The following is a 42780-nucleotide window of genomic DNA, read 5'->3' as shown; positions in this document are numbered from 1 at the left end:
TCAGGAAGCCCTGCGTGAAGAAGCGACTTATCAAGCGTTACATGATGAATAGCATCAACTTCGTGGGGATCCGTCAGCCTTTAAGTGGCAATGCTGTCATGTCTGATCTCTCCTTTTGCCGGTTGCAAAATAATGCAGCTCCTAAAAAAGATACTTTATAACATAACATTTAGCAAGCCTATTCTGGTTCCAGCCGGGCGCTTCAATCCCTTATATCGACAAGATAAGTAACTACTTGGCTCTCGCAAGAGAGAGGGGGTTAAATGAAAAAAATAGCAGGCACAAACGCATCGAGCCCCGCCAAGGCGGGGCTCGATCATCGGATTGATTAGATCCGATTACTCAATTGATCACTGTTTAAATAACAGTTAGGATCAAGAAAGCAACTTAATGTTTGAAGCTTGAAGGCCTTTCTGACCCTGGGTAACGTCAAAAGAAACGTTAGCGCCTTCTGGAAGGGTTTTAAAACCGTCAGACTGAATTTCAGAGAAATGGGCAAAGACGTCGTCGCTGCCGTCAGACGGTGCGATAAAGCCAAAACCTTTAGAATCGTTAAACCACTTAACTGTGCCAGTTGTCATAATATGAATCCTTTTCGCGAGTCGCGAATTGTAAAATACCTGGAATTACCCAGAAAAATAGTGAGTAGAACAAGGAATACAATTACAGACTACCGAAAGAATTCGAATGTTTCTGGAACCATGCTTGCTTGCTAACTTACTAACTTCGCCCATCCTGCCACGTAGGCAGCAGCAGGTCAAAGCCTTTGTTTTATTAATTTCTCAGCCTACCTATTTTAGTCGTTTAAAATCGCGCAAATTCGCAAAAATAGCCTTAATCTTGCCAATGAGCTAGGCGCTACTAATGCGACCGCCTAGCGCGCTTTACTTGCCCGGCAAAAATCTGCTTCATTCGCGGCCTGGCGAGCACTTTGCAAGAGGTTTTAAAATGCTATACGGGCTTAGTTTATTGGCAGGTATCGCCCTTTTGACCCTCGGAGGGGAATCACTTATCCGCGGCGCGGTGGCTGGCGCACGAAGGGTTGGCGTCTCGCCGCTACTCACAGGGCTTGTGGTAGTTGGCTTTGGCACCTCGGCCCCTGAGCTGGTCGTTTCCATTGATGCCGCGATTAATCAGCAGCCGGATATTGCTATAGGCAACATTGTGGGCAGCAATATCGGCAATATTTTATTGATTCTGGGTATGTGCGCTATTATTTGCCCGATGGCGGTTCAACCCTTAGCGCTACGCCGTGATGGCCTTGTCGTGGTGCTGGCCAGCCTGTTGTTTATTGGACTCTCATTCGGGGGTGCGCTAGGGCGCGTCGATGCAGGGATATTCTTAGCGTGTCTCGTTGGCTATCTTGCTTGGGCATATGTAAGCGAAAGCCGTCAGCACATTCCCGCGGCAGAAATGCACGTTTCAGAAGCCGAGGAGATGACCAAACTCCCCACTACAGGCTGGATGATCGCCGTAGCGTTAGTGATTGGTTTGGGCATGCTGATTGGCGGGTCGCAGCTACTTTTATACGGCGCCATTGGCTTGGCCCAGGCCATGGGCATTTCCGAGGCGGTGATCGGCTTAACCATCGTCGCTGTCGGCACGTCACTGCCGGAGATGGCCGTGTCGGTTATTGCCGCGCTGCGCCGTCATGCGGATGTCGCCGTGGGCAATATTCTAGGCAGCAATATTTTTAACCTGCTAGCCATTCTGGGCATCTCCGCCTTTCTACAACCGCTCCCCCTAGCGCCACGCGTGGCGATGTTTGACCAGTGGGTAATGCTAGGAGCCGCGGGACTTCTGGTCGTATTTTTGTATACCGGCATGCGTTTAGCGCGTTGGGAGGGTATCGCGTTGCTCGCAGGTTATGTGGCTTATATAGCGTTAAGCTTTACGATTTTTTAGGCTCTGCCCGAAAACTGGTTACGCCTGCCCACTTTACGTACAAACTTTACCCAAAAGTCTTAAGGCGTTTCTTAAAACCGGCAATATTAGTGAATTACTATATAAAATATTAACTTTTATCAATAACGCTATTCTTCGTTAGTCGCATATTGGCTGATTACATTAGCTTCCGGGCATAACTATTCCGGCTAAAGTTACCATTACCTAAAAGATTAATTTATTAAAAAAAGATGCCATTACGCTAAGAAGAACTACTTTCGTTCGGTTTTATAAGGTATTGCGACATCTTATAGACTGATAAAATACACGCGTTTTTACACGACTCCTGACAACTTAACCCTGAGGAAGAACGTCACATGCCTACGTTGTGCCAACCCTCTCGCCAGCCTCGATTGTATCGTCGCTGGCTTTTTTTGTTAGCGGCCTTACTACTAGGCGTCAGTCCCCATGCATTTGCGGTCACCGGTGAATTAGATTTAACCACCTCTGCGGTTGGCTTTTTCGCTGTGGCGATTTTCGTCATGGCGTATGCATTAGTCATGGCGGAAGAAAAGATTCACATGCGCAAGTCGAAACCGGTGCTAGTCGCCGCCGGTATCATTTGGGGCCTCATCGGCTGGGTGTATGTCCAAAACGGGATGTCGGAAGCGTCCGAGTACGCGTTCCGGGTCACGCTGCTAGAGTTCACCGAGCTGATGCTGTTCTTGCTGGTGGCCATGACCTACATCAATGCCATGGAAGAGCGCCGGGTCTTTGATGCGCTGCGCTCCTGGATGCTGCGCAAAGGATTCAACTACCGAACGCTATTCTGGCTGACCGGTGGTCTCGCCTTTGTTCTTTCTCCGATTGCTGACAACCTCACCACCGCACTACTGATGTGCGCCGTGGTGACCAAAGTAGCCGAAGGCAACCAGCGGTATATTAACTTAGCCTGCATCAATATCGTCGTTGCCGCTAACGCGGGGGGCGCGTTTAGTCCGTTTGGCGATATAACCACCTTGATGGTGTGGCAAGCGGGTATGGTCGCCTTCCAGGATTTCTTTATTCTGTTCTTCCCTGCCCTGGTCAACTTCTTAATACCCGCAGCGATCATGAGCCTGTTCATCAAGGATGAAAAGCCCGCCAGCGTGCATGAGGACGTTTGGATGAAGCGCGGCGCTAGGCGCATTGTGGGGCTGTTTTTACTGACGATCGTGACCGCTGTGTTGTGCCACGTGGTGCTTCATCTGCCACCGGTGCTGGGCATGATGACCGGACTCGGCTATTTGCAGTTCTTTGGTTACTACCTGCGCCGCAGCCTGCCCCGTTCCTTAGAGCGTAAGCGTGAGCGCTACAGTCGCCGGGGGGATGAACGCAAACTTCAACAGCTGGGTAGCGTGGTGCCTTTTGATGTGTTTAACCGCGTAGCGCGCGCCGAGTGGGACACATTGCTGTTCTTCTACGGGGTGGTGATGTGCGTTGGCGGGCTTGGGTTCATGGGCTATCTCGGCCTGCTGTCAGAAGCGTTGTATACCGGATGGAACGCCACCGCGGCCAACATCGTATTGGGGATCGTTTCCGCTGTGGTGGATAACATCCCAGTGATGTTTGCTGTACTCACCATGGAGCCAGATATGTCCCATGGCCAATGGCTGCTGATTACCTTAACCGCCGGGGTCGGGGGCAGTTTGCTATCGATTGGCTCAGCGGCCGGTGTGGCAGTGATGGGGCAAGCGAGAGGTTCCTATACCTTTATGGGCCACTTGCGCTGGTCGCCGGTGATATTGCTCGGCTACATCGCCAGCATTTTGGTGCATATGTGGCTTAATGCCGACAGCTTTGCACTCTTCAGCTAAGCCAGCTTAGCTAGGGCTGTTCAGTTAAAACAGCCACCTTAGCAGCGGCCTACCTCTCCCCCTTTCAGCTTGCTGGAAGGGGGATTGACTTTTAACTGGCGTCAATATGCCGACTGTTTACTGCCCCGGCATGGTCAGCGGCCCTGCTCGCTTGACCACTCGTTGCCACGCCGCATCTTGTTCTATGCGGGATACAAAGCGGGCAATGGCAGGGTATTTCTCCAGCGAGTGAACGGCCGCGACCGCGTGCAATGGAAAGCTCATTTGAATATCAGCACCACTGGGCCATGGCCCGGCAAAATTGTCGTGCGCCGACAAGTGATCGTTAATGAAGCTAAGGTGCTGGGAAATCTGCGGGGTTAGGAAACGCTTACTCACCGTATCACTGATGCCTTTAGCTATCGGCTTAATAAGCAACGGCGACTGCTTGGGGATCTGACTAAAAACCAGCTGCATCACCAACAGCGGCATCAATGAGCCTTCGCCGTAATGGAGCCAGTAGCGATAGTCCACCCACGCCTGCCTATCGTCTGGCGCTGGCTGCAACCGGCCTTGACCATAACGCTGAAGGAGGTAGTCAATGATGGCCCCGGATTCGGCCACGGTAACGTCACCATCAGTGATAACCGGCGATTTACCCAACGGGTGGATTTTTTTCAGCGATGCCGGCGCTTGTTGAGTCTTTTCATCGCGCTGATACACAACCAGCTCGTAGTCCAACTCGAGGGCTTCAAGTAGCCATAAGATGCGATGCGAACGTGACTTTTCCAAATGATGAACGTGGATCATAAACACTCCATAAGGGCTAAGTTGCCGCCAGCGTTGCACTGGCGGCGGCTATCCTTTCCTGCGACACAACGAGCTTAGTCTTACTAATATTTGATCTTATCAATACGCATTGAGTAGCGTCAGTCGACTAAGACTAGCAGCATCGCAGCGATGAGCCCATGAACGTGCCTATCTCAAACCAAGCGTTATCATGATCGATATGTTTGGCGCCAGCGCGCCAATACATCCAGCGGCGACCATCGACCTTGTAGCCACGGGGCCAATAAGCGCATCGAAAGCGGTATAAATACACACACCATCACCGGGGTTAGCATCAAGGTGCTCACCACTACCCGAGGCACTAATGCCCAATCGGCCAGTACGCCACCAAATACAAGCTGGAAGATTAGCGAGATAGGAAAAAAAGCCAACCAGACGGCCACGGCTTGTTTCCAGCGCGGCGGCGCGCCACTGCCGGTTTGAAACCAGGCATCGAGCCCGGTAGCCCGGTGCTCATGGGGCGCCTCATACAAGCCTTTGCCGCGCGCAAGCCATGCATGGCGCGAGGCAGAGTGCTCCCAGGCGGCTAACGTTTCACTACTGCTAAAGCGGAAAATAATCTGATATTCATCGTCGTCGGCTGGCGGGGAAAGTACGCCAGAGCCCAAGTAGCCCGCGAAATCAGCCGCCAGCTCGCGCCCTTCGTTAAGCCAACGATTAAAATCCAGGTAGCGGCCGCGCTCAACGCGCCTAGCCACCATTAACGTGACGGGGGAGGTAGACATGGTATATCTCCTAATGTGTCGACAGCCTTGGCCGGGTAGGCAGGCTGTTTGCTTTCAAGCGGGTAAGCCTGAAAGTCCAATTACCACATTATACAAGCAATGTTGATGCCATGGAGTAAATTTTTAAGCTAAGGTGATTGGCACACCGCGACTTAACGCCCTGGAATAGGGCTTCGCCGCTCGCCACGCTGAAAAGCACGTACCTGCTGATAAATATCTACGGCGCTGCGTATTGCATCGGCTTCTTGAGCATCTGGCACCACCACTGGCCCTTGATGCTCGCCCTCAGAGTGGAGAATGGCGTCTACCTCACTCCGGTAGCGGTTCAGCAAGTGTTCCAGGTTGAGCCTAATACGATGGATCTCTAGCTCAAAGGCTTTACGTTGATCAGTGCGTTTAAGTATATCCAACGGGGTGGTCGCCGCTTCGGTCATGCCCTCTAAGGTCGTGATGACTAACTTTTCAGCGCTGTCTAAATTGGGAATAACGGAATAAATTAGTTCATTCAAAGTGGCGGATGCTTCATTGTGGTGCATATACAGATCAACTTTTAGTTAAGGACTCGATAGTGATAAATCGGCCCTGATCAGAAAAACTTAACCGGTAAATACCATGCACGCCTTGTCGGTTCACCACTCGGCGAATCGCTTCTGCAGGAAATATCACCCAGCGTCCATCCACACTGCGCGCTCGCACATTCGCGATACGTCCCTCATAGTGCGCTAAGCATTCGTCATAGGTAAGTTTGATAACGACATCAATGGTGGGCATGGTGAAGCACTATAGTGACGGGTTAACGCTATAGGCAGCGAAACGCAAAGCGTTGACTTGCGCTACGGGCCTTACTCGCTAATACTAACTCAACAATACTAACTCGCTAATACTAAATAGTATCTCAACTCCTACTTCGTCGGTAACTATCTATGGCCGTTTCTTCCATTAGCAGCAGCGTTTCTCTCACTGCATGGGCGTCGCCTGCAGTGAACACGATGTCACCGCGTGTTGAGCAAGCAGCAAAGAGCCGTGCGCCTGAAGAAGATACCACGACTTCCGATGACCCCAACGCTACCAGCACTAGCGAACAGAGCAGCGACGCTGCTGGCCCCAAACGGGCAGACGGCACGCCCATGGCGCCGGAAGAGATTCAGCTACTCGACCAGCTTAAACAGACCGACCGAGAAGTTCGCCAGCACGAGATGGCGCACCAAACAGTAGGCGGTGCCTATACGGGCGGCGCCAGCTACGAGTATGAAGTCGGCCCCGATGGCAAGCGCTACGCGGTCGCAGGCGAGGTGCCGATTGATTATGGCCCGGTGCCCAATGACCCCCAAGCCACTATCGAGAAAATGCAAACCGTCATAGCGGCCGCAATGGCGCCGGCGGACCCATCGCCAACAGATTATCAAGTCGCGGCCCAGGCGCGACAGTATCTGCTAGAAGCCAAACTGGACGCGTCCATGCAGCGTAGTGAAATGGAGCAGGCACGCAACGCCGGTGCAGTATCTTCATCAGCAACGGCGCCATCAACGGGTGAACCACCAACAGATGAGCAGGCCGCTTAATGGAGTTCGCGCCCCAGGGAACACCACTCTTCACGCATCGGCCAATTCGCCAGCCAAGCCGGTAGCGCCTCGGCGGGCATCGGTCGTGCAATGCCATAGCCTTGGGCCAAATCGCACCCTAGGGCCATCAAGGCTTTGGCATGGTCTAACGTTTCCACACCTTCGGCCAACATAGGCCGCTTAAAGCGGTTGGCCATGTAAATAACACTCTCCACAATCGCCATATCGTCCTGATCGCTAAGCATATCGCGGACAAAGCTCTGGTCAATTTTGATCAGGTTAACCGGCAGTTGGCGCAAGTGGGTTAACGACGAAAACCCGGTACCAAAGTCATCGATGGCAAAGCTTACGCCAAGCACCTGACAGAGCGCCATGTTTTGCAAGGCGGCCTGTACATCGTGCATCGCTGCGCTCTCTAACACTTCAAGTTTTAGCATTGCGGGCGGCACATCCGGGTGGCGTGCCAGTAACTCGCCCAACCGCTGGCTAAAATCACTCGCCAACAAATGCGTGGGGCTTATATTCACATTGATCGGCAGCTCGATGCCTTGTGCTTGCCATTCACTCAACTGACGCAGCGCTCGCTCAATGACCCACTCACCAAGATCCACTTCCAACGGCGTGGTATCGATAATGGGTAAAAATTGCGCTGGCGAAAGCAGGCCATCGTCAGGATGCTGCCAACGAATCAGTGCCTCCACGCCGATCACACAGCCACTGCGCATATTAACCTGGGGCTGATAATAGAGACACAGTTCGTTGTTATTGAGGGCGTCAATAAAACGCTGCCGTTGCTCATGGTGCACCTGTAGCAAGCGGTCGTGGTTAGGATCGAAAAGGTGAAACGTATCGCGGCCGCGCTGCTTAGCGCGGTACATCGCCTGATTGGCATGACGTAGCAGGATATCGCCTTGAACAAGATCGTTTGGGTAGAGCGTTACCCCCAGGCTAGCCGTTAAGTAGACACTCTGACCATCAACCGTCAGCGGCTGACGTATAGAGGTCATCAACTGCTCAAAAAATGCATCGTCAACGCCGTGGTGCAGTAGCAGTACAAACTCATCGCCCCCCACCCGCGCTAACACATCGTCGCCAAATAGCAGATGGCTTATCCGCTGGGCAAAGCTAGACAGCAAAGCATCGCCGACTTCAGCGCCTAAGCGGTCATTAATGTTTTTGAAAAAGTCGATATCCAGCGAACACACTGCCAGTGGCAGCTGCTGTGTGTCTGCGTGCTGCATCGACTCCTGGATCAATTGCGTCAGCAGGTGCAGATTAGGCAGCCCCGTCAAAGCGTCAAAATAAACTTCACGATTGAGATGACGCGCATGGGCTGGAATGACCGAGAGATCAGCCAACACAATCACATGGTGATTGACCTTGCCTTGCTCATCACGCACACGATTAATCGACATCATACCGGGATAAAACTGGCCATCATGACTGCGATAGCTCACTTGGCTTTTACTACGATCACGTAATTGGAGCTGTTCGCGCATCAAGCGCGTGGAACGGCTATTGTCCAATGGCAAAATACTGAAGGCTTCGGGGGTTTTGCCTTGCACATCGCCTAGCATAAACCCTGTTAGCTCGCAAAAAGCAGGGTTCACTTCCACTACCCGATTTTCCGCATCGGTAATAATGATCGCTTCGTTGGCATAGCAAAATACAGAGTTAGAGGGAGACGCTGTATGCCTAGTCGAAACGGCCGGCATCGCATTAGAGCGAGGCAGAGGAAGGATTGGCTGGGACGACTGTTGAGACAAAGACTGTTCCTTTTGGATCTTCAAGGATCGATACATACGTCTCTGCTCTCCTCGTCATTGTTATTGAGATATCGCTATTGGGATATCGCTATAGAGCCGTCGTTATAAGCAGTTATTAGGTGCATAGCGCCATCATTATGAAAGTAGTAACTTGGCTAAGCATCATAACACCCTATTACGGCGTAAGTACTTTGTACTGCAAAGTACCTTATCGGCTGATGAGGAAATAAGTTAAGGCGCTGGACTAGCGGCACCCAAAAAACGCGCCTGCCAGTAATCGATCTCTAACGGCACGCTGACTACTGCACGGCCATTGCCAGGCGCATGAATCATTTGGCCGTTGCCACGATAAATTCCTACGTGGGTAGCTTTGCGATGGTCGCCAAAGAAAAGCAGGTCACCAGGGCGTGGGGTTTTCACCTGGGGCAAGGCGCGAAACTGCGCATCGGCGGTACGCGGAACGCGAATGCCCGCCGCCCGGTAGGTCATTTCCACCAAGCCAGAGCAGTCCAGACCATCCGGCGTATTTCCCCCAAAACGATACGGTGTGCCAATGGCCTGCTGGGCATGGGAGAGAATCAGCGCACGCTCCATAGAGAGTCCTGCGCGGTTAGGAGGCGCCTCTATGGGGGTAAGGTCGCGGCTGGCACAACCCGCTAGCACCAGTAGTAACAGGCAGGTAAGCAACCACCTTCCAGAAGGTGCTAACCCGTAAGATAGAGGCCACAGGCGAGCCAATTGCATGGACAACTGCTCCAATAAATCAACGTGCCTTCATGATGGCGCAAAGCATGCCTAGCCGCCAATGGTTAACGGCCGATCCACTCGACAAAGCTGGTTTCACCAAGCGCATGGCGCTCATGTCGCACCCGGCTCATTGCCGCGTAGGGTAAATCCATTGCCAGTACTCGCGAAAGCGGCTGCTTGATCACCTGACGTAGCAGGCCATTGCAGACAAACAGATGCGCTACTACCAGCACATGCTTGCCAGGCGGATTACTTAACAGCTGCTGCCAGCCGGTTTCACTCAGCGGATGGTCGGTGGAGCCGCGGAGCATACGCCCCCCCTACTGGCTCACCATGACGCAGTAAATCAATCGTTGTGATCTCCGCTTCGGGAAAACGCATACTCGCCTCCTGGGCGGCTAACTCAGTTAAATAGTTCCGTTAAATAATCGCGTGGCGCACCCGTGCAGACACCCACTCGGACACTAGCACGGTGGCGAAAATCATGATAAAAATGACGCTGACCTGATCCCAGGCGAGGCTGTTAATCGAGGCATTCAACTGCAGACCTATACCGCCGGCACCGACCAAGCCCAACACCGTCGATTCACGAATATTAATGTCCCAGCGGTAGACGCTAATCCCCGCAAACGCAGGCATCACCTGGGGCAGCACCCCGTAGTTCATCACCTGTAGCCGGCTTGCGCCGGTAGCGCTAATCGCCTCAACGGGGGTGGGATGGATCTCTTCAATCGCTTCGTAAAGCAGCTTGCCCACAAAGCCTATGGAGCGCAGAGCAATGGCGATAATCCCCGCCAGCACGCCGGGGCCGAGGATAGTCACCAGCAGCATCGCCCAAATCAGCGAGTTAATGGACCGCGATGAAACGATCACCATCAGCGCCAAGCTGCGCACCAGCGGATGTGGCGTCGTGTTACGGGCGGCTAAAAAAGCCACCGGAAACGCCATCATAATCCCTAACGCGGTGCCCAACGTGGCGATATTGATAGTGTCCCACATGGGCTTCCAGAGCACGTTGGCGTAGCTCCACTCAGGAGGCGTCATGCGGCCAATCAGATCCGCCCCCTGGCGACCGGCATCTTCCACAAACACCCACATGGTGTTGTCGGAAATCATCTTCCAGCAAAGCAGAAACAGGCTAACGCCCGCCAGCCAAGCCAGGTACTGCAACCATTGAGCGCGGGTGGTGCGCCGCCGCCAAACCGGCTGACCCTGAGAGATCGTAGATACGGGCATAACAGTTCTCCAGAATTACGAGGCCAGGCTTACTGGGTCCAACGGCGAACATGGCTTGAGCTGTACTCGCACAGCAGCACGATGGCGATGATGATCAGCAGAATCGCCGCGGATGTGTCGTACTCATAGCGGCTCAGCGAGGTGTTCAGCGTGGCGCCGATACCGCCTGCTCCCACAATGCCAATCACCGAGGACTCGCGGAAATTGATATCCAGACGGTACATGGAAAGCCCAATCAAACGCGGCATTACCTGGGGCTGCACAGCGTGATTCATGGTCTGCCACCAACTGGCGCCCGTGGCGCGTACCGCTTCTACCTGACGCCAATCCAAGTCTTCAATGTCTTCCGCCAGCAGCTTGGCCATAAAGCCAATCGTCGCGAAGGCCAAGGTAATCATGCCCGCAAAGGGCCCAAAGCCGAACATCACCACAAACAGAATCGCAATGATGATCTCTTGAAACGTGCGCGAAACGGCGATGATCGCGCGACACACAAAGTAGATCGGTAGTGGTGAGATATTGCGCGCGGCCCCTAAGCCCACGGGGATCGCCAGCAGCACACCCAGTACCGTGGAGGTGAGCGTCATGGTCAAGCTTTCCAGCAGGCCCGCGACAATATCGTCGTAGCGGCTGGCAAAGTCAGGCCGCATAAAGGCGCCTAAAAAATTAACCGCCCGGCCCGCGCCTTCCGCTACCCGGTCCCAGTTCACCTCTACCGAAGCAAGCGCTAAAAACAGATACACCACGGCGCCGATGGCAAGCCCCCAGCGTAAGCGTGGGTTTTCAATCATTGGCAGCCGCCGCCACTGGCCGCGCTGCGCCGCCTGCTGGCGTGCCTGCTCGCTCATCGTGCCGCTCCCGCTTCAATTGATGACGTCACCCGTGCGTAAGGAGGATTAATGGGAGCACTGTGAGTAGCCTTATCACCGCTGACGTTATCGTCCATTGGCTCAGGCGTGGCGTCCCAATCCTCTTCACCGTAGATCGTGGTGAGGATCTCGCTGGTGAGTTCGCTGGGAAGGCCATCAAAGACGATTTCACCCGCCCGCAGGCCGACAATGCGGTCAGCAAACTGTTGGGCCAGCGCTACATCGTGAATATTGATGATCGCCGCCAGTTCGCGCTCGGCGCATAGCTCGCGAATCAAGCGCATGATTTGGCGTGACGTTTTTGGGTCAAGGCTGGCGGTGGGCTCGTCCACCAGCAACAGCTTAGGGCTTTGCAGTAGCGCCCTGGCGATACCCACCCGCTGCCGCTGACCGCCTGAGAGGGCATCGGCACGCTTATCAATGGCATGGGTCAGCCCTACCCGCTCAAGCAGCCTAAACGCTTCGACCACGGCCTCCTGTGGGTAGCGGCGCAGGAAGCTGCGCCAAAAGCCCACGTAACCAAGCTGGCCCGAGAGCACGTTCTCCATCACGGTTAGGCGGTCTACCAGCGCATACTCTTGGAAAATCATTCCCATGGAGCGCCGGGCGTGACGCAGCTTATGCCCTGAGAGCTTGGTGATTTCGGTATCTTCAAGGCGAATGCTGCCCTGGGTGGGTTCAACCAGCCGGTTCACACAGCGAATCAGCGTGCTTTTACCCGCGCCGGAGGGCCCAATCAGCGCCATCACCTGGCCCTTGGGCAACGTGAGTTCGATATCCGTCAGCGCTCGATCCCCGGTGGGGTAGCGCTTGCCTACGCCACTAAGTGTCAACATCGTTCTACCTCGTATGTATAGCGAAACGGCCAGAAGGTAAGCCCTCCTGGCCGAATAACGGCTGATAATCGATTGGTTAATCGCAGTCGTAGGTCACGCCATTGGCATCGGCAATCGTGCGAATCACCGACCAGTTGTCCTCGTAGGTAATCGGGATAAACTGCGATTCGCCGGAGTTGGCGAACTCTTCCTCTAGCGCCGTGCCTTCCCAGTCGTAGCTGAAGAAGGCGTCTTGGATCGTTTCGGCCAGCTCAGGGTCGAGGTTGTGCGCCAGCCCGTAAGCGGTGGTCGGGAAGGTATCGGAGGTGTAGATCACCTCGTAATCGTCCTCTTGAATAACATCCCGCGCCAGCATACGGCGGGCCACGGAGTTAGCAATCGCCGCCGCGTCGTAGTCTTCGTTGACCACGCCTAGAATGGAGTTGTCGTGGGAGCCGGAGAACGCTGTCTCGAAGTCTTCGCCCGCTTCCATGCCGTACTCTGAACGCAGCAGCGCGGAAGGCGCGCGGAAGCCAGAATTGGAGGTCTCGGAGGTAAACGCTAACTGGCGACCTTCCAGGTCTTCAACGGTTTCAATGCCGCTGCCGGGGTAGGTGATGATCTCCATTTCGTAGCCAAAGCTGCCATCTTCGGCGGCCATCATGGCAAAGGGACGGAAGCCACCGCAGTTAACCGCTACCGGTACGCCGCCGGTATTAAAACCAGCAACGTGTAGACGGCCAGCGCGCAGCGCTTCTTGCTGGGCAGCGTTGGACTGCACCGGGAAAAACTGTACGTTTTTGCCGGTCGCTTCGCTCAGATGGTCAAGAAAGTCTGACCAGACATCGGCATAAACTGCGGGGTCTTCTACCGGCGTATAAGCAAATACTAACGTGTCCGGGTCTACCCGCTCAGATTCATCGCTGGGCACATCGGCGACCATGTCGCCGTCGTTGTCCACATAGCGCGAGGACAGGTCCGCAGAGGCGTTCACCGCAGCCAAGGCAAAAGCACCCGCAACGGCGGCACTGATCAGGGTCCGCGGAAGCGAAAGAGACGTCAGAGATAGAAACTGCATTGGGTCACCTGAGGCGTTGTTAGAAGGTAACAACATCCTGACGACTTCAGATGACAACGCCGAGACACTCTCATGACCGCTGGGTGACGTCTTTATGAAGGTTGAGTGACGGAGTGCGCGTCACCTTGCCCTAAGCCGGGGGCTGAACAGCCGCTGCGACGATCCACAAACAAACTGTTGCCAGGCATTTTTTTAGCTTGGTGTTTCAATTCAGAAAGTTCGCCTGCGATATCCAGCGATTGACAGCTGGTGGTATCAGGGATGGGCTTCACCGCAATTGAGACGCTAACAAAAGGGAAAAACGTCCGTCTATTTTGTCGGTTTTCGACGTTAATCCCACCCTGAAGGCGGTCAGCCTCTTCATAGAAGCCCGGCGCCATGATTTCGAATGAGTGCAAAATTTGCTGACAAACACTTTCCCAATGCTCAAGCGGCAGTAACATCATAAAATCATCGCCGCCAATATGGCCGATAAAGCCCCCGACGTTCTCTACCTGTGCTTGCAGCAGCCGCGATAGCGAAATAATGATGTGATCACCTCGGGCGTAGCCGTAGGCATCATTAAAGGCTTTAAAGTTATCTAAGTCCACGTAGGCGGCAGCAAAACCCTGCTCAGCGGCCACATAGGCGGCCAGGGTTTCATTAATCAGAATATTGCCCGGCAGGCCTGTCAGTGGGTTGGCATGCCTCGCTTGGCGCACCTGAATCGCGGTGATTTCACGCAACAAGTCAACGATATTGCCCATCCCCAGGTAGTCACCGGTAGCGTTAACGATGACAAAATCCTCCTGCTCAATATCCCGGCTATCGGTCAACTGCTGACTCAACACCTCCAAGGGGGTATCCGCTTCGGCCACCAGCATGCGTGCATCGGCCACGTCTAGCACGCGGCGTTTGGCATACAGGGCGTGGCTATAGGGGTTGGTAAACAGGGTTAAAAACGCATTGCGCACCACCGCCACAGGCTTACCCTGCTCCAGCACGGCCACGCAGCGCAAGCTAGGCTGTTGACGAAATTGCTCGGAGATAGACGGCACTGAACAGTTCGTTGTGATGGCGTCGATAGTGCGCAAAATAGAGCGCGCAGTGCGGCCAGCGGGGCTTTTTAACTGGGTGGCAGGCAGCAGCATATCGAGCTGCAAAGGCGGCTGGTGGCTGGGACGGGCAAAATAGAAGCCTTGTAGCAGCGCAAGCCCGCGGTCGAGTTCCCACAGGCAAAGGTGCTCAGCGGCTGTTTCTATGCCTTCGGCGATCACTTGGCAGTCCAGGCTACGCGCCACATCGAGAATCGAGCGCAGGAACTCTCGCTTGGCAGGATCCTGGTCGATGCCGGAAATAAAGTGCCGGTCGAGCTTAACGAAATCGGGGCGCAGCTCCGACCAGTGGCGAAGACTTGAATGCCCTGCACCGAGATCATCCAGCGCCACCTGAAAGCCCATTGTGCGGTAGTGATCCACCGCTTGGCGCATCAGCTCATAGTCATGGATCGGCACGTGCTCGGTAAGCTCAATCACCACCCGCTCAGGGGGTAGCCCACTGTCGCGGATAAAACCTAGCGTTAGCCCCTCGCGAAAATCACGCTCGACGATGGTCAGCGGCATCACGTTCAGAAACAGTAGGCCGGGCAAATCCAGCGCGGCAAAGCGGTTAATGGCCAGCCGGCGGCAGAGTAGATCTAACTCGACTAGCTTCCCGGCCTGGGTGGCGACTTCAAACAGCCGTAGCGGAGAGTGCAGCGGCGAGGTTTTAGGCCCTCGAATCAGTGCCTCGTAACCATAAATCGCTTGCTGGTTAGCATCTACGATGGGCTGAAACAGTACATACAGCTCTTCTGCCGCAATAATTTTGTTCAGCCACTGTGCTTCTTGTGCGGTCATTTACCTACAACCCTATTTTGCCACCCAATGCAGCGGTGGTGCCAATGATGTACCACCGTCCCTGGGGTTGTTGCTAAATTACCAGCCTGCGACTTTTTTATGACGCTATCATGACAATACCTGCATAGACAGGTGCTTATACTCCCCCTCTTAGAAGCAAGGGGGAGATTATTTGACGCTACGTTTATAGACCGAAAGGGTAGGCGTCCGGCACCCCGTCAAGCGTTTTACTCTCCAGTGGGGTCACGGCACGGGTTTGGTCAATCCACACGTACTCGTCAAACTGATCCGCCAAGCGCGCCTTAAAGTAGTGACTCGCCCGCTCGGTTTCGGGGCGGTAAATCACGCCGATGGCCCTCTCTAGATAGGTTTCGTGCATACGTTTATCCAGTTCCCGCGACGCCGGATGACGCAGGGGCAATAGACAGGCAGGCATCCCTGCGTCGTGGAAAAGCCGCTCCCAGCTATCGTGCAGAGAAGGCCTTACCTGCTTGACCTCCATCGGCTCGTCCCAGTTAGAGGCGGCAGCTACCGTGCCACTGTGGGTGCCAAAACCAATCAAGTAGGCATCATCGCCGTAGGCCTCACGACACAGCTGACCCACGTTATGTTGGCCACGCGCACTCATATCGGTGGCGCTGGCATCGCCGATATGGGAGTTGTGTTCCCAGATCACTGCCTTGGTGCTGCGGCTCCCATGGCTAAGCAGGCTATCAAGGGTATCGAACATGTGCTGATCACGCAGGTTCCAGGAATCGCTGTATCCGCTGTACATACTGCGATAGTAACGCTCGGCATTGGCGATAAGTCGCGCGTTGTGTACGGCGTCCATAAAACGCTCTCCATCCTGCTGAGCGTACTCCATACGCTTATTGATCAACGCCACCAAAATGGCCACCACGTCTTCCTCACACTCGCGATAGCGCCCGGCGGCGGCCGCACGGCCATAGGTAGCGGGATCGGATTGCCACGGAGTAAGACAGCCATAGCGTTCCCGGGCTGTCGCTGCCGCCTGAGGATCCACCTCATCAAGGTAATCAAGCACGGCGCTAATTGAGGTAAACAGGCTATAAAGATCCAGGCCGTAAAAAGCAACGCGCTTTTCGGGGTCATGGATGCTCGCGTTATGTTCACGCAGCCAGTCAACAAAGCTGCGCACTTCTTCATTCCGCCACATCCAGGTGGGAAAACGAGCAAAAGCTGTCCACTCCGCTGGCGGCGTTGCCAGGTGGCGCACGTAGTGATCGATTCGGCTGGCATCGGGCCAGTCGGCCTCCACTGCGACAAAGTCGAAGCCCTTCTTCTCAATAAGCGCTCGGGTAATACGGGCACGAAAACGGTAAAACTCAGACGTGCCGTGGGACGCTTCGCCAATCAGCACCACGCGTGAATCGCCGATGCGTTCCAGCAGACGATCAATATTGCCCTCATCAATATCGTCGATGGGATCGGCGGCCTCGGCTATCAACTCACTGGTACGCATCGAGCTCGCCCCGCGAGAAGGACGTTGTGTGACTGCTCTGGCGACAGGGGCACGCTTGTCGGCGTGCTGGCCGTGGCGATCTTCCCAGCCAGCCTCGCCCACCAACGGCACAAAGCGCACCTCGGTCAGGTGCTCTTCGCGAAATTCGTGCTCCGACACCCGGGTCACACGAATCAGCGCTTGCTCAGTTTGGCTGGCGCTGATGGGAATAACCAAGCGTCCGCCAATCGCCAACTGCTGTTTGAGCGACTCAGGCACCTCAGGCCCACCGGCGGCCACGATAATGGCATCATAGGGCGCCTGGGCAGGCCAGCCCAGTGTGCCATCGCCATGCACCACCTCAACATTGTCATAGCCAAGCGAGCCGAGCACCTCGCGAGCACTGTCAGCCAGGGTTTCATAACGCTCAATAGTCACCACATGATCGCCGATTTCGCCCAATACCGCAGCGGCGTAACCTGATCCGGTGCCTACCTCCAGCAGATTCCCTCCCCCAGTGAGCTGCAGCGCGTCCACCATGTAAGCCACGATGTATGGCTGGGAAATGGTTTGCTGCTCGTTAATCGGCAAGGGCGAGTCCTCATAGGCGAACTCACGCATAGAGGGAGAAAGAAAGGCTTCTCGGGGCACCTTCCCCATGGCGTTAAGCACCACCGATGAGGTGATACCTCGTTGGGCGATGTGGCGCGTCACCATCGCCTTACGACGCTGTGTATAAGTGTGCTGTTCGCGCTCCTTTGCCATAGCTTCGCCCTCTTGACACTGCTGAAAAACAAGGGTGTGTTAAACCTGAATGAATTGCCTGCTTTTGATCCTTGCTATTAGCGTAGTACACCCAGGCGGGGCAATTGCAAAACGGAGAGTGCAATCGAAAAGGACGTTAACCGTAAAACAAACTCAAAGCCGTCAAGCGCCAAGAAAGGCCCCCTGAAAGGGGTAAGTGAGCCTAACGCGGCGGTAGGTCGTCAGGCGGAGGAAAGACCACCTCGCTACCGTCGGCGTCGAGCTGGCGGATATCCGTAGGATGGCCTTTTTCATCCAGCGTCACTAAGCCAATGCCGCTGGCGTTCCATAACCGCTCGCCGGCGCTGGCACGGTCAGGGTCGCGGGGGTGAATGCTCAACTGGCGGCGCTTGGTAAACCAGTTTAAGGGCGACCACGGCGCGTAAAGCCAGCGGTTAAGGCGATCAAAGGTATTGAGCAGGTTTTTGGGAAAGGTGTTTTTGATCCCGCTTGAGGTGATCTGCCACAGATGGGGAGAACCACGCTGATGGCGCACCACAATGTCGTAGACAAACGAGTAGTGCACATCTCCGGACAAAATCACATAGTTGCCCGGCGTTTTGGAGTGCCGCCAAATTTGCAGCAGTGTATTAGCAGCGCCGCGGTGCGCCATCCAGTTTTCGGCATCCACCATCAGTGGCTTACCGACCAGGGTAAACAGCTTTTGGATTCCCTCAATCAACTTGACGCCGAACATCGGCGCGGGGGAAATAATCACCGCGCTTTTAGCGCCCAGCAGCGCCTGCTGCATTTCCATCAGCGCTTCCCAATCCATGAGCCCTGAGGGACGTTTTGGGTTGCGTTCGCTGCGCCAACGGCGAGTGCGGGTATCCAGCACGATCAGTGCCGGGGTGCCGGGCACCTGAAACTCCCAACCCTGAAAACGCAGCAGTCGCTCAATCAACCCATCCTGCTCAGCGCAGGCCAGCGGTTGGTCGCCATTACCCAGCAGGGTCGAGGCATGATGGACTAACGCGTTCAATTTATCCGGATCGTTACCCCAGGCTTGGCAGAGCAGATAGGCTACCAAAGCGTTACCAATAATACGCTTAGAGAACGGGTGGCCGTAGGCGGCACGCTCCCAGTCAGCGGTTAGGTTCCAGTCGTCGGTAACGTCGTGGTCATCGAAGATCATCAGGCTGGGCAGGTGCGCCATTACTCGAGCGCATTGGGGCAAGCCTTCAGCGAAAGTATCGATTACCGCCTGCTCCTGACGATAGAGTACGGCATCTTTTTCAGCCAAGGCAGGCGCTTCAGGGGCAATCACTTGCCAGGGCACCGGCGACCACACCAGACAGTACATGGCGAGCATTTCGGACAGCGTCATCAAATGGTTATGGGCGTTCGCCGAGGTAAACACCGGCTTTTTAACACCACCAAAAAAGCGTTCGCGCAGCGCCGCGTTGCTGGTCACATCCGGCAGTAGCGACCCTCGCCGGTAGTAGCTATCCGGGGAGCGGTAGAGTGCCTGGCTATCGTCAACAGTCGCGCCTTCCAGCCACTCATCCACCAGCCCAAGCCGCTCAATCAACGCGTGCACGGCGCGCAGCATCGGCCCAGCTACATCGTCGGCGTACACCTGGTCGCCGGTCATCAGCAGCCAGGCGGGCCATTCGGTGGGCGCTGACTGCTGCTCAGCCAGCCAACTGTCGGCGCGTACCAGGCCATCGGCGCTGTCGTGGTGGGGCTTGCGGCAGGAACCGTGCATTAAACGGTGATGGCGCGATGCAATCACAAAGGCAGGATAAGCAGTGCCATCATAGCAGAGCCAAGGCGCCCACTCGGGCAGCGAGCGCCACTCGCCCTGCGCTGTTTCTACCTGCAGGTCGTACTCAATGCGCTCATCAAAGGGCAGCGCTGACTCAAGCTCACAATTGCCAAGCTCGCAATCGATTAGGTAGATAAAAGCCCGCCGACCGATGGGAATACACTGCTGGTGATGCGCTAAGCCGATTGACTGGCTGTCGGCGTGCCCAGGGCGCAGCACCAAGGTCATGTTCAGTGGCCGAGTGGCGACGAGCCACAGTACCAGCCGTGTAGTGCTGATGCGTCTTAACAGGGGGCCGGCGACTATATCAGGCAACGTATCGGTGCGATTCATTCAGTGCGGTCTCCATTGGTTATGCACGACGATTACGCGCTATCACAGGCAGTGCCACCACTACACTTTCACTCACGACCAAACTGCATACGCACTCATGCGCCGCTCAAGCACGCGCCAGGGCTGAACTCACTGGTAAAAATCTTGCTCTTATCTGGCGATAGCGTTTGCGGTGCTCGTCAGGCATTTAAGTCAGGTTGCTTGACGTCAAGCCGCGCAGCGGACTCCCAATGGGGGAGCCCGCTGCGGTTGAGGCGGTAGGTTAACATGATGAACGTTCTATCGGCTGTCCTGGCAATTGCCCCGCACCGTGATTGCTTCGGCAATTCGCTCAATGCCCTGGCGATAGGCGCTTTGGCGGTAGGTAATGCCCTCGGCTTTTGCGCGCGCTAGCACCTTGCTGGTTTCTTCGCTAAGCAGGGTGTCCAAACGCTCATTAACCTGTACTTCGCTCCATTTCTCACCGGCTCGGTTTTGCAGCCACTCAAAATAGCTAACGATGACCCCGCCCGTGTTGGCAAGTACGTCGGGCAGCACCGGTACGTTGTGCTGGGCAAGGACCTCATCGGCCTCGCTGGTCAGTGGACCATTGGCGATTTCTAAGATGGCGCTGGCGTTTACCTGGCCCACATTGTCGCCATGAATTTGATTTTCCAACGCTGCCAGCGCTAATACATCAACCTTCAACGCTAGCAGCTCGGCACCCGCCATCGCGTCACCCGCATCGCTATCAGTCACTTTCCCGCTGTTTGATTTGGCCTGCTTAACCGCTTCAATATCCAGCCCGTCAGCGTTACAAAGCGCACCGCTAGAATCAGATACCGCCACCACTCGGTAGCCTTGGTCGCTGGCTAAACGGGCAAAATGATAAGCCGCGTTGCCAAATCCCTGCACCGCTACGGTGGTCTTTTCGGGTTTTCGCCCTGCGCGCTCTGCCCACAAATCGAGCACCTGTAGCGCGCCCCGCCCGGTGGCGGCAACCCGCCCTGGCGAGCCGCCTAGGGAAATCGGTTTACCGGTAATCGCCGCGGGCGCTTTAGCGCGGGTGATTTGTTCATATTCATCGATCATCCAGCCCATCACCGTGGCATCGGTATTAACGTCTGGCGCGGGGATGTCGCGGTCGGGGCCCATAATGTCGGCAATGCCGCGAATATAGCCCCGCGCCAGACGCTCGCGCTCAAGCGACGACAGCGCCTTGGCATCCACCTGGACACCGCCTTTACCGCCACCAAAGGGCAAGCCGACAACCGCGCACTTCACGGCCATCCAAAAGCTTAGCGTGGTGACTTCATGCTGATTAACATTGGGATGAAAGCGTACGCCGCCTTTGGCTGGCCCCAGGCTGGTATCGTATTGTACTCGCCATGCAGGAAAGGCTTTTAGGCGCCCATCGTCCATCCGTACGGGAATGCTCACCTGCAGCGAAAGGCTGGGCTGCATCAGCCGCGCTTGGGCGTCAGGGTGAATATCGAGCACTTTGAACACATCTTCAAGCCGCGAACGGGCATCCTCAAACAGCGCCGCGCCGGTTTCCGGTGTCAGCGCCTGCGTTGCCGTTTTTTCTATTGGCTTTTGCGCCACCTGGGGTATCTTCGTTTTGGTATTGCCCATTCAACACGCTCCTTTGCCTTGGCCTAAGCAGGACTTTAAGGCATTAACCTTATAACGTGTGTAAAGCGTAGCAGTTAGCCGCCGACGCAGGGTGGCGACCTTATCAACATGCACAGGAGAAGGCCGTGCCGGATGAAGGCGTGTATGGCGAACGAGAGGCGGAAACACTGGCGACAGCGGGGCTAGGCAATTCAGTACTGCGTGACTTGGCTTGGCTGGCGACAACACCTGACCTGATAACGCTGCCGCCGCCCATTCCTTGTGGCGGGCGCCCCTCGCTTCAAGAATTGGGCTTACAGGGCACGCTATTAACCTGGCTGCGTCAACTTGGCCCACCACCGTTAGCCGCTCTCAACGGCCACCGCAACACGCGTATGGGTCATTACCATGAACGCCTATGGCACACGCTGTTAGACCATGCGCCGAATACGCGGTTATTAGCCAGTAATGTGCGCATTGCGCGCCAACGTAACACCCTGGGCGAGCTGGACATGCTCTATCGTACCCGTTGCAATCCAGCGCCGGTGCATTTGGAAGTGGCGATTAAATTCTACTTGGGGTTGCCCGATGGGCCAGGCACACCGACCAGCCAAAGCCGCTGGATTGGCCCCGGCGGACTGGACAGCCTAGCGATTAAAAGCGCTCACCTGCGCCGCCATCAGCTACCGCTTTCCACCACCGCGCTGGCGATGAAAACGCTGACCCATTGGCTTGCCCCGCGGGATATTGGCACTACTGATGTTAATTTAGCTGATCAGCTAACCCAGCGCCTGGCGATGCCCGGCGTGCTTTACTACCCCTGGCACGCGGTGCTGCCAGCGCCGGAAGGCGCGACGCCAGACCATCGTCGAGGAAGGTGGTGCTATGTCAGCGACTGGCCTGCCCTGGCGTCTTGCTTTTCCGAACGCCCCAGGGTGGCGTGGCTAGCCAAACCCCATTGGTTAGCGCCCCCGCCGCGTGACGCTTTTCGCCCGCTAGCGGAGCAGCTGCCCGCCGTGATAGATAGGGTAAAAACGTGGCAATCAGCGCAACAAATCATGCTGTATTTCGCCGATGAACAAAACGATGCAAAGGGCGGCACACAGAGCTATAAAAAAGGTTATGAACGGCTTTTCTTGGTGCCCGACCAATGGCCACGCCAGGTGCCCCTGCCTCCCATAGAAGGCTAAACAGGGCTCTGTTAACGGCGGCGGTGGTTACACCACGACCAAGTTATCGCGGTGAATCAGTTCGTGGGCTTCCACGTAGCCGAGGATAGCTTCAATCTGGTGGCTAGGCTGACCTGCCAATTGGCGTGCTTCATCGGCGCCGTAATTCACCAAGCCTTTGGCCACGGAAGCGCCCTGCTCATCCACACACACCACCATATCGCCGCGCTTAAAACTGCCCTGGACGTCACGCACACCGACCGCCAACAGGCTAGAGCCTTTATCGCGCAGTACTTTAACCGCGCCAGCATCCAGCACCAGTGTACCGCGCACTTGCAGCTGCCCCGCCAACCAGCGTTTGCGCGCCGCCATGGGCACTTGGTCAGGACGCAGCAGGGTGCCGAGCGCCTCTCCTGACATTATCCGGTTGATGACGTCAGGCTGACGGCCGCTAGCAATCACCGTGACCGCCCCAGAACGCGCCGCCAACTGTGCCGCGCGGACCTTAGTGGTCATACCGCCCCGCCCCAGTGCTCCACCACTGCCTGCGACAGCGACAAAGCGCGGGTCGTCGGCGCGCCCTTCGGCAATCATCTGCGCATTGGGGTTGTGCCTTGGGTCGGCGTCAAACAGGCCTTCCTGGTCGGTCAAAAGTAGCAGCGCGTCCGCTTCCAATAGGTTAGCAACCAGCGCGCCCAGGGTGTCGTTGTCGCCAAAGCGAATCTCATCGGTGACCACGGTATCGTTTTCATTGATCACCGGTACCACGCGCATCTCTACCAGCGTGCGTAGTGCAGAGAGGGCATTGAGGTAGCGCTTGCGATTGGAAAGGTCGTCATGGGTCAGCAAAACCTGGGCGGTGAGCATATCGTGGCGGGCAAAGTGCTGCTCGTAGCACTGGGTCAGGCCATTTTGGCCTACCGCCGCAGCCGCCTGCAGTTCATGCACGGCGCTGGGGCGCACCTGCCAGCCAAGGCGCACCATGCCAGCCGCCACGGCGCCGGATGAAACCAGCACTACCTCAATCCCTTGCTGGTGCAAGGCGGCGATTTGGTCCACCCAGCGGCCAATGGCAGCTTCGTCCAGACCGCGGCCATCGTTAGTGAGTAGCGCACTACCAATCTTCACCACGACCCGCCGCGCACGGCTGAGCGCGTTGCGCCCTAGGATTTGCTCGTTACTTTCCATGCGACCCACCTCAATCAGACGCCCATAAAAGGGGCCGCGCGAACGCAGCCCCTTTTTAGCTTACTACTGAATGCACCCACTCAATACCACTAAGGGGCGTATTCAACTTCAACGTCGTAATCATCGTCGTCGAAGTCTTCGTCATCTTCATCGTCACGCTTACGCCGACGGCCCAGGCGCGCTTCAGTACGCGCGACCGACTCTTCTTCCATGCGGCGGCGCATTTCTTCTTCGCGGGCCAACGCCTCTTCATCTTCATGCTCGAGACGACGCTGCTCGGTTAACCAGCGGTAAGCCGCCTGCACCAGCTTGTCGGTGCCGTCGCTGCTGATCGCCGAAATACGGAACACCGGGCCTTCCCAGTTCAGCGCCTGAATAATCTTCTGGGCGCGCTCTTCACGCTCATCTTCCGGCAGAAGGTCAAACTTGTTCAGCACCAGCCAGCGCGGGCGCTCGGAAAGCGCCGGCGAGAACTGCCCTAACTCGTGAACAATCGCCTTGGCCGCTTCAACCGGGTCGGACTCATCAAACGGCGCAACATCCACCACGTGGAACAATAATCGCGTGCGGGTTAGGTGCTTCAAAAAGCGCAGCCCTAAACCGGCGCCATCAGAAGCGCCTTCGATCAACCCCGGCACGTCAGCCATCACGAAGTGCTCGTGCATACCCAGCTTTACCACGCCCAGGTTGGGCACTAAGGTCGTAAACGGGTAGTTGGCAACTTTAGGCTTGGCGGCAGACACCGAGCGAATCAGCGTTGATTTACCCGCGTTGGGCATACCCAGCAGGCCAACATCAGCCATGACCTTCATTTCCAAACGCAGGTTGCGGCGGTCGCCTTCGGTGCCGGTCGTGGTACGACGCGGCGCACGGTTGGTGGAAGACTTAAAATGGATATTACCCAAGCCCCGCCGACCACCTTGGCCTACCAGCACCACCTGACCGATCTCGGTGACATCGGCAATGACTTCCAAGGTATCTTCATCGATCACCGTGGTGCCCACCGGCACTTTAACGTGCAGATCGTCACCCGCTTTACCGCTCATTTGACGGCCCATGCCACCCTGGCCGTTTTGAGCTTTATAGAAGCGCTGGAACTTGAAATCGATCAGCGTGTTAAGCGCATCATCACCGATTAAGTAAACGCTACCCCCATGACCGCCATCGCCCCCATCGGGACCGCCTTTGGGCACGTATTTTTCGCGGCGAAAGCTCAGACAGCCATTGCCGCCATTGCCTGCCTCAACAATAATCGAGGCTTCATCGAGGAACTGCATTGGATTCTCCCGGCCGCTTCCGCCGCCCTAAATATGCAACACTTTTGCTACTATCGCCTTTGCTCACTATCGTAGTGAAAAACCTAAATAATCAAAAACCATAGCAGGAAAAGAGATTTGACCGACAAAAAAGCCCCGCCATAGCGGGGCTTTTCTTCTCATAGCTTGTCGCAATGTTTGCTTGCGATTGTTTTGCAACAATCATCTTGCGACGACGAGCTTGCAGCTACGAGTGCAGCGTTAGCCGTTTAGGCAGATACGATGCTAACGAACTTGCGGTTTTTCGGACCTTTGGTCTCAAACTTCACAAAACCATCGCTCAGCGCGAACAGTGTGTGGTCACGGCCTAAACCTACGCCAGTGCCCGCATGGAAGCGCGTGCCACGCTGACGTACGATGATGTTACCCGCCGTTGCCGATTGGCCACCGAAGAGTTTCACACCTAAGCGTTTGGACTCGGAATCGCGACCGTTACGCGTGGAGCCGGCTGCCTTTTTATGTGCCATTGCAAAATCCTCCTTAAGGGAATTGACCGCTTACGCAGAAATTCCGGTAATTTTGACTTCAGTGAACCACTGGCGGTGGCCCTGACGCTTCATGCTGTGCTTACGACGACGGAACTTGATGATAGTCACTTTATCGCCACGGCCGTGGGAAACCACTTCGGCAGAGACTTTAGCACCACTAAGCATCGGCGCACCGATGTTGAAGTCATCGCCGTCTGCAACCATCAGCACTTCGTCAAACTCGATCGTTTCGCCGGTGGCGACTTCGATTTTCTCAAGCTTGAGCGTTTGACCTTCTTGAACGCGGTACTGTTTGCCACCGCTTTTAATAACTGCGTACATGTCGCTCTCCGGACTTGTCGTTAATGCCGCTTTCGGCAGCGCTCATCGCCTTACGCTCTTATCGACCTGCTGCGAGTGGCGCCCCTTTTGGCAGCCATCTGACAGGGAGCATGATGAGTGGGCCGCGGATTATAACGACAATCGTCTTGTACCACAAGACTACAAGCATTTACCAATGACAGCTATCTGACACCGACAGCGTGGTAACCGCAGCACGTATCTTGACGCCTAACAGACAGCCCCATAGCATGACATCAACTATAAGGCGGCTCTTACCGCCTCCATCTGCCGCGATGAACGGATTCCATGACCGCCAACGTCTTCTCAACCCAGCCTGACAGCCCAACGCCCTCACCGCTGCACGCCGTGGTGGCCGATGACTTCGCCGCCGTCAACCGGACAATTGTCGAGCAGCTTAACTCTAAAGTGCCGTTGGTCGAAACCATTGGCCAGTACATTACCGACAGTGGCGGCAAGCGCCTGCGGCCTTTATTAGCCCTTTTAGCAGCCCGCTCCCTTCACTACACCGGCGACAAACATATACCGCTGGCAACGCTGATTGAGTTTATGCACACCTCCACGCTGCTGCACGATGACGTGGTGGATGAGTCGCACATGCGCCGGGGTAAAAAAACCGCTAACGACGCCTGGGGCAATGCGCCTTCGGTGCTAGTTGGCGACTTTCTTTACGCTCGCTCGTTTCAGATGATGGTTGACGTGGGTTCCATGCGCATTATGGCCATCCTTTCCAGCGCCACCTGCACCATCGCCGAAGGTGAAGTCCAGCAGTTGACCAATATCGGCAATCCCAGCATCTCGGAAGCGGACTACTTCGAGACAATCCTGGGCAAAACCGCCAAGCTGTTTGAAGCCGCCTCCCATAGTGGCGCGGTGCTAGCGGATGCAACGCCTGAACAAGAGCACGCGTTACAGTATTACGGCCGTTACCTCGGCTTAGCGTTTCAGTTGATCGACGACCTGCTCGACTACCAAGGCGACGCCAATGCCATGGGCAAAAATGTGGGCGACGATTTAGCCGAAGGCAAGCCGACGCTGCCGCTAATCTATGCAATGGAACAAGGCACGCCGGAACAGGCCAAGCTGATTCGCCAAGTAATTCGCGATGGCGGGCTTGAACAACTCGACGCCGTGCTGGAAATTATTTACGCCACCGGTGCGCTTGACTACACCCGCCAGCGCGCCGAAGAGATGGCCGATAAAGCGCTCTTGCAGCTTGAGCAGCTACCTGAAAGCCCCTACCGCGACAGCATGGCGCAATTAGCCCGCTTAGCGGTTGACAGACAAACATAAAAATTGCTTGATTAAACCAATGGGCAATATCTAGAACAGCTCAGGTGCCCAAAGCGCAAACTTTAACGCGTTCAGGCATCTAACTGAATATCGTTAATCAATCGCCACGGTCAGAGCATGTCCAAGAAACGGAACAAGCGTTCAGCGCGCAATAAAACGTCTCCCGCCGCTCTCTCGCCTGCTGAGCTGGAAAGCGCTGCCCAGGAAGCGATGCAGCGCAGCCGTTTTCGCGACGCCATTGGCCACTTCAAGGCGCTGATGAAAAAGGCACCGCAGGCAAAGTGGCGCGAGGGTCTTGCGCAGGCCTACGCTGGCCGGGCAGACGCGCTCGCCGAGAAAGGCATGCTCAAGGAAGCGCTGGTGATGTGGGAAAATCGTCACCAACTGGGCGCCGACGCCCCACTACACCCGGCACACACAGCGCTGCTGCTGCGGCTGGGTCACATCCAAGAGGCCGTCGATCTCTACAACCGGGCATCCGACAGCCTGCCGCCAAAGGCATTGGCGGGGGTGCGCAACCAGTTGGCGGCCTACTGTCTATGCATGGACACCCAGATCGTTGCAGGCTTGCCGCCAGAGGATCCGGTGGTGATTCACAGCAACGCGGCGCGAACGGCCTTGGCGGCCTATTGCGATGGCGATGACGAGACCCTGGAGCAAGCCCTGGCGGCCATTCCGTTCCGCTCGCCCTACCGCGACGGCGTCCACATCCTCAAGGCTTTGCAGTGCTTGCACAACCATTCGACCCAGGCGTCCGCCCTGCTGGCCAAAGTGTCTTCTGAATCAGCCTTTGCACCGCTGCGCCAGGCTGCCGAGCTGGCGCTGGCTCCAGAACACGAGCTGGCTCCCCGCCTAGCCGACGTCGACAAGGCCACGCGGGACCTCGCGCTGCCCTTACGCGGCTGGGATTCCCAGCGGCTGGCGCTGTTCGAAGAGGCACGCAAGTTGGGCGACGCGCCCTCCTCCAAAGTGCTACTGCATTTTATGTACCGTCACCGCAACCGACTGGGCGACGACTGGGTGCGCGGACGAGGGCGGCGCCTGCTGATCGACGAGGCACCACGGAGCCTAGACTGGCCGTTGGAAGCGGGGGATAGACCGCTGTCGGAAATAGACGTGGCGCAGATCAATGCCTGGCAGCTTGAACGTTACCATGGCGACGATTGGGGCACCTTTGATTCCTGGGAACGTCTCGCTCAGCTGCTGGAAATACCCGCCCCTCCAACGCCCGGCAGCGACCAGGCACTACGCATTGCCCTGGTGCTGCGCCGCTTCGATCAACACGCCGACATTCTGGCGCACGCCCGGCCACCTTCACCGACCGATAGCCTGGATCACGAAGTGGCCGAGCTGGTGGAAAAAAGCCTCGATCTGGATCCGGAGGAACCCCAGGCTTATCTTCGCCTGATTGGCTACTACCTGAGCGGCAAGCAGCTTAAAGACGCGCGGCGCCTGCTGGACCCCGCGCTGAAACGCTGGCCCCAGAATATCGCGATCTTGACGGCCGCCCTGGACACCGCTGTGGCGGGGGGCGCCTTCAAGAAAGCGGCCGGCTTTGCTCGCCGCATCCTCGCCATTGACCCGATCAACAAGACAGCCCGGGAACGCCTGGTCAAGGCCCACCTCGCCCATGCGCGCAAGCAACTGCGCAGTCAACGCCCGGATCTGGCCCGCCAGGAACTCGAACAGGCGCATAGCTGGGATTCAACCAATCGTTTCCGCGCCCAGCTGGATAGCGTCGATGCTCTGATTATCTACACCAACGATGCCCAAGCAGGCGTTTCGGCCTTAAAGGCCCTTAACCAGCGTCTTGGTGACAGTCTCAACAGCCGACTGACCGTTGCCCTGGAAGCCGCGGCGATGGGCATAAAGCCCCAGGCGCTATTCACCGATCTGGGCCTTGCCAAGCCCAAAGCCCGGGATCCGGACGACCTAAAGGCCTTTCTGGCCCAGCTAAGCGAGCGCCAGGACAGCGGGGACAAGCTGACGCCCGAGGTCAAGCGCTACTTCGAGAAGGCGTTGAAGGCTGCGGCGCGCTTGTTGCTGTCGTTCCAGGCCATGGAAAATGCCTGCGAGACCCTGCGTCGCTGTCGCTGGGACACGCCCCGGCAAGCCTTCGCCCAAGCGGCGCTCAAGCAATGGAAAAACGCCCCGGCATTCGCCTTTCATGCCTTCGAGTCAAAACATAAAGAGGCCCCGTGGAAAGCCAGTGAGGCGGAGATCCGGCGTCTGGAGCGAGCGCTGGACAAGGCCGACGAACAGGGCGACATGCGCAATACCCAGCGCATCATAGAGCTGCTCGACAGGCTGTTCCCCACCCCTTTCAGAGGCTCGCCTGTTCCGCCGACGCCCCCCTTCCCAGAGGAGGGAGAAGCACTCAACGCCTCGGTCTTGCCTATGCTTATCTCCATAGTGGGGCTGGACAAGGCCCTCGATATGATCGGGGCAGACAATGAGATGAAGCGTGAGCTCAAGCGGGTCGAGCGAAAACTGGGACGCCAGGGCATGCTTGAAGTGCTCAACGACATCATGAGCGACGAACCCGATGATGATCCTCCTCCCCCGTTGCCGAGGCCTAAACGACAATCGGCGCCCAAACGCCGGGCGAGGCGTAAGCGGGTTACCGGGGATGATGACACGGCCGCAGACGCTGATAATCCTTTTAATCAACCGGATCTGTTTTAATGAGCGACCCTTATCTGACGCTGGGGGTAACGCCAACGGCCACCGATGCCGATATTGAGGCGGCCTATCGCGCAGGCGTCAAGCGTTACCCTCCAGAGCACCACCCACAGCGGTTCGAAGCCCTACGCAGCGCCTATGAAACCTTGCGCACCCGTCACGACCGCCTCAGCTACGAACTGTTCGACACCACACCACCCACCCTGGGCGATATCCTCGACAAGGCCGCCCCTGTGGGCAAACCGCGCCGCCCTGGCCCAAGCCAGTTCGCCGCCCTGCTGCGGGGAGGATCGTGATGGACAGCGGCACCAAGGAACAGCTCGTGGAGCGCTTTCGCGCCTATTTAGACACCCGTGACACCCAACCCGCAGAGACTGCCGAACGCGAGGAAACCGACTCGCCGGATCTGTATACGCTGCTGGCCGAGCAGGCTGCGCTCAAAAACGAGGTAAAGCTCGAATCGCGACAAATCAAGGTCGCTCTCGACCAATTCCGGGATCTCTTCGACACTTTGCGCCAGACCAATACCCGCCTCGGCGAGGAACTCGAGCGCCAGCAACAAGAAACCCAACGACAGCAACGCGAGACCGAGCGCGACTTGTTGCTCGAACTCTTAGAACTGCGCGATCGCTTGCAGGCCGGCCGTGACCAAGCTCGCCGCTATCGGCCGGGGTTTCTCGCCCGCCGTGGCGGCGCGGGCACCTTCGTGGCGGGCATGGCCGACGGATCCGCCATGAACCTGGCGCGTCTGGATGACATCCTCATCCGGCGCGGCGTTTCCCCGCTATCCAGCGTGGGCCACCCCTTCGACCCGCACACCATGCATGCAAGCGACGTGGTTCGAGAGGCTGGTCAGGAAGAGGGCGAGGTGGTCAGCGAGCTCCGCACCGGTTACTTACAACACGACCATCTGCTACGTTCGGCTGAGGTTATCGTCAACAGATTAAAGTGAGGGAGTAGACCCTTGAGCGACAACATCATCGGTATCGACCTGGGCACCACCAACTCGGAAGTGGCTATCGTCCAAGATGGCAAGGTGCAGATCATCGCCGTGGAAGGCGACCGGCTGCTGCCGTCGGTGGTCGGCCTGACCAGCGACGGCACCTTGCTGGTGGGCCAGGTTGCGCGCAACCAGCATGCGCTCTACCCGGAACGCACCGTGCGCTCCATCAAGCGCCGCATGGGCGACGGTCAGAAGGTCGCCATGGGAGACAAGCACTACACGCCCCAGGAAATTTCCGCCCTTATTCTGCGCCGCCTCAAGCGTGCAGCCGAAGAGCACCTGGGCGAAGCCGTCAGCAAGGCGGTGATCACCGTACCGGCCTATTTTTCCGACGCCCAGCGGCAAGCTACCCGGGATGCGGGCGAGCTAGCCGACTTGGAGGTGGTACGCATTATCAACGAACCCACCGCCGCCGCCCTGGCCTACGAAGCGGGCCACGGCGAGGACAAGACCCTGCTGGTCTACGACCTGGGGGGCGGCACGTTCGACGTCTCGGTGGTGCGGCTAAGCCAAGAGGTTACCGAGGTGCTGGCCAGTCACGGCAACAACCACCTCGGCGGCGACGACTTCGATACCTGCATCGTCGAGTCGCTGGTGGCGCAGTTAATCTCACAGCACGGGACTGACCCAAGCCACGACCGCGCCGCCATGGCACGTCTGGGACGCGCCGCCGAAACGGCCAAGATTGCGCTCAGCGATGCGCCCTACGCCCGCATCGAAGAAGAGTATTTGCTTGAGCGCGATGGCCACCCTGTCCATCTATCCGTGGAGCTTGACCGCCACGACTACGAGGCGATGATCACCCCCTTTATCGACGAAACCCTTGAGGCCTTGCATATCGCCCTGGATGGCGCCAACCTCACCGTGGCCGATGTGGATGAAGTGCTGCTGGTAGGCGGCGCAACCCGCACGCCAGCGATTCAGCAGCGGCTTGAAGAGGTGCTAGGCATTGCCCCGCGCAGTGACGTGGATCCCGACCTATGCGTCGCCAGCGGGGCGGCGATCCAGGCCGCCGTCATCGCCGGCCACCCGGTAACGGCTAGCGTACTGGTGGACATCACGCCCTACACCTTCGGCACCAGCGCCTTGTCGGATCGCTTCGGCGAACCCTACCCCTACACATTCATCCCGCTGATCCGCAAGAACACACCCATTCCAGTCACCAAGAGCGAGACCTTCTACACCGTCATGGACGGCCAGACCACCATTGACGTCCAGGTCTATCAGGGCGAGGATCCCGATGCCCTCAACAACACCGAGATCGGCTCCTTCCGTATCGAAGGGCTCAGTGACGTGCCCGCCGGCAACGTGATCATCACGACCTTCTCGCTGGATCTGAACGGCATCCTGCAAGTCTCCTCCAAGGAGAAAAGTACCGGCCTGGAAAAGCGCATCACCATCGACAACGCTACCGCCCGCTTCGAGCAGGAGGAGCTTAGCGATGCACGGCAGCGGCTATCCTCCTTCATTGAGGGCGAGGCCGTCCCGGCGCAATCGGCACACCGCGGAGCGACCCAAGCCCAGGCTCTGATAGAGAAGGCCGAGCGGCTAATGGAAGACGCCACGCCGGAGGACAAGGAAGACCTGGTGGACAATATCGAAAGCGTCCGGGACGCCCTGGAAAGCGACGATGCTAACGCCCTGACCCTGGCCACCGACGAGCTCGCTGACCTGATCTTCTACCTGGAGTCGTGATGGAACGCTGCCCCCACTGTCGTGCTCGCTACCAGGGTGGCGAGCAGTGCCGCCGCTGCGGCATGGAACTAACCCGCCTGCTTGAGACCGAGCAGGCCGCCCAACGCCTTCAGATAGAGGCACTCGGCCACCTGAAGGCCGGGGCGGTGCCCGACGCCATCGCGGCTCTCAAGCAGTCCCAAGCCCTCTACCGCGATCCCTTTGTGGCGCTGCTGCTCGACTTCGCCCAATCGCAGGCTACAACGCTAGAAAATGCCGCTAGAGCTTGAAAAAACCCACACGGCTAAGTATCATCCACCTCCGTTGTTGGGCACAGATAAACACAGCCCGGCAACCTTCGGAATATAGCTCAGCTTGGTAGAGCGCTGCCTTCGGGAGGCAGAGGTCGTAGGTTCGAATCCTGCTATTCCGACCACTTTTCCCCGTATTTTCCCGCAATTCAGTAGCTTGCTGAACCCAGCTCGGCAGTATACTTACTTCGTGCAGCCTGTGGTACACGTTTTTGGTACACAGGTGGTACACATGCCCCCTCGCTATCTCGTCAAGCGCAACGACATCTATTACTTCAGAATTCGTGTGCCGCAGGACCTTTCCGCCTTTTTTCAGCAGCGTGAGATCAAGGTCTCTACCAAAACCAAAGATCCTTTGCTCGCTACGTCACGTGCCAGTATGATCGCCGCTTTTGTTTTCCTTCATCTGCATCAGCTGCGACAAGGGGCGCATAATGTGAACAGTCACGATAAAGATTTTGAAGACCGTGGGCGGCGGGGTTACACCAGCATCAAGATGGGTGACTACGAATTCACCAGCGACTTTGGCGACGACTCCGCAAAAGAGATGGAGCAGATCAAGCAGACCTTAGCACTACTCCAGCAGTCAGGACTGCTTAATAGCGCCACGCAGACCCCGTCGTTAGACACGGCTGATGTAGGCATTGCAACCGCATTCAGCTCACTCGGGTCAGGAAACTCCAACAGCGAGAAACTCATCTCCACCCTCTTTGATGAATACTTCTCTTACTGCACGGATAAGCGCAACCGTGGCTGGAGCGACGCGACGATTGCGGACTACCAAGACACGAAAGGCCTCTACATCGAGTACCTCGGCGTTGATAAGCCGCTACAGCAGATCACGCTAACAGAGCACACCAGCTTTCGTGATGCACTGATGAAGCTTCCCTCCAACCGGTCGAAAAAAGTCGATTTTAAGGGCAGGAGCGTTGCGCAGTTGCTGGGAATGAACGTGCCTAAAGAGCACCTCATGAGCCGGACGACCATCAATAACCACTTGACACGCCTGAACTCTTTCTATCGGTGGCTAAGCAACAAGCAGCTCACCAGCCTACCTAACCTCGACAAGCTGGGCGATAAGTCCGGTAAAAAGGCCAGCGAACTCCGTGCCGTGTTTAACAAAGCCGACTTGCACCGGATCTTCAGCGACGAAAAATTTACGCAGCACAACCACAAGCATGATTATTACTTCTGGATTCCCCTGCTTGCTCTCTATACCGGCTGCCGCCTACGCGAGCTATGTCAGCTAGCGCCGGAAGACGTCAAGATGGACGATGAAACCGATATCCTCTATCTGGACATCAACGACGAAACCTCCAGCGCTATGAAACAGCTCGGCTTCAAGAAGTCGCTGAAGACGACCACCAGTCGGCGCCATGTGCCCATTCACCCTCATTTGCTGCAGCTCGGTTTCCGTAATTTTGTCAACGAGGCGATTGAAAGCGGCAAAGCCACGTTATTCACCCTCAAACCGGGGACGGATGGCGATGCAGGTGTCTACGTCTCCAAGTGGTTCCAACGCTTCAGAAAACAGATCCGCTTGGAATCAACCGGCGCCAAGAAGGATTTTCATAGCTTCCGTCACACGTTTATCAATGCTCTAGAGGAGTGTGATGTCCATCCTGACGTCAATCGTGACATCGTCGGTCACAGTCATGAAGACACAAATCGTAGCACTTACAGGAAATCGGCTGCGCTAAGAAAGCTCTATCACGCCATCTGTAAAATTGACTTCGGCGACGCTCTTAGCCGTGTGAAACACTATGAGAAAGTGGCGGTGTGGAAACACGATTGACGCATGATGGAGCACGTGGTGCTCCGCTTCGGCCCTCGCTCTACTATGGGGGGCCGAAAGCTACCGACACTCCCACCCCTAACACCGCAGCGTCTCCTACCTCTCCCCCCACCCTCCTAAGACCGCTTTCAGGCTAACTGTGCAATGGCAGCCTTATACCCCCTTCTCCGCTCACAGCGCCTTTTTACCCCCTTCTCACGCGCGCTTGCTCAGAATTTGCACCTCCCACTTATACCCCATATAACCTGCGACGTATTTCCTATTGGGTCTAATCAGCGCTACCCTGCTGCACGACAGCTAAGCACTGCGCAATGTGCGCAAGCAATAGGATTAGAGGGCGGTATGAACACCACGGAACAGCAATTTCTTAAGGAGCTGGATGACAAGCTCTGGAAGGCGGCGGACAAGCTCAGAGCCAATCTCGACGCGGCTAACTACAAGCACGTGGTACTGGGGCTGATCTTCCTGAAGTACGTCTCTGACGCCTTTGAGGAACGACAGCGTGAGCTACGCGAGCTGTTTCAGCAGGACAACGACGACAATATCTATTACCTGCCGCGTGAAGATTTTAACAGCGACGGCGAGTACCAACAGGCGCTGGAAGAAGAGCTTGAGGTTCTTGACTACTACCGCGAAGCCAACGTGTTCTGGGTGCCCAAGGAAGCTCGCTGGAACACGATCAAATCGAAGGTGGCGCTGCCTACCGGCTCCTTGCTGTGGCAGGACGCCAACGGCAATGACGTGAAGCTGCGCTCGGTGTCGTGGTTGATCGACAATGCGCTTGAGGCAATCGAGAGTTCCAACCCCAAGCTCAAAGGCATCTTGAACAGCATCAGCCGTTTTCAGGTCGAGGATGACAAGCTGATCGGTCTGATCAACTCGTTCTCCAACACCTCGTTCTCCACGCCTGAGTATGAGGGGCAAAAGCTCAGCCTGCAGAGCAAGGACATTCTTGGCCACGTCTACGAGTACTTCCTCGGGCAGTTCGCCTTGGCCGAAGGCAAACAGGGTGGGCAGTATTACACTCCGAAAAGCATAGTCTCGCTGATCGTGGAAATGCTGGAACCCTACAGCGGGCGAGTGTATGACCCGGCCATGGGCTCCGGGGGGTTTTTCGTATCCAATGACAAGTTCATTGAGGAGCATGCCAAGGAATGGCACTACGACGCTGCTGAGCAGCGCAAGCACATCTCGGTTTACGGGCAGGAGTCAAACCCCACCACGTGGCGTTTGGCGGCCATGAACATGGCCATTCGAGGGCTCGACTTCAACTTCGGCAACAAGAACGCTGATACCTTCCTCAACGACCAGCATCCCGACCTGCGCGCTGACTTTGTGATGGCCAACCCGCCGTTCAACATGAAGGACTGGTGGAGCGAATCGCTCGCTGACGATGCGCGCTGGAAGTACGGCACGCCACCTAAAGGCAACGCCAACTTCGCGTGGCTGCAGCACATGCTGTACCACCTTCGCCCAGCGGGCAGCATGGCACTGCTGCTCGCCAACGGCTCCATGAGCTCTAACACCAACAACGAAGGCGAAATTCGCAAGCGGCTGGTGGAAGAGGATCTGGTGGAGTGCATGGTTGCGCTACCGGGCCAGCTATTTACCAACACGCAAATCCCCGCGTGCATCTGGTTCCTGACCAAGGACAAGACCGGCGGGCTATCGCCCAACGGCGTGAAAAAGCGCTCGCGCAAGGGCGAAATACTGTTTATCGACGCTCGCCAACTGGGCTACATGAAGGATCGCGTACTGCGTGACTTCACCGCTGACGACATCGCTAAGATCGCGGACACCTTCCACGTATGGCAGCGCGAGGAAAACTACGAAGATGTCGCCGGGTTCTGTAAGTCCGCTACTCTCGCTGACCTCCAGAAGCACGACTTCGTGCTGACACCGGGGCGCTACGTGGGTGCGGAAGACGTGGAAGACGACGGAGTACCCTTCGCCGAAAAAATGGCAAGCCTGACCGAGCAGCTTCGTGGGCAGTTTGACGAGAGCGACCGGCTGGAAACGGAGATTAAGCGCAACCTTGGGGGGCTGGGGTATGAGCTCTAATCCTTTCCCTGATCACTGGCAAATCATGCCGTTAACTGAGGCAGTTGATGCCCTCATTGATTACCGTGGTAAGACGCCTAAAAAGACAGATGGTGGAATCCCTTTAGTTACCGCGAAAATAGTCAAAGGTGGCACCTTGTTACCTGCGGCCGAGTATATAGCGGAGGATGATTACGAATCATGGATGGTTCGTGGCTTACCTGAAGCCGGAGACATTGTTGTAACCACTGAAGCTCCACTTGGGGAAGTTGCCCAGTTGACAGATGCTAATGTTGCGCTTGCACAGAGAATCGTCACTCTTAGAGGAGCCAGAGGCTTGCTGCTCAATGACTACCTGCGATATGTGATGCAAGGTAGTTATGTTCAAGGACAGCTGGAATCGAGATCATCCGGCTCTACCGTTAAGGGAATCAAGCAGAGCGAATTACGGAAGGTACTGCTACCTATTCCTCCCCTGCAAGAGCAAGGTGTCATAGCCTCGGTATTGAAATCCGTCGACGATAAAATCCAGCTCAACCACCGCATCAACCACACCCTCGAACAGATGGCTCAAGCCCTCTTCAAAAGCTGGTTCGTCGACTTCGAGCCGGTGAAGGCCAAGGTCGCAGCGTTGGAAGCGGGTGGCAGCGATGAGGACGCGCTACTTGCCGCCATGGAGGCGGTGTCGGGCAAAACGGCGGATCAGCTGGACGCGTTGAGCGACGAGCAGCCTGAGCATTATGCCGAGCTGCGTGATACCGCCGAGCTTTTCCCCTCAGCGAAGCAGGACAGCGAGCTGGGCGAGATACCGGAGGGGTGGGAAGTCAGCCAGATTGGCGATGAGGTAACGGTTGTTGGCGGCGGCACTCCATCAACCAAAAAGCCTGAGTTTTGGGAGGGTGGCCACATTCATTGGACTACCCCCAAAGACCTGTCGAACTTGCCCAACAAGGTGCTGATTGATACCGAACGCAAGATTACCTCGGTAGGACTCGCCAAAATTAGTTCAGGGCTGTTACCGGTCGGTACCGTACTGATGTCCTCTCGTGCCCCTGTCGGCTATTTGGCACTGGCAAAAACGCCTTTAGCGGTTAATCAAGGCTACATTGCCATGAAGTGCGAGCATCGCCTATCACCGGAGTTTGTTATTCAGTGGTGCGCCGCTTTCATGCCTGAGATCAAAGGCATGGCTAGTGGCACCACGTTCGCGGAAATCAGCAAGAAAAATTTTAAAGTCATTCCGCTGTTAGTGCCTTCCGCTGATGTGGTCAAAGCCTACTCCCAGCATGTCGTACCGTTCTATTCAGCGATAGAGTCCAACGTTCGCGGGTCCCGCGCACTCAGCGAGCTGCGCGACACCTTGCTTCCCAAGCTACTTTCCGGCGAGCTGACGCTGCCAGACGTCAACGAGACGCAAGCCGAACCACGGGGCGTGGCTCATGTATAAAATCGACCCCGCCCAAAACCGCATCGCACCGCTGGAAGCCAAGCGCTTCGGCGAGCTGGGCTTTACCGACCTCGAACATGAGTTGGCAGTAACAGTAAATACCTGACTGATAATTTCCAAAAGAGGGTTTCATGCACGAGGATTTTCACTGCGATAATGCACAGCGTTTCAAGGAACAATTGGACAGCTTCTATTGGAGGAGTTGTGACTACTCGCCTCTGCATGCAGCGGCTGCATCAGGAAACCTTGAGGCTTTGGATACAGCCATACGCTACTGCAAAGAGCATGGTTACAGTATCAGTCAACATTTTGAGTGGCTGGAGCACGGGGGCCATGTAGGCGCAACTGGAAGCGCTTTAACAGAGGCCCTGCTGAATGGAAACCTGAGTGGTGCTGAGCGGCTGGTTGATGAAGGGGCAACCATTGACGCAGAGGCTATGCAGCTACATGGCATTGATTATCCAGAACATATGCATGAGAGCCATTACATCACGCCGCTTGAGCTTGCTTTCCTGCAAGATAAAGCGCTCTTTCAGAAAATGTTGTCCACTACCCGTACAGTAGACACCGTCAGTAACGATGACAGCTGCCTTTTTTCACGTGCAGTGGATAGCATGAATATCGAGCTGCTGACAGCTATCCATCGAGAATTTCCCTTGCCTGCGCATGAGTGTTACCACCGTGGTTCTGGGTTTCGCGGGCCAATCACCAACTGTGCGGCACTTAACGTACTTTTTGCGCCAAAAAAACAGCGTGAAAAGCGTTTAGCTTTTTTGCAGCAAGTCGCTCAGATGGCCAAATTCCTGATCGAGCCAGACCTTGATGATGGGGATGAGTTTCAGATTCACCAGTTGCTGCTGGGAATCAATGACTCAAAACTGCTAGCTTCATGCGACCTCCAGCACATGGTGGATCGTCGGGAAGTAGAACAAACAAACGAAGCACGGCAGGTATTGGAAGAAGCGCGCTGTCGCGGGATACGTAATATCACCGATTTTTATTGGGGCATTAGGCTTGCAACGGAGCTGCTCCATGAAATGGATTTGCCCTTCCTTGTGATGGATGATCCGCGCATTGGTATGATTGCTGAAGCCAAAAACCCGTCCCAAGACGATACGCTGGGACTTTATAAAGCCCTCGATTCATTGTGCAACTCTCAAACATTGGATGAAGCATATGCTGTAGCGCCTGTGCTGATGGATGCTTGCGAATTAGCAAAGAAGACAATGGATGAATTGCGCAGCTGTGGCTCAACTGAATCCGATTTTATAAACGAGTTGCTGTCGGCTGTTATTGCAACGCTTGATCGTCTGATAACGCCTTCTAGTTTACAGCATCAGGATATTTACATTGAGGGGCCCGCTCTTGTTAATGATTTTGAGTTTTTTGTAGCGATGGCGCGTCATCGCTATACGTCTTCATGCCGTGCTCATTAAAGCCAGCGTACAAGTATCACTGGGATGCAAAGAACGCTAAGGGGCAAAAACAAGAACCGGCGCGTACACAGGAGACTGTGAAGAGGCGCCGGGCATATTGCCGCCTAATATAACGCCGCCTCATGGCATATCAAATGATAGATATAACCAGTGCTGAAGGCGGTAGTAACGGAACAGGGAGCAAGGAATGACCGAGGATCAACTGGAGCAGGCGTGCCTCGAATGGTTCGCCGATAACGGCTGGGACGTGACCAACGGGCCGGACATTGCCCCTGACGGCGCGAAGCCGGAGCGCCGCGACTACCGGCAGGTGCTGCTGTTAGGCGACATCGAGCAGGCCGTAATGCGCATCAACCCTCACCTACCCGAGGATGCACTGGAACAGGTGGTCGCTCAGGTTAGCAAACTCGAAAGCCTCGACCTCACCATTAGCAATCGCGCCTTCCACCGCTTGCTGCTTGATGGCGTGCCGGTGAAGTACAAAGACGGCGATGACGAGGTGCACGACCGGGCATTTTTGATCGACTTCACCCATATTGGTGAAAACCGCTTCCGCGCAGTCAATCAGTTCACCATTGAAGGCACCAAACAACTCAGGCGACCTGACGTCGTGTGCTTCATTAACGGCTTGCCTATCGCGGTGGTGGAGCTCAAAAGCCCCAACGCCGAAAACGTCAGCATCTGGGATGCCTACAACCAGATTCAGACCTACAAGCACGAGGTCAGCGAGCTGTTCGTGTACAACGAAGCTATCGTGATCAGCGACGGCTACAACGCGCGCTTAGGCTCGCTCACCGCCAACCAAGAGCGCTACATGCCATGGCGCACCATCCAGCATGAAGACGACAGGCCGCTGTTAGAGATGGAAATGGAGATCGCGGTACGTGGCTTTTTCGACCGCGAGCGGCTGCTGGATTACATCCGTTACTTCGTGCTGTTTGAGACCGACGCTGATCTACTTATTAAGAAAATCGCCGGGTACCACCAGTTCCATGCCGTGCGTGAAGCCGTGCACGCCACGGTGATCGCGGCACAAGCGCCGATGGAGAACACGCAGGGCGAAAGACGCGCCACTTATGGCGATGAGGTGAAGCCGGGCAGCAAGAAAGCTGGGGTCGTCTGGCATACCCAAGGCTCCGGCAAGAGCATCTCTATGTGCTGCTACGCGGGCAAACTGCTGCAGCAGCCGGAAATGCACAACCCGACGTTGCTGATCGTTACGGACAGAAATGACCTCGATGGCCAGCTCTTCGCCACGTTCAGCAATGCCAAAGAACTACTGAAGCAAGATCCTGTTCAAGCCCACGGCCGGGACGAGCTACGTCAATTGCTCGCTGAGCGTGAGTCAGGCGGTATCATTTTCACTACAGTGCAGAAGTTTGCGCCTTTGGAAGGGGAAACGACACATCCCGTTCTCAACGACCGTCATAACATCGTCGTGATCTCCGACGAAGCCCACCGCAGCCAGTACGGCTTGAAGGCGACGCTCAAAAAAGACGGTAGCTACAAGTTCGGCTACGCCAAACATATGCGTGATGCCGTGCCGAACGCATCGTTCATCGGCTTTACCGGCACGCCCATTGCAAGTGAAGACAAGGACACCCGTGCGGTATTCGGCGACTACGTCTCGGTCTACGACATTCAGGACGCCGTCGATGACGGTGCAACAGTGCCGATTTACTACGAGTCGCGCTTGGCCAAGCTGGACATCAATCGCGAAGATATCGAAGCGCTGTCAGATCAAGTCGAAGAGGTATTCGAAGACGAGGAAGACGTCGGCTCGCGCGAACGCGCCAAAGGGCAGTGGAGCCAGCTGGAAAAGCTCGTTGGCTCCGGCCCGCGTTTGAAAGAGGTGGCCGTTGATCTAGTCAACCACTTCGAGACGCGCAGTGCGTCCATCGAAGGCAAAGCCATGATCGTGGCCATGAGCCGGGAGATTTGTGCCCATTTGTACAACGAAATCACCGCCCTTCGGCCTGAGTGGCATGACACTGATACAGAAAAGGGAGCTATCAAAGTTGTGATGACCGGCTCCGCGTCGGATAAACTGCTGCTGCAACCGCATATCTACAACAAGCAGACCAAGAAGCGGCTGGAGAAACGCTTCAAGGACGCCGACGACCCGCTCAAGCTAGTGATCGTGCGGGATATGTGGTTGACCGGTTTCGACGCCCCCTGCTGCCACACCATGTACGTCGACAAGCCCATGAAGGGCCACAACTTGATGCAGGCCATTGCCCGAGTGAACCGCGTGTTCAAGAACAAGCCGGGCGGCTTGGTGGTCGATTACATCGGCATTGCCAACGAGTTACAGCAGGCAATGAAAACCTACACCGATGCCAAAGGCAAAGGCGCGCCCACTCACAGCGCGGAAGAGGCCTACGCCGTCTTGTTGGAGAAGCTCGATATCATTCACGGTATGTTCGCTAAAGGCCCGAACAGCGAAGGCTACGACTACAGCGGCTTTGAAGACAACCCCAACAAGCTACTGGTACCGGCTGCCAACCACATACTGGGTCTGGAGGATGGCAAAAAGCGTTTCCTCGACACGGTACTGGCCATGAATAAGGCCTACTCACTGTGCAGCACGCTCGATGAAGCTCGCGACCTGCACAAAGAGATCGCCTTCCTGTCAGCCGTGAAGGCCGCCATCACCAAGTTCACCAGCGTCGACCGCAAGCTCACTGAGGACGAGAAGAACACGGCCCTCAAGCAGATTCTGGACAACGCGTTGGTCTCCGAAGGCGTCACCGACGTGTTCGCTCTGTGTGGCCTCGACAAGCCCAACATCGGCCTGCTATCCGACGAGTTTCTCGAAGACGTCCGCCAAATGCCCTACAGAAACTTCGCGGTCGAGTTGCTGGAAAAACTGCTGAAGGACGGCATCAAGGCCAAGACCCGCAGCAACGTTGTACAAGAGAAGAAGTACGCGGACCGCTTGCAGGAAACGCTACGTAAGTACAACAACCGGGGCATTGAGACTGCGCAGGTGATCGAAGAGCTGATCGCCATGGCCAAGCAGTTCCAAGCGGAACTGGAGCGCGACGCGGCACTGGGCCTGAACCCAGATGAGGTCGCCTTCTACGATGCGTTGGCCAATAACGAAAGTGCTGTCCGCGAGCTGGGCGACGAGACCCTGAAAAAGATTGCGGTAGAGATTACCGAGAAGCTTCGCAACTCCACCACCGTTGACTGGCAGGTACGTGAAAGCGTGCGTGCGAAGCTGCGTATTCTGGTACGGCGCACCCTGCAACGCTACAAGTATCCACCTGATAAAGCCGTTGAAGCCGTTGAGTTGATACTCAAGCAAGCCGAGGTGCTGTCGAATGGGTGGAGCCAATAGCGTTGTACAATGAATAGATGCGATAAAGTTGTACAACTTAGCGAAGTCGGCTG

At 56.2% G+C, this 42780-nt stretch carries 34 protein-coding genes, 1 tRNA gene and 1 pseudogene; 16 read left to right on the top strand and 20 right to left on the bottom strand.

All coding sequences use genetic code 11. The features are described 5' to 3' along the window. Positions 1–374: 374 nt before the first annotated feature. Positions 375–581 (bottom strand): cold-shock protein, encoded by a 207-nt coding sequence (locus RZA33_RS15145; RefSeq protein ID WP_146874379.1) that lies wholly within the window; start codon positions 579–581, stop codon positions 375–377. 367 nt (positions 582–948) lie between these two features. Between RZA33_RS15145 and RZA33_RS15140 the strand changes: the two genes are divergently transcribed. Together RZA33_RS15140 and nhaD are read left to right on the top strand one after the other, a co-directional pair. Then, on the top strand, positions 949–1905 hold the full coding sequence (locus RZA33_RS15140; protein ID WP_317508544.1) for a calcium/sodium antiporter: 957 nt from the start codon (positions 949–951) through the stop codon (positions 1903–1905). Positions 1906–2261: 356 nt separating this feature from the next. After that, positions 2262–3740 (top strand): sodium:proton antiporter NhaD, encoded by a 1479-nt coding sequence (nhaD, locus tag RZA33_RS15135; RefSeq protein WP_317508540.1) that lies wholly within the window; start codon positions 2262–2264, stop codon positions 3738–3740. 117 nt (positions 3741–3857) lie between these two features. Here the strand turns inward: nhaD and RZA33_RS15130 are convergent, their stop codons facing one another. From RZA33_RS15130 to RZA33_RS15115, 4 genes are all read right to left on the bottom strand, one after another. After that, positions 3858–4529 (bottom strand): glutathione S-transferase, encoded by a 672-nt coding sequence (locus RZA33_RS15130; protein WP_317508539.1) that lies wholly within the window; start codon positions 4527–4529, stop codon positions 3858–3860. A 188-nt stretch (positions 4530–4717) separates the two neighbouring features. Beyond that, positions 4718–5293: an antibiotic biosynthesis monooxygenase gene (locus RZA33_RS15125; RefSeq protein ID WP_317508538.1), complete on the bottom strand. Its 576-nt coding sequence runs from the start codon at positions 5291–5293 to the stop codon at positions 4718–4720. Between the two features lie 152 nt (positions 5294–5445). Further along, on the bottom strand, positions 5446–5829 hold the full coding sequence (locus tag RZA33_RS15120) for a hypothetical protein (protein ID WP_322976218.1): 384 nt from the start codon (positions 5827–5829) through the stop codon (positions 5446–5448). Between the two features lie 7 nt (positions 5830–5836). Further along, positions 5837–6064 carry a DUF2835 family protein gene (locus RZA33_RS15115; RefSeq protein WP_317508536.1) on the bottom strand — a complete coding sequence of 76 codons (228 nt, stop codon included), beginning with the start codon at positions 6062–6064 and terminating at the stop codon, positions 5837–5839. Positions 6065–6216: 152 nt separating this feature from the next. On the opposite strand from RZA33_RS15115, the gene RZA33_RS15110 reads away from it, so the two are divergent. Then, positions 6217–6855 (top strand): putative metalloprotease CJM1_0395 family protein, encoded by a 639-nt coding sequence (locus tag RZA33_RS15110; RefSeq protein ID WP_317508535.1) that lies wholly within the window; start codon positions 6217–6219, stop codon positions 6853–6855. Here RZA33_RS15110 and RZA33_RS15105 read toward each other — a convergent pair. From RZA33_RS15105 to RZA33_RS15055, 11 genes and pseudogenes are all read right to left on the bottom strand, one after another. Further along, on the bottom strand, positions 6852–8570 hold the full coding sequence (locus RZA33_RS15105) for a putative bifunctional diguanylate cyclase/phosphodiesterase (protein WP_317508543.1): 1719 nt from the start codon (positions 8568–8570) through the stop codon (positions 6852–6854). The genes RZA33_RS15110 and RZA33_RS15105 overlap by 4 nt on opposite strands. 282 nt (positions 8571–8852) lie before the next feature. Then, complete coding sequence (locus tag RZA33_RS15100; RefSeq protein ID WP_317508534.1) at positions 8853–9365, bottom strand: C40 family peptidase; 513 nt, start codon at positions 9363–9365, stop codon at positions 8853–8855. Positions 9366–9430: 65 nt separating this feature from the next. Next, positions 9431–9749, bottom strand: a pseudogene (locus tag RZA33_RS15095) (histidine phosphatase family protein). Positions 9750–9788: 39 nt separating this feature from the next. Continuing rightward, positions 9789–10604: a phosphonate ABC transporter, permease protein PhnE gene (phnE, locus tag RZA33_RS15090; protein ID WP_317508533.1), complete on the bottom strand. Its 816-nt coding sequence runs from the start codon at positions 10602–10604 to the stop codon at positions 9789–9791. A 29-nt stretch (positions 10605–10633) separates the two neighbouring features. Beyond that, entirely contained in the window at positions 10634–11452 is an 819-nt protein-coding gene (gene phnE, locus RZA33_RS15085; RefSeq protein ID WP_317508532.1) for a phosphonate ABC transporter, permease protein PhnE, read from the bottom strand. Continuing rightward, positions 11449–12309, bottom strand: coding sequence for a phosphonate ABC transporter ATP-binding protein (gene phnC, locus RZA33_RS15080; RefSeq protein ID WP_317508531.1), 861 nt, complete (start codon positions 12307–12309; stop codon positions 11449–11451). The genes phnE (RZA33_RS15085) and phnC overlap by 4 nt, the downstream gene beginning before the upstream one ends. 76 nt (positions 12310–12385) lie before the next feature. Beyond that, a complete protein-coding gene (phnD, locus tag RZA33_RS15075; protein ID WP_317508530.1) occupies positions 12386–13366 on the bottom strand; it encodes a phosphate/phosphite/phosphonate ABC transporter substrate-binding protein in 981 nt (326 codons plus the stop codon). Positions 13367–13458: 92 nt separating this feature from the next. Next, positions 13459–15243, bottom strand: coding sequence for a bifunctional diguanylate cyclase/phosphodiesterase (locus tag RZA33_RS15070; RefSeq protein WP_317508529.1), 1785 nt, complete (start codon positions 15241–15243; stop codon positions 13459–13461). 184 nt (positions 15244–15427) lie between these two features. Continuing rightward, complete coding sequence (locus RZA33_RS15065) at positions 15428–17470, bottom strand: protein-L-isoaspartate(D-aspartate) O-methyltransferase (protein WP_317508527.1); 2043 nt, start codon at positions 17468–17470, stop codon at positions 15428–15430. A 202-nt stretch (positions 17471–17672) separates the two neighbouring features. Continuing rightward, on the bottom strand, positions 17673–19610 hold the full coding sequence (locus RZA33_RS15060) for an alkaline phosphatase family protein (protein WP_317508526.1): 1938 nt from the start codon (positions 19608–19610) through the stop codon (positions 17673–17675). 279 nt (positions 19611–19889) lie between these two features. Further along, on the bottom strand, positions 19890–21224 hold the full coding sequence (locus tag RZA33_RS15055) for a Glu/Leu/Phe/Val dehydrogenase (RefSeq protein ID WP_317508525.1): 1335 nt from the start codon (positions 21222–21224) through the stop codon (positions 19890–19892). A gap of 125 nt (positions 21225–21349) precedes the next feature. On the opposite strand from RZA33_RS15055, the gene RZA33_RS15050 reads away from it, so the two are divergent. Further along, positions 21350–22393, top strand: a complete 1044-nt coding sequence (locus RZA33_RS15050) for a DUF1853 family protein (RefSeq protein ID WP_416337873.1) — start codon at positions 21350–21352, stop codon at positions 22391–22393. A gap of 27 nt (positions 22394–22420) precedes the next feature. Here the strand turns inward: RZA33_RS15050 and proB are convergent, their stop codons facing one another. The 4 genes from proB to rplU all read right to left on the bottom strand — a co-directional run bounded on the left by proB (position 22421) and on the right by rplU (position 25685). After that, complete coding sequence (gene proB, locus RZA33_RS15045) at positions 22421–23560, bottom strand: glutamate 5-kinase (protein ID WP_317508524.1); 1140 nt, start codon at positions 23558–23560, stop codon at positions 22421–22423. Between the two features lie 89 nt (positions 23561–23649). After that, complete coding sequence (gene cgtA / locus RZA33_RS15040; RefSeq protein ID WP_317508523.1) at positions 23650–24837, bottom strand: Obg family GTPase CgtA; 1188 nt, start codon at positions 24835–24837, stop codon at positions 23650–23652. A 248-nt stretch (positions 24838–25085) separates the two neighbouring features. Further along, a complete protein-coding gene (rpmA, locus tag RZA33_RS15035) occupies positions 25086–25343 on the bottom strand; it encodes a 50S ribosomal protein L27 (RefSeq protein WP_096276340.1) in 258 nt (85 codons plus the stop codon). A 30-nt stretch (positions 25344–25373) separates the two neighbouring features. Further along, positions 25374–25685 (bottom strand): 50S ribosomal protein L21, encoded by a 312-nt coding sequence (gene rplU, locus RZA33_RS15030; protein WP_035562544.1) that lies wholly within the window; start codon positions 25683–25685, stop codon positions 25374–25376. A 306-nt stretch (positions 25686–25991) separates the two neighbouring features. On the opposite strand from rplU, the gene ispB reads away from it, so the two are divergent. The 12 genes from ispB to RZA33_RS14970 all read left to right on the top strand — a co-directional run bounded on the left by ispB (position 25992) and on the right by RZA33_RS14970 (position 42727). Beyond that, positions 25992–26996: an octaprenyl diphosphate synthase gene (gene ispB / locus RZA33_RS15025; RefSeq protein WP_317508521.1), complete on the top strand. Its 1005-nt coding sequence runs from the start codon at positions 25992–25994 to the stop codon at positions 26994–26996. Between the two features lie 117 nt (positions 26997–27113). Further along, complete coding sequence (locus tag RZA33_RS15020; RefSeq protein ID WP_317508520.1) at positions 27114–29681, top strand: hypothetical protein; 2568 nt, start codon at positions 27114–27116, stop codon at positions 29679–29681. Continuing rightward, complete coding sequence (locus RZA33_RS15015; protein ID WP_317508519.1) at positions 29681–29974, top strand: J domain-containing protein; 294 nt, start codon at positions 29681–29683, stop codon at positions 29972–29974. The genes RZA33_RS15020 and RZA33_RS15015 overlap by 1 nt, the downstream gene beginning before the upstream one ends. Further along, positions 29974–30630 (top strand): nucleotide exchange factor GrpE, encoded by a 657-nt coding sequence (locus RZA33_RS15010; RefSeq protein ID WP_317508518.1) that lies wholly within the window; start codon positions 29974–29976, stop codon positions 30628–30630. The genes RZA33_RS15015 and RZA33_RS15010 overlap by 1 nt, the downstream gene beginning before the upstream one ends. A 12-nt stretch (positions 30631–30642) precedes the next feature. Next, entirely contained in the window at positions 30643–32376 is a 1734-nt protein-coding gene (locus RZA33_RS15005; RefSeq protein ID WP_317508517.1) for an Hsp70 family protein, read from the top strand. Further along, on the top strand, positions 32376–32645 hold the full coding sequence (locus RZA33_RS15000; protein ID WP_317508516.1) for a hypothetical protein: 270 nt from the start codon (positions 32376–32378) through the stop codon (positions 32643–32645). The genes RZA33_RS15005 and RZA33_RS15000 overlap by 1 nt, the downstream gene beginning before the upstream one ends. Positions 32646–32714: 69 nt before the next feature. After that, positions 32715–32791 (top strand) — tRNA-Pro (locus RZA33_RS14995). A 107-nt stretch (positions 32792–32898) separates the two neighbouring features. Next, positions 32899–34461: a site-specific integrase gene (locus tag RZA33_RS14990; protein ID WP_317508515.1), complete on the top strand. Its 1563-nt coding sequence runs from the start codon at positions 32899–32901 to the stop codon at positions 34459–34461. 342 nt (positions 34462–34803) lie between these two features. Next, positions 34804–36522 carry a class I SAM-dependent DNA methyltransferase gene (locus RZA33_RS14985; protein WP_317508514.1) on the top strand — a complete coding sequence of 573 codons (1719 nt, stop codon included), beginning with the start codon at positions 34804–34806 and terminating at the stop codon, positions 36520–36522. After that, entirely contained in the window at positions 36512–37948 is a 1437-nt protein-coding gene (locus tag RZA33_RS14980; RefSeq protein ID WP_317508513.1) for a restriction endonuclease subunit S, read from the top strand. The genes RZA33_RS14985 and RZA33_RS14980 overlap by 11 nt, the downstream gene beginning before the upstream one ends. 131 nt (positions 37949–38079) lie before the next feature. Next, complete coding sequence (locus RZA33_RS14975; protein ID WP_317508512.1) at positions 38080–39384, top strand: hypothetical protein; 1305 nt, start codon at positions 38080–38082, stop codon at positions 39382–39384. 187 nt (positions 39385–39571) lie between these two features. Continuing rightward, positions 39572–42727, top strand: coding sequence for a type I restriction endonuclease subunit R (locus tag RZA33_RS14970; RefSeq protein ID WP_317508511.1), 3156 nt, complete (start codon positions 39572–39574; stop codon positions 42725–42727). Positions 42728–42780: the final 53 nt, after the last annotated feature.

Origin of the sequence: Halovibrio sp. HP20-59, assembly GCF_033052795.2 — a bacterium.
GTDB lineage: Bacteria > Pseudomonadota > Gammaproteobacteria > Pseudomonadales > Halomonadaceae > Vreelandella.
This window is presented reverse-complemented; position numbering and strand designations above follow the sequence as displayed.

What these genes read in the sequence shown, in the direction of transcription:
- RZA33_RS15145 (WP_146874379.1), bottom strand. Translation starts at nt 581, where the DNA reads ATGACAACTGGCACAGTTAAGTGGTTTAACGATTCTAAAGGTTTTGGC.
- RZA33_RS15140 (WP_317508544.1), top strand. Translation starts at nt 949, where the DNA reads ATGCTATACGGGCTTAGTTTATTGGCAGGTATCGCCCTTTTGACCCTC.
- nhaD (WP_317508540.1), top strand. Translation starts at nt 2,262, where the DNA reads ATGCCTACGTTGTGCCAACCCTCTCGCCAGCCTCGATTGTATCGTCGC.
- RZA33_RS15130 (WP_317508539.1), bottom strand. Translation starts at nt 4,529, where the DNA reads ATGATCCACGTTCATCATTTGGAAAAGTCACGTTCGCATCGCATCTTA.
- RZA33_RS15125 (WP_317508538.1), bottom strand. Translation starts at nt 5,293, where the DNA reads ATGTCTACCTCCCCCGTCACGTTAATGGTGGCTAGGCGCGTTGAGCGC.
- RZA33_RS15120 (WP_322976218.1), bottom strand. Translation starts at nt 5,829, where the DNA reads ATGCACCACAATGAAGCATCCGCCACTTTGAATGAACTAATTTATTCC.
- RZA33_RS15115 (WP_317508536.1), bottom strand. Translation starts at nt 6,064, where the DNA reads ATGCCCACCATTGATGTCGTTATCAAACTTACCTATGACGAATGCTTA.
- RZA33_RS15110 (WP_317508535.1), top strand. Translation starts at nt 6,217, where the DNA reads ATGGCCGTTTCTTCCATTAGCAGCAGCGTTTCTCTCACTGCATGGGCG.
- RZA33_RS15105 (WP_317508543.1), bottom strand. Translation starts at nt 8,570, where the DNA reads ATGCCGGCCGTTTCGACTAGGCATACAGCGTCTCCCTCTAACTCTGTA.
- RZA33_RS15100 (WP_317508534.1), bottom strand. Translation starts at nt 9,365, where the DNA reads ATGCAATTGGCTCGCCTGTGGCCTCTATCTTACGGGTTAGCACCTTCT.
- phnE (WP_317508533.1), bottom strand. Translation starts at nt 10,604, where the DNA reads ATGCCCGTATCTACGATCTCTCAGGGTCAGCCGGTTTGGCGGCGGCGC.
- phnE (WP_317508532.1), bottom strand. Translation starts at nt 11,452, where the DNA reads ATGAGCGAGCAGGCACGCCAGCAGGCGGCGCAGCGCGGCCAGTGGCGG.
- phnC (WP_317508531.1), bottom strand. Translation starts at nt 12,309, where the DNA reads ATGTTGACACTTAGTGGCGTAGGCAAGCGCTACCCCACCGGGGATCGA.
- phnD (WP_317508530.1), bottom strand. Translation starts at nt 13,366, where the DNA reads ATGCAGTTTCTATCTCTGACGTCTCTTTCGCTTCCGCGGACCCTGATC.
- RZA33_RS15070 (WP_317508529.1), bottom strand. Translation starts at nt 15,243, where the DNA reads ATGACCGCACAAGAAGCACAGTGGCTGAACAAAATTATTGCGGCAGAA.
- RZA33_RS15065 (WP_317508527.1), bottom strand. Translation starts at nt 17,470, where the DNA reads ATGGCAAAGGAGCGCGAACAGCACACTTATACACAGCGTCGTAAGGCG.
- RZA33_RS15060 (WP_317508526.1), bottom strand. Translation starts at nt 19,610, where the DNA reads ATGAATCGCACCGATACGTTGCCTGATATAGTCGCCGGCCCCCTGTTA.
- RZA33_RS15055 (WP_317508525.1), bottom strand. Translation starts at nt 21,224, where the DNA reads ATGGGCAATACCAAAACGAAGATACCCCAGGTGGCGCAAAAGCCAATA.
- proB (WP_317508524.1), bottom strand. Translation starts at nt 23,560, where the DNA reads ATGGAAAGTAACGAGCAAATCCTAGGGCGCAACGCGCTCAGCCGTGCG.
- cgtA (WP_317508523.1), bottom strand. Translation starts at nt 24,837, where the DNA reads ATGCAGTTCCTCGATGAAGCCTCGATTATTGTTGAGGCAGGCAATGGC.
- rpmA (WP_096276340.1), bottom strand. Translation starts at nt 25,343, where the DNA reads ATGGCACATAAAAAGGCAGCCGGCTCCACGCGTAACGGTCGCGATTCC.
- rplU (WP_035562544.1), bottom strand. Translation starts at nt 25,685, where the DNA reads ATGTACGCAGTTATTAAAAGCGGTGGCAAACAGTACCGCGTTCAAGAA.
- ispB (WP_317508521.1), top strand. Translation starts at nt 25,992, where the DNA reads ATGACCGCCAACGTCTTCTCAACCCAGCCTGACAGCCCAACGCCCTCA.
- RZA33_RS15020 (WP_317508520.1), top strand. Translation starts at nt 27,114, where the DNA reads ATGTCCAAGAAACGGAACAAGCGTTCAGCGCGCAATAAAACGTCTCCC.
- RZA33_RS15015 (WP_317508519.1), top strand. Translation starts at nt 29,681, where the DNA reads ATGAGCGACCCTTATCTGACGCTGGGGGTAACGCCAACGGCCACCGAT.
- RZA33_RS15010 (WP_317508518.1), top strand. Translation starts at nt 29,974, where the DNA reads ATGGACAGCGGCACCAAGGAACAGCTCGTGGAGCGCTTTCGCGCCTAT.
- RZA33_RS15000 (WP_317508516.1), top strand. Translation starts at nt 32,376, where the DNA reads ATGGAACGCTGCCCCCACTGTCGTGCTCGCTACCAGGGTGGCGAGCAG.
- RZA33_RS14990 (WP_317508515.1), top strand. Translation starts at nt 32,899, where the DNA reads ATGCCCCCTCGCTATCTCGTCAAGCGCAACGACATCTATTACTTCAGA.
- RZA33_RS14985 (WP_317508514.1), top strand. Translation starts at nt 34,804, where the DNA reads ATGAACACCACGGAACAGCAATTTCTTAAGGAGCTGGATGACAAGCTC.
- RZA33_RS14980 (WP_317508513.1), top strand. Translation starts at nt 36,512, where the DNA reads ATGAGCTCTAATCCTTTCCCTGATCACTGGCAAATCATGCCGTTAACT.
- RZA33_RS14975 (WP_317508512.1), top strand. Translation starts at nt 38,080, where the DNA reads ATGCACGAGGATTTTCACTGCGATAATGCACAGCGTTTCAAGGAACAA.
- RZA33_RS14970 (WP_317508511.1), top strand. Translation starts at nt 39,572, where the DNA reads ATGACCGAGGATCAACTGGAGCAGGCGTGCCTCGAATGGTTCGCCGAT.